The sequence below is a fragment of the Rhodococcus sp. NyZ502 genome (genome assembly GCF_041464245.1).
GTDB classification, from domain to species: domain Bacteria; phylum Actinomycetota; class Actinomycetes; order Mycobacteriales; family Mycobacteriaceae; genus Rhodococcus_F; species Rhodococcus_F qingshengii.
In genome coordinates this window covers 57,672-113,882 of record NZ_CP167156.1, presented here as the reverse complement: position 1 = coordinate 113,882, position 56,211 = coordinate 57,672, and the positions used below count along the sequence as shown (strand labels likewise).

Here is a 56,211-nt window from a genome sequence, read left to right as displayed (position 1 = left end):
TGTCCATCCGCAGCACTTGCGTCCCACAGCGCGAACGTCTTGTCGAGCTCGTCGGTAAGCCGCTGTGCGGTGATCGACCGCTCCACAATGTTCAACAGGGACTGCCGGGTGTGTTCATCGATCATCGACGCGATCTTGATCGCCTTACCATCGACGGTCGAATCGAACTGAAAGTCCGTAGGCCACACCACTTTCGGGGCATCGGCTTCGATCTGCGGTCATTAGCTGACGCCGGCGCGTTTGCGGGGATGGTAGATCCGAACCTGCAGACCCTCCTCCTTCCAGAGCCGGTGCACCTTCTTCTTGTTCACCGACAAGCCCCTCGTCGTGCCTCAGATGCGCCCAGTCGCGTCGGAAGCCGTGCAGTGGATGCGAGCCTGCGTACGTCCGCAACGCGGCCCTCAGGGCTGCGTCGGGGTCCGCGGGTGTTTCGGCGATCGGTGTTCGTGCGTAGGTGGAGCGGGTAAGCCCAGCAGCTTTGCACGCCCAGTCGTTTCGACAGACTCATGGTGTTCACGAGCATGTCGACAGCGCTGCGCTTGGCGGCTGGGCTCAGAATCTTCCCTTCGCTACCTCCCGCAGTGCATCTTTCTCCAGCTCGGCCTTGGCGAGCAACCGTTTGAGCTTGCCGTTCTGCTCGCGCAACTCTTTGAGTTCCTTCGCGGCATCGGTGGCCATCCCGCCGTACTGACGCCGCCAGTTGTACAACGTCGCCGCCGACACCTCGAGCGCCGCCGCGATCTCCTCCTGCGTCTTGCCCGCAGCGGTCAGTTCGTCGGCACTGCGCAGCTTGCGCACGATGTCCTCGGCAGAGTTGCGTTTCCGTCCAGCCATGTTTTCCATCGTCCTATCCGCCCAGCTCATGGGCAACAAGGCTCTAAATCGAGATGGCTCCGTTCACTTGGGGACACGCCAACCTGTCAGCTGATTAATCCGACGGAAGTTCCCGAAACCATGTATCAGGTACTGCACGTACCTGATACTGTGTGAACACCTTATCGCGACGAGCTGCGCAGACAGAAGAGGAGAGACCGGTATCTATACAGAAATTGCTGGTCGAGCGACAGCCAGTCTTGTGACCTTTGGAAATTCGATTGCCCTCGCCGGCCAGGCACTGCGGTGGGCCGTGCGCGATATTGTCACCGGACGGTTTCCGTTTCGGGAGTTTGTCACACAGACGTGGTTCGTCATCACCGTAACGACGTTGCCAGCGATCCTGGTCGCGATTCCCTTCGGCGTCATCGTCTCGGTGCAGGTCGGAAGTCTAACCCAGCAGGTCGGGGCCACATCTATCGCCGGAGCCGCCGGTGGACTCGGGATCATTCAGCAGGGGGCACCGATCGTCACCGCGCTCCTGCTCGGTGGTGCGGCAGGGTCGGCCATCGCCTCTGACCTTGGCGCACGCACCGTCCGTGAAGAAATCGATGCCATGGAGACGCTCGGACTAAATTCGACACGTCGACTCGTCGCACCTCGATTCGTCGCGGTTCTCATCGTCGCTCCGATGTTATGCATGCTCATCGTGTTTACCGGTCTCGTGGCCGGCTACATCCTTAGCGTCAACGTCCAGGGCATCACGCCGGGGAGCTACGTCGCATCGTTCGCATCGTTCGCATCATCGGCGGACATCCTTGTAGCGCTGATCAAGTCAGTGGTGTTCGGTCTCGTGGTCGTGACAATCGCGTGTCATCGGGGCCTGTCCACGAAAGATGGCCCTAAAGGTGTGGCTACATCTGTCAACGCCACCGTGGTCCTAGGGGTGGTGGCGTGCTTCGTCATCAACGTGTTCATCACCCAACTGACCATCATGTTCGTCCCGCAGACCATCGGATGACGGAGAACACGTGACCGCAGTACCATCCACCCGTTATACTTCGGTTACTCGTCCGATCGTGCGTGCTGTGACGCCCCTCGCTGAGGTCCCCGCGCAGCTCGGGCACATTACAACATTTACCATCGACACCGTCGCCGGAATTCGGCACGTCGCAACCACCTATCGACGACAGACGTTTTTATTCATACAGGAGTTTGCCTGGGGACGAGGCGCTGTACTGGTCGGCGGGGGTACCGCGATCGTGCTTGTGATTCTCGGAATGGCTGTCGGGGCGTCCATCGGCATCCAGGGCTACGCCTCGCTAGACCTGGTCGGGATGGGGTCTCTTACGGGATTCATTTCGTCATACGCCAACACTCGAGAGTTGGCACCGATGATCGCCGCGATCGGCTTCGCAGCCCAGGCCGGCTGTCGCCTCACTGCGGAAATAGGTTCGATGCGTATCGCTGAAGAGATCGATGCGCTCGAGTCGATGGCGGTGCGGCCGATTCCGTACATCGTCAGCACGCGTGTAGTCGCGGCGATCACTACCATCATCCCCCTCTACATCGTAACGCTGATACTCAGTTTCGGCGCGGCCAAGCTGGTCGTCATCCTTCTACACGGCCAGTCAGGTGGCACCTACGATTTCTATTTCAATGCGTTCCTCAAACCGCAGGATCTGGTGTTCTCGGTCATCAAGGTCCTCATTTTCGTAGTATCGGTCGTCATCGTCCACAGCTACCAGGGTTTCTACGCCACCGGTGGAGCAGAGGGCGTCGGCCGCGCGTCTGGTCGAGCGATCCGTAGCAGTCTCATCATCATTGTTGTGGAGGACATGATCTTGACCCTGCTGATGTGGGGCTTCGATTCGGGCGTCAGGATTTCGGGGTAGGGGTTGAAGTGGCTGTTTATAAAGATCCGTCAGGGCGCGCGCCATCAATAACAAATTTGACCCTGCGTGGGATCGGTGTCCTCGTCGTCGTGACGGTTGCCGGCTATCTTCTGGTGGGAAACGCGACCGGAAAATATGAAGACAACACGACAGTGACGATCACCACCGACGCGATTGGTGACGGGCTGAAGGGCGGATCGGAGGTGAAGTATCGGGGCTTCACGGTGGGCAAGGTGTCCTCGGTGTCGGGGCGCGACCAAAGTGTAAATGTGAAAATCGAGCTCACCGGAGCTAACGACGACATCCGGTTGCGTCAGGGCCTGGCCGTGAATTACACGTCCGCCAGCGCGCTGGGGCCAACGGCACTGGAGATTGTTGACCCCGGACGGGGAGAGTTAATCGGTGATGGCGGCAGTGTCTATGTCAACAAGCAGCAGTCCGAACAAACGTCGGTATCGACCCTGATTCGAAAACTCTCGAAGCTGGTCGATGCTCTCGATCAGCCGGCGTTCAATTCTGTGGTGAAGTTTGTCGTCGATGATTCCCAAACGTTTGCCGACGCCGGCAAGCTCATGTTCCAGATCGCGCAGCTCACTCGGGACGTTCAACAGCGTCCAGTGGGCCAGGATTTGGCGATCGCAGCAGACCTGTCCCAGGGTGTAGCCGATTTCATGACGCCGTTCGTTCCGGGCATCCTCATAAACGTCGACGTCGCTGACTTCTTCGCCACCGACGAGGCCATCAAACAGGCCACAGGCAACCTCAACAGCACCGGCGAGGTTCTGTTCGGGGGACTGGGAGGACTGTTGAGCGAAAACTACCCGGCGTTGAGTTCACTACTGGACGTCGGCCTCGATCTGGCGAGGCCGGTCGCCAGATCGGCATCGGGACTCGCGCAGACCATTTACACCATCCCGCAGATCCTGGACAGCATCGACAACGCCACGCCGCAAGTCGGCGAGCGAGTACAACTTCAGGTCGCCCTGGTAGTGCAGACGTCACCTGCGCTGCAGAGCGCGCTTGCAGCAGGAGGACCAAGAAGATGAAGCTCAAGTCGTTAACTCCCACCATCGTCAAGATCGTCGCGTTCGCCGCAGTCATCGGCGTTCTCACCTACGTGATCATCGCCATCCTCGAACCCAGCTCGGACGGACCGAGTTCTGAACGATCTGCGGTCTTCTCCGATGCATCCGGGCTCAAGCCTCGCGACGGTGTGCGGTTGGCGGGAGTCAAGGTCGGATATGTGACGGCGATCGACCTGAAAGGGCCCACCGCGGTCGTTCATTTCCAACTGAACAACGACGTCGCGATCACGTCGAGCACTACCGCCGCCGTGAGGTATCAGAATCTTCTCGGACAGCGATATGTCGAATTGATCGGTGCGGCACAGGGAAAGACACAGGGGGCGGCGCTTACACAGGTGGCGCTCGACAAGACCGTTCCCTCATTTGATGTGTCCACCTTGTTCAACGGGTTCAAGCCGGTGTTCGACACGCTTAACGCCGACGAGATCAATGAACTGCAGTCCAACTTGTTGCGCGTTGCTCAAGGTGATGGGAGGGGTATATCGCCTGTTCTGGAGCAGGTCGCCAACATCACCGCCTACGGGGACCAGCGGTCTGAGATCATCACGAATATTGTGACGAGCCTCGGCCAGGTCTCCGACCAACTCGAAGGCCGCTCGGCGCAGCTGGTCGAACTCGTCGACAAGCTGGGATCGATCGTCGACGCCTTCAGCCGCGTGAGTGACCGGTTGCGGGAGTCGCTAGGCGAGGTCAACCGGTCCATGGAGAAAACTGTCATCGCCGGGGAGCAACTTGAGTCAACGTACGACCAGAGTTTCGCGACGATCTATCAGCGTCTGGCGCGAGAACCCGGGGAGTTGGAGGGGCTACTGAATGGCGCGGTACTGCTCAAGCCCCTTATGGACTCGCTGAACGCTTCGACGAATTCCACGCCGACTGAGGCACGATGTTCGAAAGGCCTTCTGCCCCTGCCGGATACAGCTACGATTGCGCTTATGGGGCAACGATTGGTGGTGTGTAAGTGAGGTTGTTCAGTCGAAATCGACCGCATCACCAGTCCGAACGCAGACGCGACCTCATCGTCGCCGCTGTGGTGGTGGTGACCGTGGTGGTCGGTCTGGTAATCGCCGGGACCGTGTATATCGCACCGCCCGGCCAAAAGGTGTACTCGGCGCAACTGGTCAACACCGGAGGGCTGGAGTCGGGTGATCAGGTGCGTATAGCGGGGATAAGACAGGGAACGGTGTCGTCGGTGGACCTCGCGGGAACGTTTATCACAGTCGAATTTCGACTCGACGACTCAGTGCCAGTCCGTTCGGATGCCACCGCAGCGGTTCGCCTGATCACGCCGATCGGCGGGCGAGTTCTGGATCTGGACCCAGGGTCAGGACCGACCTCGCTGTCGGGGGCGATCCCCCTTGTTCAGACATCGAGTACTTACGACATTTCGGACACGCTCGAGACGACGACGCCGGTGTTCCGCGATGTAAAGGGCGTCGATCTCCGTCAGACTGCGTCGCTGCTGCAGAATGCGTTCTCCGACGGCAACACAAACATTCCCGACGCACTGAGGAACACCAGCAGTTTGATGGAACTCTTAGAGCGACAGTACGGTCAGCTCGACAAAGCGGTCGCTCTATCCGATGAATACGTCAACGCTTTCGCCGATCAAAAGCAGGTGCTGGTCGACTTTCTCCGTCAACTCAGCTTCCTTGCCAGTACGCTGGGACCTGATATCGAGAACGTCCGCGGCGGGTTCGACCTTCTCAGTCGTCTGTTCAAACTTCTCACGAGGCCGCTCGTGGCTTACAGCGATGGAATCGAACCGTCTGTCCAACAATACAAGACGCTCCTCGACAAGGTGTCGTCAGAGCTGCCAGGCTACTCCGATGCCCTGGCCCAGGTTGATCAGATCACTCAGCGCCTCGGCGTCCTCCTCCAGGCGCCGGTCGGTGCGTCGACTACCACAGAACCAGAGGTTCGTGTGTGCATTCCGAGTGGTGACGACAAATGTTGACTACATGGATCCGAAGACTGTTGCTCCTGATCGCCGTGGTGGTTGTGGTGGTCGCTAGTGTGGAAATAGGGGGGAGGGTGTCCGACGACACGCGCTCCCTGTGTGCCGAGTTCACCGACGCATCGGGCCTCTTCGAAGGCAACACAGTAGCCATGCTCGGCAAGAAGATAGGCAGCGTCGTCGGGGTGCAACAGAATAGTGATCAGTCCGGTGTAAGGATCGAAATGCGGATCGACAAGAGCGTGCCGCTGCCCGCCGACGTCGGCGCGACTATGGTGTCGACATCCATCGTGACCGAACGTCAAATCGAGTTCACCAAGCCGTACTCCGGTGGAGCCCGATACGAGACGAATCAGTGCATTCCGTTGAGTAAGACGAGAACCCCGCTGGGAATCAGTCAGACGCTCGACTCGATCAGCAACTTGTCCGAGGACCTGGTCAAGGACAACGGCAGGAACACCGACGCGATCTTGCAGTCCCTCGAGCTCGTCTCCCGCAATCTGGAAGGAACGCAGGGCGACGTGGCCGGGATCATCAAGGACTCAGCCACGCTCATCAACGACCCGGCCAAGCGGGATGGACAGATTCGCAGGATCGTCGGGAACCTCGCAACACTGACGGGGGTGGCAACCGAGAACGACAAAGAGCTGACCGCCCTCTTCGACAACTTCGTCGGTGCCATCGAGGTCATCATCGCGTTCGGCCAGACCTTCGGCGCGGCAGTCGAGTACGCGGGGACGTTCGTACCGATCCTCTCGCGGCTCGCAACAGATTTCGGTCCCCCGATATTCGCGATCGGTGATGCTGCCGTTCCGCTCATCGCCGACATGGGAGAGCAGCCGGACATGATGGCAGCAGTAGCAGCCCGCACGGCAGACCTCATCGTGAAACACCCCGATGCCAAGTCAATTGTGCAGGCGTTCGCAGTGTCGCTGCCTTTGCGAAGCCTGGTCGGTGGCTGCGCCGCGCCGGTGGCAAACGGCGTCTGCAGGTCCAGCGATGCATCAAGGACGATCGCCGGGATGATGGGTGGAGGGGCCTGATGATCTCGGTCAACCGGGCACGCCTCGGACCCACGATAGTCGCACTGATGGCAACGATAGTTTTCGTAACATCGTGTGGGATCAACGCCGACAATCCGCCGACGATAGCGACCTCCGACGCGGACGGCTACGACATCCAGATGGAGTTCACCAGCGCACTCAACCTGCCAGCCCTCGCAAAAGTTCTCTCGGGGGGAATCAGCGTCGGGTTCGTCGAAGATGTCACGTACGAGAACGGGCATGCGGTCGTGAAAGCTCGCATCGACAACACGACTCAGCTGCCGGGCGAATCGCGAGCCGAGCTACGTCAGGACACTCTCCTTGGTGAGATCTACGTTGCCATCCTTCCCCCAGCCGAGCCGTCGACGGGTGCCTTGCTGCGGTCGGGTTCGGTGATCCCGCTGGCACGGACCGAGCCGGCAGCAAATGTCGAGGACGTCATGCGCGGAATGGCGAATGTCCTCGGCGGCGGTGAGCTCGACAAGATCCACACCGCCATCTCGACATTGAACACCACGTTCCCCAAGGACCCGCAGCAATTCGACGCCCTGTATCAGACAACGCTGGAGACCGTCTCGGAGGTCTCCTCGAATACCGACAAACTCGACGTAGTGTTGAGGTCGGCTGATCAGACTCTGAAAGTGATCTTGGACGATCCGTCGGGAATCGACCGGATGCTGACCAAGGGCGGACGCAACTTTTCTGGCCTCGGCTACTCCCTGATCGAGGTCGCGTTACTCATCGCCAACTTGCGTGATTTCGCTGTGTCCGCGGGCAGGATCGTGGATCCGGAGTACTTACGGATCAAGGAGTCAGTGGCCGGGATCGCCCCGGTGATCGATTCGATCGCCAACTCCGACATCTACTCGAAGTCCGTCACGGAGCAGGCAACGAGCGTCATCCGCGACAAACTCATTCCATTCGTGCGGTCGCCCGACATCAACCTCTCGGACATCTCCATCGATGGTCGGGACCTAGCGCGGCGTGACGCCGAATCCTTCATAACCGTGTTGAGATCAATCGGAATGATGCCGTGAACCGCAGCAGCACGCTCATATCGATACTGGCTCTCGCCGTCGTGTTCGTCGTAGGGCTCGGCTACCTCGTCGTCGGCGTGGCACACATCAACCCCACCCGCTCCGAGTACTCGTTAACCGCCATCATCGACAGCTCAGGCGGTCTGCTGGACACATCGCCGGTGATGGTGCGGGGGGTACCCGTCGGAAAGGTGTCCTCGATCAACGTCGCGGATTCGGCAATTAAGGTCGAGATGACGATCGATTCCGACCACAAGATCCCCCAGGACAGCGAGATGTCTATCCAGAATCTGTCGCTCGCGGGGGAACAGTACATCAACTTCGTGCCCGCGGGCACGGCAACCGGTGGGTACTTCGATAACGGAGACGTGGTGCCCGCGGACGCGGTGCACGTGTCGCAATCGGTTCCCCAGGTGTTGCCAAAGTTGGCTGCAGTGGCAGATGGGCTCGACCCGGAATCGATCGAGTCCATCAACAAGACCGTCGCCGAGGCCGTCGCCGGACGGCAGGACGACCTCGACACGATCGGCGACATGATGCACCGTGTAGTCGATTTCGTCGGCAAAGATGGGTCCGTCCGGGTGACCGCGGACAACGCCGAGTTCCTGCTCGGCCTCTTGTCCAATGCCGGGGACGTCCTCACTACGGCATCTGTACGCACCCCTGACGCCGTGAACGGGCTGGCGCGGATTCAACGGGCGTTCATCAGGTTCACAACCACCTCGTACGACAAGTGGCCTCCCGTGTTGAAGCTTGTGGAAAAGCTCAACGGCTATATTCAGATCCTGCAGCCGGATCTGCTGACGATCACCCGGGCGGTGAAACCGGCGACCGAGAAAGTTGCCGACACATACGTCGACTTCGGGTCGATCGGCGACCTCCTCGGCCGAACTTTCCCGGCGTCGCGACCAGGTCGCGCCGAGGTCCCCGTCACCGTGTCGCCGCCACTACGGTGACGCCCCGTCCGCAAGCGACTGTCACCGTAAGTACACAGAAGGTCCCACATGACAAATGACGACCGAACGAAACCGCACCCCGAGCCCACTGAGGTCGAGGACAGCGCGGCAGCAGCGACGCCGGATGGCGATCTACTGATGGACGAAAACGCCCCAGCCGCGTCCGCCGTAGCCACGGCTGGGGCTGGAGACAGCGACGTCGAACCCCCCTCGCCAGGTGGGCACCGCTGGTCAGCATCGCCGCGATCACGTGCCGTGGTGGTTTCGGCCGTGATCGTGGTGCTCGCTGTGCTGGCCGGCGTGTTCGCCTACCTCTACCTCGAGGCCGACGAAGCGAAGTCGGTATTGGAAAACGACGCCGCGCAACGGGCCGCCGCGGCGAAGGCCGCCTCGGATTACACGACCAGATCCCTGACCTACAGCTACCAGAACACCGACGCCTTTTTCGCGGCAGTCAAAGAGGACGCGGGTGAGGCTCTAGTCAAGCGGTATGACGAGGTTCGGCCGACGCTGACCCAGATTATCCAGCAGGCCCAGGTGCAGGCGTCGGGACGCGTTCTGGCCACCAGCGTCACCAGCGTCACCGGTGACACCGGTGACACCGACGAAGAATACACGGTGATGGTCTTCGCGAGCCAGAAGACGCAGAACGTGCAGAATCCACAACCGAGTGAACTGCCGACATTGTTGAAGGTGGTCGTGACGAAAACCGCCCAGGGCTGGCAAATTCAGGACTATGGCCCAGCTGAATGAGGCGGCGGCTCCGCAGAAGGAGTTCCACGAAGAGCAAGATGCAGGACGGTACTCATTCTTCGACGCGGTCGCAGATGTCGGAGATGTCGGCGGGGTCGACGCCGGTGAGGAGTTGGGTGATCTCTTCGGGTTGCGGGTGCCACTCGATCGGGTCAGTTTGCGAGTGGTCGAACACCGACATAATCGGGAATGTCGGGATTTTGCAGGCCTCCTCGCCGTGCCGACGGTCAAAGACACAGCGATGGTCACCACGGCGCTGAAGATGGCGTTGTGACGACGAGATCACGGTGGACGCCGCGTCGGCTCAGGGCTCATCCATCACAGCGGTGCCGGCAGTCAGGGCGGATTCAACCTGTCGTCGCAACACAGTGCCGTGAAGCCGAGCGTATCTGCTCTGCAAGCACTTCCGCTGGGGTTCGCCACCCATGTGTTTTGCGCGGGCGGTTGTTGAGTGCATCCGTCACGGCCTGAACGTCACTTCGACGGTATCGAGCGAGATCGGTTCCCTTCGGAAAGTATTGTCGCAGCAATGCATTGGTGTTTTCGTTCGGTCCTCGCGGCCAGGGGCTGTACGGGTCGCAGAAGTACACACGGATCCCGGTTTCTGCGGTCAACTCCGCATGACGTGCAAGCTCCGCCGCGGTCCCAGGTCACCGATCTGCGCAGGTGCTCCGGCAGCGGTGTCATCGCAGCCTGGAGTGCATCGCGGACCGACTCCGATCCGTAACCGGACAACGCCGGCCCGTTCTTCACCGGGGGCGCATCCCCGTACCCATCCTTACGTGGCAGATGCAGCAACGTGGTGAATCTGCTGGTGCGTTCGACAAGCGTACCCACTGCGGACCTGCCCAGCCCGATGATCAGACCTCACCGTTTTCGTCGCGGATCACGCCCGAGAGCACTTCCTGCACGTACTCTCGAAGAGGTTCGTGTTCAACGAGTTTGGCTACCTTGGGTCGCCTTGCCGCAAGATCGGCTTTCCATTGCGCCACTGATGTGCGGTACTCGAGCTTGCCGTCGCGGGTGGCAGCGTTGCGAGGGGATTGCGGCATCGATCCGCTGTGTCGGGATGCGTACGACAATGCGTTGGCCGAGAGCACAATTGGGTTGTTCAAGACCGAGGCAGTATCGAAGAGAAGCCCGTTCCTGAACGGCCCGCTCAAGACCATCGACGATGTCGAGTTCGCCACGATGGGATGGGTCGACTGGTTCAACCAACGCCGCCTCCCACAGCACCCTCGACTACCTCACACCAGACGAATTCGAGAAGGCCTACCGCAGTCAAGAATCGGCTGTCTGGTGGCGTTGCTTCACCCGCCTGGGCGCTATCGGACTGGATGCTGGGGAACGCCCAGGGCGCAAAGCGGGTCGGTCAACCCTGATGTTCACTCTCTGCTATCGACTCAACTTCCTCGAGCGTGGTGGGGATGTGGTACGGCGGTCTGCTCGTGCCCGAGATGCGATAGCGGTCCCAGAAATCAGGGTCGCCCACGACGCACTCGGCGCGTCCCTCTGGTGTCGCAAAGACGGCAACCGTGCGCCTTCCCGAGAGGGCGGCGTGGAGCGCATCATTCTTGTCGATCCTGCCGTACCAGGTGTATAAGCCGTTGAGGGGCTGGAAATAGCCTTTGATCTTCACCCCGACAGCAATCTCCTTGCCACGGCACACCAAGGTGCCCTCGCCGGAGTAGTCGAGATCGTGGTCGTCAGACACGCAAGGCTCACTTTCTTCACTTCGAACATTGACAAAAGAACGCATTGGCGCAGACACTATCAGTATCTGGTACCCGGAGTACGGGTATGAAGTCGAGACTCAGCTCGGCCCGGAACGCAACGGAGGTCACATGACCGTTCAAAATGTGGAGACCAAGCCCGACGTCTCAACGGAAGGCGCTGCGCGTGTCAGCGCCCGCAAGCCCGTCGACATGCAGAGATCTGCCGGCCGACTGCTGCGGGCGGCGGCCGAAAAATTCTATGACGCGGAGATCGACATCGATTGGGACTCACCCTGGGAGGAAGGAAAGTACTACCTGCCAGAGCATCGGGTCTCGCTCTACGGCACCAAGCTGTGGGAGAGAATGAGCGATGAGCAAAAGGCGGAACTCGGGCGCCACGAAATCGTCAGCATCCTCAGCTTCGGTATCTACGCGGAGAATCTGCTCAGCTCGGCGCTGCTCCGAACATCCGCCAAAGGCGCCCTGACAGATCAAAGGTCCCTCTACGCCCTTAACGAGATCGGCGACGAGGCACGTCACTCGACGATGTTCGCCCGACTGATCAACAAGACGGGCCTGGCACCGTACAAGTTGCCGAAGGGGTTCTTGAGCATCGCGAAGATCTTGCACTTTGTGCCTCTCGGCCCGTCCGTGTCCGGCGCGACTCTGCTCATCGAGGAGATCCTCGACCGCGCTCAGCGCGAGGCGATGAATGACCCGAAAATGCAGCCGCAGCTGCGCCAGCTCATGAAGATCCACGTTCTCGAAGAGGCCCGTCACATCACGTTCGCGCGGCTGGAAATGGTGGAAGGGATGCAGCGTCGCGGACGCATCTCGCGCGCCTGGCATAGAGGCACGTTGGCGGCCATTGCGAACTTTGCATACCCGTTGCTCATCAATCCGAAGGTATATCCCGATGTCGGAATCAGCCGTCTGCGCGGCCTGTGGGCGCAGCAGACGAGCCCGAACTATCGCGTCAACTTGCAGTTCATGTCCGAGCCGATGATCCGATTCTTCCACGAGGCCGGAATGATGGAGGGGAAGTTCACGATGGCGATGTGGCGCGCAACGCGCAGCCTGCCCGACGATCTGCGCTAACACGCCCGGCCCGGTCCGCGCGTCCCACAGCCCATTCCTCGACCCCACGACCGGATTCCTCGGTTCGTGGGCTTGGGCGGATGACATTCCCACACCTGCCACGCGTCACGGCGCGCCGTGCGGGTCCGTTTTCTGCATTCGATCAGGAGTTTTTCACAATGCCGTCCTCCAACGCCAAGTCCGCCGCCACGGCGACAGACCCGGGAATAACCGAGCCCATCACTACCAAAGTTCTCATCATCGGCAGCGGCTTCTCTGGCCTCGGTATGGCCGTCCAGCTCCGACGACGCGGGTACAGTGATTTCATCGTTCTAGAAAAGGCCGACTCCGTCGGTGGGACGTGGCGCGACAACACCTATCCGGGATGCGCGTGCGACGTACCGTCACTGATGTACTCCTACTCGTTCGAGAGTCGCGGTAGCTGGTCGAAGGTGTGGTCCTCGCAGCCCGAAATCGAGCAGTACCTGAAAGATATCTCCAACAAGCGTGGTGTCACTCAGAAGATCCACTTCGGGCAGAAGTTGGTCTCCGGATACTGGAGCGAGTCCGAATCTCGGTGGCACCTGCGTACCGAGTCGGGCCGGGAGTACGTCGCGCAGTACATCGTGTCCGGTGTCGGCGCTCTGCACATCCCGAATTTTCCGAATATCCCCGGAATCGACGAGTTCGCCGGTCAGGCGTTCCATTCGGCACAGTGGGACCACACGGTGGATCTCCAGGGCAAGCGGGTGGCCGTCATTGGCACCGGTGCCAGCGCGATTCAGTTCGTGCCGTTCGTGCAGAAGGACGCCGGCACACTCACGGTCTTCCAGCGAACCCCGGCTTGGGTACTTCCACGCAAGAACTTCGCGGTGCCGCCGGTACTTCGGACGCTGCTCAGCAAGATCCCTATTACTCGCCGCCTCGCTCGGTGGTCGGTCTACTGGGGCGCAGAGAGCCTGGCCTTCGGGCTTAACGGCCACTCCAACCTTATGCGACCGATCGAAAAGGTGGCGAAATGGAACATCGAGCGTTCTATCACCGACCCCGAGCTCCGCCGGAAGCTGATGCCGTCCTACCGCATCGGATGCAAGCGCATCCTGGGATCGAACGACTACTACCCTGCGCTCGCCGCCCCCAACACGACAGTGATCAGCGATCGGATCGAAAAGATCACTGCCGATTCGATCGTCACCCCTGACGGCGTGTCACACCCTGTGGATGTGATCATTTACGCCACAGGGTTCCGTGTCACGGACGGGTTCGATCAACTCGCGCTCAAGGGCGCTCGGGGCGAGGACTTGCCGTCGCACTGGCACCGGACGGGCATCAATACCCACCTCGGCATCACCACCGAGGGCTTCCCGAACCTGTTCTTCCTGCTCGGACCTAACACGGGTCTTGGGCACAACTCTGTCGTGTTCATGATCGAGCAGCAGATCAAGTACATCATGAAGGCCATCGACGCCGTCGACAGTCGAGGTGCGGAGCGTGTTGATGTGCGGGCCGAGGTTCAAGAACACTTCAACAAGAGCATCCAACACAAGCTCGCCAAGGGCGTGTGGACCAACGGCGGATGTACGAGTTGGTATCTGGACTCGCAAGGTGTCAACCGTACGGTGTGGCCCGGGTTCACCTGGCAGTACTGGCGAGCGACGAAAGACTTCGATCCCGCCGAGTACGAGATCGCCTGACAATCCAACCGTAGGTCATCGAGAAGTGAGTATCCGACAGTGAGTAGTTCGACAGCAGGCAATTACGCGACCCAGGTCGCAGTCGTCACGGGAGCCGCCTCAGGGATCGGTCGGTCCCTTGCCCTCCAACTGGCCGAACGCGGGGCCAGCCTTGCCTTGTCCGACGTCGACGAAGTGCATCTCGAGGAGACGGCGGACATGTGCCGTACCGCGCATCGTGCGACCGTGGAGACCGCGGTGTTGGACGTGGCAGATCGTGCTGCGTTCCAGGTTTACGCAGAGAGCGTGCAGTCGTCTTTCGGGCGCGTCAACATGGTGTTCAACAATGCCGGCGTCGCCCTCGGCGCCGACGTTGTCGACATGTCCTGGGAGGATTTCGACTGGCTGATGGGCATCAACTTCGGTGGTGTCGTCAACGGGACCAAGGCGTTCCTGCCTTATCTGATCGCCTCTGGTGATGGTCATCTGGTAAACACCTCCAGCGTCTTCGGTCTGGTCGGGATCCCCAGTCAAAGCGCTTACAACGCCGCGAAGTTCGGTGTGCGTGGCTTCACCGAAGCGCTTCGGCAAGAGATGAAAATCAGTCGGCATCCGGTCACGGTGACATGCGTTCACCCCGGCGGCGTCAAGACTAATATCGTCAACAACGCTCGTGGTGTATCCGGTATGGGGGCAGATACCGCCACCATTGCCTCGATGTTCAACAACATCGCCAGGACCACTCCGGAGAAAGCTGCGTGCGCCATCCTCAAGGGAATGGACAAGAAGAAGCCCCGAGTGCTGATCGGCGCAGACGCACGTGGCTTCGACTTTGTCGCACGCGTTGTCGGTCCGCGCTACCAGGACATCTCTGCGCCTGTCACACGCGCGGGCTACGCCTTGGCTCGTAAGCGGGGGATCATCAAATGACCCTCGAACAGGAGAATCGGCCGGGCACCACCGCGCGATCGCGAACGCTGACCGTGTCGGAGGTCGTGCAGGAGACCAAGGACTCCGTGAGCATCGCCTTCGAAGTGCCTGACGAGATCGTCGACGATTTCAAGCATCTACCCGGGCAGTTCATTACGTTGAAGATCCCGTCCGACCAGACGGGCCACGTCGCACGATGCTACTCGCTGAGCAGTTCGCCTCATGTCGATGACTTCCGCCTCGAGATCGGGGTGAAGCGCACCGCTGGGGGGTATGCGTCGAATTGGTTGTGTGACAACGTTTCCATCGGCATGGAGGTGACCGTCCTCACGCCATCGGGAAAGTTTACCGCTAAGAGCCTCGACGTCGACTTGCTCTTCTTCGCTGGCGGAAGCGGCATCACTCCGGTTCTGTCGCTGGTGCAGTCGGCTCTGGTGTCGGGCAGTGGGGAAGTTGTCCTGTTCTACGCAAACCGTGACTCCGATTCGATCATGTACGAGTGCCGGCTTGAGCAGATTAGATCTGAATTCGCCGAGCGGTTCACTTTGGTTGACTGGCTTGAGTCGGAGAACGGGATTCCCACATCAGAGGCTGTAGAAAAGATTATTCGTGAACACAAGGGATCGGCAATTTTCACCTGCGGGCCCTCCCCTTTCATGGATCTTGTGGAAAGCTCTGCCGCCGCATGCGGAGTGGATCATTCGGATGTACATCGAGAGGTATTCCAGTCGCTGACGGGTGACCCGTTCGACACCGCAACACTGCGTCGACTCAGTGACGACGAGGGTGTAGCTACGGCCACGGTTTACCTGAACGGAGAGTGCATCACCACGGAGTGGCCACGTAACACGCCTCTGCTCGATGTGCTGCTCTCGCGAGGGCACAATGCCCCGTACTCGTGCCGAGAGGGCGCATGCAGCGCGTGTGTGTGCAAGCTCATCGATGGCGATGTCGAGATGGTGCAGAACAACATCCTCGTAGACGACGACATTGAGGACGGCGAGCGACTCGCGTGCCAGGCACTTCCGCTCACCGACGCTGTGACGGTGAGTTTCGATGACCTCTGACTCCTCGAAAGCTGGCCTATTGTCGCGGCGGTCGCGGGAGGTTCTCTCCAGTGACGGCACGAGGCTGTTTGTCGAGGAGTACGGGCTCGGTGATGATGCGCCGCTGCTGGTGTTCAGCCACGGGTGGGCTTGCCAAGGTCGGTTCTGGAGACCTCAGATCGAGCACTTCGCCACCACACACCGTGTGGTGGTGTATGACCAACGAGGGCATGGCTGGAGCGACCGGGGTCGCGCGCCCTTCTCTTCGTCGGTGCTCGGCGACGATCTCGAGGCTGTCTTGCGCGCTGTTGTCACGTCTAATCGTAAGGCATTGGTGACCGGTCACAGTATGGGCGGGATGTCCATCATGGGTTGGGCTGCCGAGCACCCGGAGTCGGTGCCCGTCTTATCCCGCGGTGCCGTCTTGGCGAGTACCGGCCCCTCGCAGTTGGTGAGTAAATCGACGCTAATTGGGTCGCCACGTCGATTCCGCGCCTCACTGGAGCGGGCCTTCGCAGCCGGGCTCGCCACCGCGGGACCGGAGATGCTTGACACTCGCTTCAACCGACGGTTGGTGAAATACGGGACGATGGGTCCACACGCGCCAGCAGACGTTGTGGCTGAGTGTTCCGACATAGTACTGCGGTGCCCCCCTGCGGTTCGGGGAATGTGGGGCAGGGTCCTGGCCACCATCGATGTAAGCAAAGGAATCGACTCACTTACGGTTCCGACGACCGTGATCGTGGGCTCGGCCGACAAGTTGACACCCGCGGTTCATTCCATTGATCTCGCCGACCGACTGCAGCAGCGCCGCCGGTTGCATGAGTTCGTGGCGTTGCCACAGATCGGTCACATGATCAACATGGAGGCACCAAACTATTTCAACGAAGCAGCGGCCCGATTGGACGCAGCCACGGTAGGCGATGGCTTTTGAACCGTCGACCGGACACACATGAGCTCGTGAGACGGCCACGATCGTCGACAGGCCGCGCGTGTCCGAGTTGGGAGGGGTCCATCGAGGCGTACAGCATCGATGGCATCGCCACGGTGATCTTTTTTGCGTCGATGGTGCGCAGCACCTCGGCGGATAAAACTTCGGCAGCACCATCATCGGGCCGCCTTTCGTCAGGGTCGGCACGAAGAACGCAGCCCCAGCATGCGACAGCGGGGTGCACAACGAGAATTTAGGGTACCCGGCCATTCTCACTCCGGAGAGTTGAATCTGCGTCATCGTGAACAATGCCGAAGCCTCCGATGGCTCCCTTCGGCTTTCCGGTCGTGCCGCCGGTGTATGTGATCGACACGGTGCGATCCGGCGGCCGATCGGCTGCTTGAGGGAGGGTGCCGAACCGCTGCGAGCGAACCGAGAGGTTTCAGCGAACGGCTCTCCAGCCCGACTCGCTTGAGAGGACCCTTCAGGGTATTGTTAACCCCACAATGTCATTCGTCCGCCGCGTTTCATTTACTCCATCTCAGGTGCAGCGTCGAGTTACCGATGCCCGTAGCACCCGCTGGGATGAGCATAGAGTCGAGGTACGCGCGCAGCTGGTCGACGCGACCATACGGATCATCGAACGGTATGGTGCAGGCGTCAGCATGGACGACATCGCTGCGGAGGCCCGTGTATCTAAACCAAAGCTGTACCGCTACTTTGGCGACAAAGCGGGCTTGAACGCGGCGGTGGCGGCGAAACTCGGTGCGTTGATGTGGGATTCGGCGAAAGCCACTATTCTCGCCGACCAAGATTATGCTTCGGTTGACGACATGGTTCGCTCGTCCGTCCAGAGCTACGTCACGATCGTCGGGCGGTATCCCACGGTCGTCAGATTCCTTATGGCGAATCACTTGTTTCAGTACTCCGGATCGGGAAATGGCGGAGTTGCTGACGAACTGAGGTCGGTGATGGAGGTCGTCGCCGATCGGTTCAGTGAAAGTCTTCAGCGTGTTCACGCAGATACTTCGGTCATTCCCTTGGCCGTGGCGTCCATTCTGGGTTCTGGTCTATCTGCGACTCAGTGGTGGATCGACAACGGTCGTGAGCAAGGGGTGGACGATACGTTCTTCGCCGCACACCTATCAGAGACGACGTGGGGGATCGTCGACGGCGCGGCCGCAACCGTAGGCGTGGCCTTCTCACGCAGTCTGCCATTCAGCCATCCCGGTTTCGCGTCCCGCCACAAAATGGACTGAATCACCCTAGATATCCCAGAATTGTACCTTGTCAAGCTGCGTCGGGTTGTTGCGCGGTGCGGTATGCCCAAGCGGTGTGTTCGTCGTATTCGGTGCAGTGGCGTACGCACCCGTGCAGTGGCCCGACAAGTCTGTTGGCGAGTGCGCGGAGCGCTTGGTGGTGGAGGTCTCCGGTAGCACGGTGTTGGTCGTAGAACGCGCGAGCGGCCGGACTCTGGCTGAGGGCGCAGAACGCCCACCGGTCGATGGCATCGTAGAGCCGCCCGTTGCGGATATGTCGAGCCAGTACGGCCCGCTTCTTGCCCGACGAAACTGTAGGGGTGACGTACCGGCGTAATTCTTGCGAGACTCGGCGTTGGTGTAGCGGTCGACGTCGTCGCTGAATTCACCGAGCCCCGGGCGGCGAGGATGACACCGATTCCTGGCAGGGAGAGGTAGACGGCGGCGTTGCGTGTCAGCGTCCGGGTGTGTTCCAAAATGGCGGGTCAGTTCGGCTTCGAGGTCGCCGATCTGACGGTTCAACTCCGCGATCAGCGCCAAGAGTGCGCCGGCATCGCGCTCGACCTGCGCTGCGAACGCCTGCAACCACGAAGGGCGAACGCTACCGAGCCCGTTTCTGCGCCCGCTGCGCACTCCGCGACGACCTCCATGCAATCTTGATATTCGATAACGAGGACATCGCGCTGGACGCGCTCCTTCAAGCGTTGGGCGCAACAAATCGACCTCAGAGCGCGGTCATCTTGATGCGAGGCGCGCGGGCCTCGCCTGCCGCCGCGGAGCGGCAGAGATTGGGGTCGTCGCAGCATTCGGCCGAGGCAGGTCGGGTGTGAGATAGTTGCATTCGCGAGATGCCCTTCGTGGTGGCTGGAATGTTCCCTAGACAAGAACTCAGTTACGGGCAGTCCGCAAACGCGGCCTCAGAATAGTCATCTCCAGGTCCGAAATCCTCGCGGGAGATCACTTCTCTCTTTAAAGCTATGTCGGCTTGGTCGATCCTTTAGTGCGGTTCACTTCTGACATAGTGCAGTTTATCTTTCGAAACTGACAGCGGTGCAGGCCGAGCGCACGAAGACGCGACAGACTCGGCACAGTTTTTTCACGACAGAGAGGTCCGACCATGAAGAGAATTCCGGACGAGGTCAGCGGGTCGGCCGGCCCCACTATCGAGAACTGGGTGCGCTCGTTCTGGGGCACGACTTCCGAGTCGCCTGATTTACCGCCCCACCACCCCGACTGTCTTGGTTGTGGGCCGCAGAACCCGCACGGCCACGCCCTGTCGGTCCAGCGTGACGAGAACGGCGTGGTGGCTCACCATGTGTTCGATCAACGTCATGTCGGGGCACCCGGGATAGCACACGGCGGCGCGGTGGCGACCGTTCTCGACGATCTGTTCGGCTTCCTGCTCTACACAGTGGGTGAGCTCGCCGTGACGCGGCGTCTCGAGCTCGACTATCTAGCGCCGGTTCTGCTCGGCACTCCCTACGTGTTGCGTGCTGCCGTTCGGTCTCGTGATGGGCGCAAACTGGATCTCACGGCCACGATGGACGATGCGCAGGGCCGCTCGGTCGCCACCGCTACTGCCCTGTTCGTGGTGGTCGAGGTCGAACACTTCATGCAGTCCCAAGCCCGAGCTCAACTCCGGGCCACAGACACGAATCACACCGAAGAATAGACACCCTGGCCGACCTCATCGACGTCCATCACCCGCGGTGGCTGTCGTTCGGCTGCGTCTACCTGGCGCAACGACGGCGAGCACGAGTGCCCCAGCGGCGGTCAGGGCCGCCAACGCCAGTGTCGCCTGACCACTTCCATGTACGAATGCGGCTTTGGCGAACTCGGCCAGCGGCTGGCCAGCTGGTCCTGCGCGGTCGGCGACCTGCAATGCGGCGGCCAGAGAATCGGCCACCGGACCACGGGCTGGCTCGGGTAGCTGGGGCAGAGCCGGCTGGATGTGCTGAACGTAACCGGCCGCGAGCACGCTACCGGCTACCGCAATCCCAATCGCGGCACCGATTTCGCGAGCCGCGTCGTTGACCGCGGCAGCCACCCCGTGCTTGGCCTCTGGAGTGTCCGAGACGATGGCGAAAGTCGCAGGAGCGGTACACAACCCCAAACCCGCGCTCATGATGAGCAGGGGCCACAGCAGGTCAGGGTAAGTCGCAGCGACGGTCAGTCTGCTCACCATCACCAGTCCCGCCGCGATGGTGAGCAGACCTACAGTGGTCATCACCCGCAGCCCAACAATGTTCGACAGCCAGGGTGCAATCACCGAGATCACGATGAGCGGCACGACCATAGGGGTCAACGCCAACGCGGCGGTGAGCGGTCCATAACCGAGAATCAACTGCAGATACTGCACCAACAGCAAGAACACCCCGAAGGTCACCAGAAATTGGATACAGACAGACAGCGCGCCGGCACCGAAACCACGGCGGGCGAACAACCGGACATCGAGTAGCGGTGCCGAGGAACGTAGTTCTACGACGACGAACACCACAACTGCGAACAAGCCCACCGCAGTGCTGATGGCGACGAGCGAATCCGACCAGCCACGGGCCGGAACCTCGATCACAGCGAAGACGATCGCCCCGACTGCCACAACTACGGTCACAGCGCCCACCCAATCGACCGGTGGATGCTCCTGCTGGCGGGACTCCGCGATACTGCATGCCAACCCGGCCAGAACCGCTCCGGCGACGGTCAACCCGACGAACACCGAGGTCCACGACCACTGCTCGAGCAGCACTCCAGCCCCGAGGATGCCCAGGACCGCCCCGGATCCAGCAACCCCGGCCCACACCCCTACAGCGCGACCGCGATGCGCCGGTGGAAATCCCGCGGTCAGTATCGACAGCGTCGAGGGCATGACCAGCGCCGCACCCGCCCCAGCCAACGCGCGAGCAGCGATCAGCCACGCCGGGTCAGCAAGAAACAAGGGCAATGCCGACGCGAAAGCGAACAACGCCAACCCCGCCACGAGCACCCCCCGGCGACCGTAACGATCACCGATCGCACCGGCAGGCAGAACGAAGCACGCCAATACCAACGTATAACCGTCGACTATCCAGGTAAGTTGAGCTTGCGTCGCCCCTGTCGCGACCGCGATCTGTGGCAACGCTGAATACAATGCCGCCATTGCGGCCACCACCAACGCGACCGCCATGCACGACACAATCAACATCCACCACTGGGCGCCGCTCCATCGAGCGACGCCGGCAGAGTCGGATCCACGTTCGTTCATGGCCAGCCTCCCAGTTCGAGACCGGTCGTCTCGGTACGAGACTATTAGTATCATAACTCTGTGGGTGTGACAGAATGGTCATGCGAGGAGATATTTTGTCAGTCAAATGGAGCGGAGCCCGTTCATGGTCGACCCTCTCGTTGCAGCCGAGGGCCCGGCCGATCCCCGGCTGGCGCGCTCACGTAACCGGTTACTCGAAGCTGCCGGTCAGCTGCTGTCCACCGGCGGTGTCGAGGCGGTCACCGTGGAGGCGGTCACCCGCATGTCGAAGGTTGCGCGTGCCACGCTGTACCGACACTTCGGAAGTACCACCGACCTGCTCGCGGCAACCTTCGAGCGACTACTACCCCCAGTCGACACCGATATCGATACCGGTCCGCTACGCGAACGTCTGATTTCGTTGCTCACCACCCAAGCCGACCTCATCGACCAAGCTCCGGTGCAGATGACCACGCTGGCGTGGCTGGCAATGGGACCCGTCAACAGCGGCGACGCCAGTCGGCGCGATCTCGATCCTGGCGCGGTGGTCTCACTTCGGGCACGTGTCATAGAGCAATACCGCAAGTCCCTGGATCAGATCCTGACGGCCCCTGACGCCCGCGATGTGCTCGGCGAGCTCGACACCACCTTCGCCCTCATTCAGCTCCTCGGACCGATAGTGTTCGCTCGCCTTACAGGACTGCGTCACATCCACACCGACGACTGCATCCGCATCGTCGACAACTTTCTCGCCGCCCATGCCACAAGTGTCGGATCGAGCACTTCGCGCGACAATAGTCGTACGTGGCCGGCCACGACGCCAGACCCGCAGTTCAACGAAGGCCAGTAAGGCTTGACGGAAAACCACACCATCACTGCGCTAACCAGTCAGGGATCGCGGCGCTCATCGGATGCAACCTAACGTGGGCATAAGAACTCAGAGTTGCAGGAGACTTCTGAAATCGTGCAGCCGACTTCTGAAACTGACAGCCCAAAAAGTCGCTCACAAGGGCACAGTGTTGCAGAACTCACCGACAGACGAAGTTTCGGGACAAAAGCAATGGGACAGGTTTTTGCAACACTCCCCTGGCTGGTCGCTTCGTCTGATCGTCGTCGTCTGTTTCGTGTCCGAGAAACGATCCATTGACGGACACGCCACCTGAGACGCGAACGACTCGGTCCACCCCCTTGTCACTGTCAGGGTTTCCTGACAGGCTGGGTAGACGTCAGGGAACCCTGACACTCGTTGATTACCTGACAGAAGGGCCTGAGATGACGTGGGACTACGACGGGCACGAAGGTTACGCCGCAACGATCGCGGCGGGCGACAGGAAAGTGAGGGCCCACGTCACCGAGGGGATGGAGCTGGAAGATGGAACACTCGTACCCGATTCCGACACAGTGGGCTGGCGGACAACGTGCTCATGCGGCTGGAGAGCACCGCTGATGTTCGAACGCGTCACCGATCCTTCTGTCTCACTTGCCGAACGGCAGGTATTCGACACCGAAGGCGACGGATGGCCACCACGCGAAGTCGAGGAACTTTGCCGCACCGAATGGCACGAACACATTCGCCCCGCGGAGAACCTGGCTGCGGTACGGCAAGCAGCTGAGGACCACCGTTTGAGCGGGGAACGACTCGACCGTGCCGTTGCCGGCGCTCGCGATGGCGGCGCATCCTGGACGGACATCGGCAGAGCCGCTGGGGTGGCCCGGCAAACCGCTCACGAACGATGGAAAGCCTTGTCGCACAACGTCGATTCCAGTTAGTGGCAGCTACCCCCGGACCACGAAGGAACGCGTATCTATTCCGGTCCGGGCGTGCCGGGATCCTCACGATCGAACCAGCCCCACGCTCTTGTCCCACATTGGGACAGATGCTAGTGTCCCAGCATGGGACAAAGTCGAACATACCTCGATGTCATCGCTTGGCAAGACTCACTGACGCAGACTGAGCGAGAGGCACGCGGCCCATTTCAGTCGGCATTCGGTGTCGGCCATGGGGAGTCCGCCGGCGATGCAGTAGCAACGGCACGTCGTGCCGCGACGATCGCCAATCAGGTGTTCGATCAGGTCAAAGAGCAAGCTGTGTACGCACTCCTGGCCGACAACCTTCCCGTACGGGCGATTGCGGCTCGCACCGGAATTCCTAAAAGCGAGGTTCACCGTATATCTCGGCGACTCGGTCGAGATGGCGATTTACCAGGTTCGGTTGCGACTGTGCCTGTCTCGCGGGACGAAGTGCGGGATCAGGTCCGCGCTGCGTGGGGCCACCGATAGCGTCCCCCCAAATTGCGGAGTACCGATGGTGACTCCCCATATGCTCATGCGAAACCGTTCGACGCTGGTCGACACATTCGGAGATGCCGGGGGCGAGATGTCGAGATTCGTGCAGTTCATCGACAGTGAGATCGTTCAACGTTGGTCATCTACCATCGCCACAGTCTTGTTCCCCCTGCTGGTTCTACCTTCTGCCGTCGACGCCGCAGTCGAGGACGCCTCCGCTTTGAACTGGGCAATCCTCCTGATCTTCGTCAGCGGATCCGTCGCCCTCGCCGCGACCGCCTTCACCAAGTGGCGCAAACACTTTGCTCGTCGGACCGATACCTGATCACGGAAACTTCCGGTGCACCCGACCGTTGCCGGCGCTCGCGATGGCGGCGCATCCTGGACGGACATCACCTCGCCTGAACTGCGGGTTCTGAGTGCACACACCCCGTTGTGGTGGCGAGGCGATTTCTGCTTTCATTCGCGGCATGAATTGGTATGCGGTTCTTTTGGTCGTTGTCGGTGTCGCGGTTGCGGCGTTCAGTGTTGTCGTCGAGAGGAATGAAGGTGCAGGGAGGGCAGGCAATGTTTTGTTGGCGGGTGGTTCGATTGCTGCGGTCGGTCTCGTCTGGGTGTTCTGGTGAGTACAACCGAGTGAGTGTTCCCCGATAGGTGAGTGTTCTCCCAGCGTGACGGGTGCCCGACCTGATCGAGGTCGGGCGCCTCACCCGCAACATTCAGGATCGTTCGCTCTTGTTCGGAATCACGAACAGGATGACGGCGATGGCGCCAAGGATCACGACAGCGGCGCAGATCGCGATGATGTTTCGTGCCTGGATTCCGTTGACTGCCAAAGCGATCACGGCCACTGCGGCCAGGACCCACAGAAGTTTTGCAAGTAGGACTTGGCGTAGGGCCAACGCTCCTGCTCCGAGAAAGAGAAGAACTGTTGCGGCGACTGTGGATATAGGCATGTCGGGCTCCTTGAGATAGGTCTGTGTTCGCCCGATCGTTTCGAGCCTTGCAGTCTCACATACAGCACCGACACATATGCGCTGCCAGGGGTTAGGCGGTGCCTTCCTTTGGGATGACGCCTGCTTCGTCGGCGAAACGCTTGAGGCTGCGTCGGTCCGATCGGGAGAGGATCTTCTCGCCGGCGTCGTTGTAGCGCTCCCCCAACATGGACCCGGTCAGTTTCTCGACCGCATTCTCGAGCGTGACGCCGGCATTGCGCCACCGCGGGGTGGCTCGGATTGCGATCCACAGCGGGGCGATGTGTTCGGCGGCGTCCGGGTCGAATCGCCCGAGTTCGAGGTTGTACGGGGTGGTATTGATCGCCAAGGCGAGTAGTCGCTCGTCCTCGCTCCTGGACCATCTGTCGAAGAACGGCATTTCGTCTCCTGTCCTGTCTGTTTCGCGACGATATTGATGTGCCGTCGAGCTAGTTGGTGGTCCTGATTGCGTCGATCATCTCATGCGCTCACGGGCTTGATGTGGGCTGCGACGGTGTCACCGATACGGGTGACGAGGTCGATGTCTTCACCCAAGGATGCGGAGGCGTGGGCCGCTCCGACGGTGCCGGCGCACAAGTTCCAGGCAAGTCGATGTGTGGTGGGAGTGTCGGGGATTTGGCGGGCACTGATGGCGGTGTCGACGATCTTGCTGATGGCGTCCACCCAGTGTGCAAAGCCGTCGGTGTTGTCGATGGAGGGTTCGAGAGTGAGCTTCATGCCAGCACGCAGGTTGATGTCCTCGGTGATCTGTCGTGCGAGGGACGTGAAGATCGCTGTCAGTTGCTCTGCTGCTGTCATGCTCGGACCGGCCGTTGCGTCAGTGACGGTTTCGTCGACGGTGCGCGTCCAGTCGGAGAGGAGTTGGTTGCCGATCGCTTCTTTGGATGGAAAGTGGTAGTACATCGCGCCTTTGGCGAATTTTCCAGCGCGGGCGATGGTGTTCATACTGGTGTGGCCGTACCCGTCGGTGTCGAAGTGACGGGCCGCAACGGCGATGATCGCGTTCCGTGTTCGCACTGCGCGAGCCTGGGGCTCCGCGTTCTTGCTGCCGGGGGCACGGCCGATCCGGGGGCGGGTTCTCGCGGCAGTGCCTTCCGTCGTGTTCGCCGACTCGATGGGGCTGGTCATAGTGATGCTCCTTCGATCATGCGGACGGTAGCCGAATCAGGTGTGCACCACATCAGCAGCCGTTGGTCGACGTGCAGGTGCGAAGTTCGTCGATCACGTGGAGTCGTTCCGGTTCGCTGAGTAGAACCGTCAGGGGTGAGAGGTTGCGCATTTCGCGGGCAGTCTCGGTGTCGGAGGCTTCGATCTCGCGGACGGCGTCGATGTCGTTGTTGCTCACGATGTGTTCCCACTGGTCGAGGCATCGGGTCAGTGAGGCGCCGGTGACGTGCTGGCGCAGTCGGTGCAGGCTGTGGTGGATCTGATCGGTGTCGAGGTTGAGGTGTTCGCGTTCGATTTTGTCGAGGACGGCGGTGTTCAGGAGCTTCTTGCGGATGACTTTGCGTGGGACTACGGACATCGTCAGCTCCTTCCACGATGCTGCGGTGATTGCCTACGACCTGGTAAAACCGCGTTCAATGTAGCGGATGCCCGCCACTGTCGGCGTCTACACTTGATTGGGGTTCTTCGTAGAATACGATGGTGTGATGTTGATTGGCTACGCACGGTGCGCATCGTCTGGTGACGATGAGCAGGTCGAGCGTGACCAACTCGTGAAACTCGGAGTCGAACCAGGTCAGATTCATGTCGATCATGGTTTGAGCGGTATTGATCGGCCGCGGCCGGCACTTGCAGCGGCACTCGGCGCGGTGTCTGCGCGTGACACGTTGGTTGTCACCTCGCTCGACCGGCTGGCGCGGTCGGTACCGGACCTTTCGGATATCACTGCTGATCTGTCACGGCGTGACGTGTTGTTGATGTTCGACGGTGTCGTGCACGATCCGAAGGACCCGATCGGTGAGACCGTGTTTTCGATGCTGTCGACGACGTTCGCGCAGTTCGAGTCCGGTCTACTGCGGTTGCGGCTGCACGAGAGCGTTGCCCAACGGAAAGCCTCGGGTGCGTTCAAGGGACGTAAGCCGAAACTCACTCCGGAGCAGCAAGCGGAGATGTTCGACCTGTACGAACGGCATGAATCGTCCGTCCCAGAGCTGATGAAACGCTTTTCTCTTTCTCAACCTGCGGTCTACCAGTACCTCACACGCGAGAGAACCCTTCGATCCTCACCTGAGCCACCTCTCGACCACTGACTGACGCAACCAGAATCCCTTCGAGGGCAAGGCATCACGAAGTGGTGTCGCGGCAGACCGTTTGTGTGCTGTTCGCTTTGTCGTGTGTTCAGGCGTTGCGGTGTGGGCCGATGAGACTGTCGAGGTAAGCGACTTGCGCGTCGAGACCGGCTCGGACGTCGTCGATGTCCTTCCGCATGGCATTGGTGTGGCCGGCGGCGTAGTCGGATCCGATGATCTGCCCGAAGATCCGGTCCACGTCCGCGGCTCCGGCTGCCAGCTCGGTCACCGACTGCAGATTGTTCAGGGCGACCCCGATCGGGGTGAGGGCTTGTTCGTAGGCGCGTAGCGCGGCGACCCGGTCCACGAGTGCGTCTTCGACGTGTGCGGCGACGACGTGGCGGCGGTCCCACTCTGCCCTCGCTTTCGCGAGTTGGTCGGTGCCGTCATCTGCCGGCAGCGTTGGTGTCGTGGACCGCAGGCGCAGGAGTTCGTGCGCGGCGGCCGCGATCATGTGCAGCTCGATGGTGAAACCGAGAACGGAGCGGTGTCCGTCGAGCAGGGGGTGCGCCCAGGCTGGGTCGGAGATGATGCGTGCGACAAGATTTTCCGCGATCACGACGAGCCGGGTCTCCGTCCCTACCTCGAGTAGCGGCCAATGCAACGCCGAGTACGCCTGCCTGAGCTCCTCGCGTTGCTCGGTGGTCAGTTGGGCGTAGCCGCGGGGTTTTCCGGTGAGGGCGCGCCACCAGCTCGGGCGCCACCAGCTCGGTGGGGCGAGGAGTTCGTTCGGGTCGACGATCGTGGTCGAGAGTGCCGCGACGGCAGATTGCGTCGACGGACTGACCGCGCTCCAGTCCAGTACGGCAGTGGTGCGGGCGGATCGCTGGGGGTATCGGGTCCGGTCGAGGACCCAGGCACGTGCGGTCTCTGTCTCAGGCATGGTCATCGTCTTCTTCACTCTCAGCCCGCGCAGCGCGGGCAGGGTATCGCTGGGTACCTAACACGTGCGCCGTCAACGGGTTTCGCTGGACGGCGCACGTGTGCCGGCATCTAACGGCGGGGACGTTGTTCGGTCAGGGCCACAGGTGGCACCTGGAAGTCGGAAAACAGCCTCCTGTGCAGGTCTTCGGTGTACGAGGCCGGGCGAGGCTTCTGCGGTGAGTTGGAGGTGTTCACAGCGTCGCTCCTTCGATCTTGCGGACGGTGGCAGGGTCGGTACCGCACCACATCAGGAGTAGATCATCGACGCGACGGCGGATGGTGTGCGGTTCGTCGAGGCAGGCTGCGACCTGAACGGCGCCGATGAAACCGGCGCACAGGCTCTCTGCGAGACGGGGGTCGGGGAGCAGATTGACGAAATCCGGCGCTAAGGGGCAATCGCCGAGCGACCTTGCGCTGTAGGTGATTTCATGTCGTCGTGACTGATGAGGGCGGCTATGGCCGGTTCGGTGCGTTGTCTCGGCAGGAGCTGGAGCGTTACTGCTACTTGGATGACGAGGACCGGCGGCTGATCGCTGCGCGGCGGCGCGACTACAACCGTCTGGGGTTCGCGGTGCAGGTGGTGACGGTGCGTCACCTGGGAATGTTCCTGGCTGATCCGCTGGATGTCCCGCCCGCGTTGATCGAGTATCTGGCCGAGCAGTTGGAGATCTCCGATCCGTCGATGGTGAAGCGGTACACCGATCGGGAGAAGACCAAGCTCGAACACGCCTGGGAAATCCAGCAGGTGTACGGACTCAAGCCGTTCGGCGAGATGGAGTCGGAGCTCACGTCGTGGATCGTCGACCAGGCGTGGATGACCGGCGACGGACCGAAGGCGATCTTCGGCGACGCAGTGACATGGCTGCGGAAGCGTCAGGCGCTGCTGCCGGGGATCACCACGTTGGAGCGGCTGATCGGCGACGGCCGCAACGCGGCGGACGCCCGGTTGTGGCGCCAGCTCGGCGAGCAGCTGACCTCGGAGTCCGCGTCTGCCTTGTTGCGGCTGCTGGAGGTTCCTGCGGAGGGCGGGCAGAAGGTCAGCGAGCTGGAGCGGCTGCGCAAGGGCGTGTTCAAGGCGTCGTCGAAGGGGATGCTCGCGGCGCTGCGCAGGGTTGTCGACCTGCAAGCGGTCGGGGTGGACAGCATCGACGTGAGGGCGATCCCGCCGCGTCGGTTGACGGGGTTGGCGACCTACGGGTTGGCGAGCAAGGCCGCCGCGCTGCGGCGGCTGCCCACGCGTGAGCAGCGCTTGGCGGTGCTGGCCGCGACGGTCGTTGTGTTGAGCGCGCGGGCGGTCGACGACGTGTTGGAGACCTTCGACATGTTGATGACGACGAAGCTTCTGTCCAAGGCCGAGCGGGAGTCTCGCGAGGAGAAGCTGCGTCGCTATCCGAGGGTGTCACGCAACGCAGGCAAGCTCGCGGCAGCGGTGAAGGTGCTGCTGGAGATGGTCGAGGTCAACCAGGACGTCGGGCTGGGCGTGGTGTTGGACATGATCGAGAAGACCGTCACCCGGGCCGAGTTGCGGCACGCGGTCCAGGCGGTCGACGAGCTGGTGCCCGCCGACGACGCGGAGCTGGATGGGCAGCGGTTGATCGAGTTGGCCGGCAAGTTCGCCACGGTCCGCCCGTTCCTGTCGATGCTGATGGACACGATCGAGTTCGGCGCGACCAGTGACGGCGCCGCCGTCCTGGCGGCAATGAAGACCCTCGCCGAGCTGCTGACATCCAGGTCGTCGGGCAAGATCCCGGCAAACCTGCTGGACGCCCGCAAGGTCGACCACGACTTGATCGTCGGCGCGTGGAAGCGCTTGATCTACACGCCGGGCCGACCGGAGGGCACCGTCGACCGGAACTCCTACACGATCTGCGTGTTGGAACAGTTCCACCGACACCTCAAGCACCGCAGCATCTTCGCGGTGCGTTCGTCGCGGTGGCGCGACCCGCGGGCGCACCTGCTGGCAGGCGAAGCCTGGGAGGCTGCGCGTGACGCCGGCATGAACGCGCTGGGCCTGCCCGCCGCGCCGACGCAGCTGCTGACCGATCACGCGACGGCGTTGGAGACCGCTTATCGGGAGTTGGCCGCACGGCTGGGCGAGGACACCCCAGCCAGCATCGACGCCGACGGCAAACTGCACGTCGCCGCGCTGGACGCCAAGGCCGAGCCCGCGTCGCTGGTCGACCTGCGCCGCCGGGTGGAGGCGATGATCCCGCGTGTGGACCTGCCGGAACTGGTCACGGAGGTGATGAGCTGGCATCCCGGTTTCACCGAGGCGTTCACCCACACCTCGGGCAACGAGGCCCGCGTCGCCGACCTCGGCTTGTCGGTGGCGGCCGTGCTCTGTTCCTATGCGATGAACGTCGGGTTCAAACCGGTGACAACGCCTGGTGTCGACGCCCTGACCAGGGATCGGCTGCTGCACGTCGACCAGTGCTACGTGCGGGCCGAGACCATCGAGGCGGCCAACGCCGTGCTGGTCGACGCCCAGGCCGACATCCCCCTGGCCCAAGCGTGGGGCGGCGGGCTGGTCGCCTCGGTGGACGGGATGCGGTTCGTGGTGCCCGTGCGCACCCATAACGCCCGCCCGAACCCGAAGTACTTCGGCCGGAAACTGGGCATCACCTGGTTGAACATGCTCAACGACCAGTCCGCCGGGCTGGCAGGCAAGGTGCTGCGCGGAACACCTCGCGATTCGCTGCACACCATCGACGTGATCGTGTCCCAGCACGGCGGGCGGATTCCGGAGGTCATCATCACCGACACCGGGTCGTATTCCGACATCGTGTTCGGACTGCTGCATCTGATCGGCCGCCAGTACCGGCCGCAGCTGGCGAACCTGCCCGATCAGCGGTTGTGGCGCATCGACGCCCGAGCCGACTACGGGCCGCTGGACAAGGCGGCGCGCGGGGTGATCGACACCGCCAAGATCGCCGCGCACTGGGAGGACATGTGCCGGATCGCGGTGTCGATCCACTCCGGTGAGGTGTCGGCGCACGAGGTCACCAGGATGATCTCCCGCGACGGGCAGCCGACCGCGTTGGGCCAGGCCATCGCCCATTTCGGGCGGATCTTCAAGACCCTGCACATCCTGCGCCTGGCCGACGACGAACCTTACCGGCGCGAGGGCAAGGCCCAGTCCAATCTCGTCGAGGGTCGTCACGACCTGGCGCGCACGATCTATCACGGCCGCAAGGGCGAGATGACCCGCGCCTACTACGAGGGCATGGAAGACCAGCTCTCGGCGCTGGGATTGGTGCTCAATTGCGTCGTCGTGTGGAACACCGTCTACGAGAACCGCGCCCTCGCCGCGCTGCGAGCCGGCGGATACCCGGTGCTCGACACCGATGTCGAGCGATTGTCGGCGTTCGTGCGCGCCCACATCGGCATCGACGGGCACTACAGCTTCCACCTGCCCGACCCCAGCGGAGTTCACCGACCGCTGCGCGACCCGGACGCCGACGACGACGAGTAGCGCGAGTCGAAGGGTGGCGGATGACCGCTCAGGACCTGACGACGCATGTCGGCGGAAGTCTCTCCTGAGCCGCGAAACAGGCCACGGCCTGCACCTCTACCTCCGACCTGACCCAACAAACTACCGCTAGATTACGGTCACGGAGAGCGTCAGTTTGTCGCTGTGCGGCACGCCCGTCCGGTCGAGGAAGTCACACATGTCATCGATCATCGGCTGCATGAGCAGCTGCCCCAGCTGACGAACCATCAGCCCGATGACCTGTGAGGACTCGGATCGCCGTGTCGAGGTCTTGCCCGAATAGCGGAGTTTGGAGATCTCTCTGCGACTCAGGTCGGTCAGCCGCTCGAGTAACTCGCTCTTTCCCTGCGGATCGAGCACAGCGCGCCGGATGTAGTTCACCACCGTCGGATGCGTCGCGAGCATGTGCCGCACCGCCTCGTCTCGAGCGGCGGCGACCTGCGCTGGGGCGCCCTCGTCCGGCACAGAGGCGATCGCCAGAGCGTAATAGTCGACGACCAGTTGCTCGACGGCGACGCGTAGCCCGTCCTTGGTCTTGAAGTGGTGCTGCACCAATCCCACGGCGACCCCGGCGGCGGCGGCGACGGCGCGCATCGAGACGCGATCCTCGCCGCGCTCGGCGTAGAGGTCGAGCGCGGCGTTGCGAATGCGGGCCTTCGCGGTGAGGTCCTCGTCACTGGCGCGGGGGTCGGTCACAGAAATTGCCTCCTATCAGAGAAAAAAGCATACACCCTTGACATTAGACAGTACATGCGCATTAATGGCTATACATCAGTATAGTCAAAAAGGGGTTGATGATGTCGCAGTCGAGTTCGCTGCAGGGCGTGCAGGTGGTGTCGCTCGCGATCAATCTGCCGGGCCCGCTCGCCGCCGCGCGGCTACGGGCGCTGGGCGCCACCGTCACCAAGATCGAACCGCCGGCCGGCGACCCGCTGCGGGCCGTGGCGCCGACGTGGTACGACGAGCTCACTGTGGGCCAGCGGGTCGTGACCCTCGACCTCAAGGACCCCGCTGATCGGGCGGTGGCGGCGCGCGAGCTGTCGCGTGCCGACCTGATGCTCACCGCCATGCGCCCCTCGGCGCTGGTCAAGCTCGGCCTGGACGAGTTGACCGCGGCGAATCCGCACCTGTCGCATATCGAGATCGTCGGGCACGACGGGATCGCGGCGGAGCAGCCCGGCCATGACCTGACGTACCAGGCCCTGCACGGCACTCTCCAGCCGCCGACGATGCCGACCGTCCCGGTGGCCGACCTGCTCGGCGCCGAGCGCGCCGTGTCCGCGGCCCTGCTCGCCCTGCGCGTGGCCGCGGAGTCCGGCGTGGGACACCGCGAGCGGGTCGTCCTCGAACAGGCGGCCGCCGACGCCGGCGCCGCAGTTCGGCACGGTCTGATGGGAGCGGGCGCGCCGCTCGGCGGGGCGCATCCCGGTTACCGGATCTACTCCAGCTCCGACGGCCACGTCGCGCTGGCCGCGCTCGAGCCGCACTTCTGGGAGCGCGCCCGCGCCGGTCTCGGTGTCGAGGGCACCCAGGAGGAGCTCGAGCAGACGTTTCTTTCCAAGCCGACGCGCGAATGGGAGGAGGTCGCGAAGCGCCTCGACATTCCCCTGATCGGAATCCGCGATTCGGCACCCCGTAATTCAGCACAAGGAGCTTTGTCATGAGTGTTCGCGAGGCCGTTATCGTCGGCGCGGTCCGGACCCCGGTCGGCCGTCGCGGAGGGATCCTCAGCGCATGGCATCCGGTGGACCTGCTCGGGCAGACGCTGCGGGAGCTTGTGGCCCGCGCCGGCGTCGACCCCGCCGCGATCGAGGACGTCATCACCGGCTGCGTCATCCAGCACGATGTCCAGTCGGGCAATCTCGGCCGCCACGCGGTGCTCGCCGCCGGGCTGCCCGAGTCGGTCCCCGCGGTGACGATCGACCGCCAGTGCGGTTCAGGGCAGCAGGCGGTCAGCTTCGCCGCCCAGGCGGTGATGGCGGGTTCCCACGACCTGGTGATCGCCTGCGGCGTCGAGTCGATGTCACGGGTGCCGATGCCTCCGGCGTTCCTGCCCGGCGCGCCGCTCGGCCCGCAGTACAGCCCGCGCGAACTCGACCGCTACGACGGTGGGCTGATGGCGCAGGGCCCGTCGTCGGAGCTGATGAACGAGAGGTTCGACCTGAGCCGAGCGGCGTTGGACGCGTTCAGCGCTCGCAGCCACGAGCGGGCGCACGCCGCGACGCGGGCCGGGAAGTTCCGCGACCAGATGGTGCCGATCACCGCCGACCCCGACGACCCGACCGGTCCGGTCATCGACTCGGACGAGGGCATCCGCGAGCACATCGACCCCGCCAAGATGGCGAGCCTGAAAGCCGTGTTCGGCGCCGACGGGCGGACCACGGCGGCCAACTCCTCGCAGATCAGCGACGGCGCGGCCGCGCTGCTGATCGCCGACCGCGAGTACGCCGAGCGCAACGGCCTCATCCCACGCGCCCGGTTCCGCGCGCTGTCGGTCGCCGCCGCCGACCCGATCATCCAGTTCACCGCGATCCTCGACGCCGCCCACAAGGCGCTCGGCCGAAGCGGGTTGGCCGTCGAGGAGATCGACCTGTTCGAGGTCAACGAGGCCTTCGCCGGTGTGCCGCTGATCTTCCAACGGGAATTCGGCGTCCCGGACGACAAGCTGAACGTCAACGGCGGCTCCGTCGCCCTCGGCCACCCGCTGGGCTCGACCGGAGCCCGGATGCTCACCGACCTGCTCTGCGAACTCGAACGCTCCGGCAAGAGGTTCGGCTTGCAGACCGTCTGCGAGGCCACCGGCACCGCGAACGCCACCATCATCGAACGCATCTGAGGACGTCATGAGCCACGAGATCGTGAGGGGCCTGCCCTCCACCCACGGCGACCACTATCAACTCAACACCACCACCATCATCCGGCACGCCGCGCGCACCTATCCCGAGCAGGAGATCGTGTACCGCACCGCGGACGGCGGCTGGGACCGGTACACCTACGCCGATGCCTACGCGCGAATCCAACGAAGTGCCAATGCACTTCGCTCGATCGGCGTCGGGCCGGGCGATGTGGTCGGGATCCTCGACTGGAACAGCAAGCGGCACTACGAGCTGTACTGGGCGATTCCCGGCCTCGCTGCCGTGATGTTGCAGATGAACCTGCGTTTGGCGCCAGAGGATCTCGCTTACGTCACCGGACACAGTGATGCATCGGTGGTCCTCATCGACGAGTCGCTGCTTCCGGTTGCCGAGGCGCTGGCACCGCATACGCCGAACGTGAAGACGTGGGTGGTGATGACCGATAAGCCGCTGGCCGACATCACCACCACGCTCCCGCACGCGGTGCACTGGGAGGACCTGCTCGCGGACGCCGGCCCGGAGATCGACTGGCCGGTCATCGACGAAACCTCCTCCTACAGCGCGTGTTACACCACCGGCACCACCGGCAGGCCCAAGGGCATCTACTACTCGCATCGCGGCATCTACCTGCACACCCTCGCCGAGGTCGCCGGACTCGGGATGAGCAGCGACGATGCCGTCATGCTCATCACGCCGATGTTCCACGGCCAGGGCTGGGGCCTACCCCAGGCGGCCGCCTACAGTGCCGCAAAAATCGTGCTGCCCGGTCGCTACATCGCCGAGGACACATCCGTCCTCGTGGACGCGATGATCGCGGAGCAAGTCACCGTCGCAAACGGTGCGCCGGCGATCTTCCAGCCCATGATGAACTACATCAAGACGCTTGCGGTCGCACCGGACTTCTCCCGCGCGCGGCTGCTGTCCGGTGCCACCGAGCCGCCGCTGTCGCTGATGCGCGACTTCCACGACATCACTGGAGCCGACGTCATCCACGCCTACGGCGCCACCGAGACCACCCCTCTGGTCGCGGTGAACCGGGGACTGAAGCCCTCGCTGCGCGGTGTGATCTCGGACGAGGAGAAGTGGGATCTCAAGCGTAAGCAGGGTTTGCCGGTCAACGGCATCGACATCCGGATCGTCGACGCGGAAGGCAACGATCTCCCGCACGACGGCACGAGTCAGGGTGAAGTGCTGCTGCGCGGACCGTGGATCATCGAGCGCTATCACAAGCTCGACGACGACGCCGACAAGTTCCTCGACGGGTATTGGCGTAGCGGCGATGTCGGGACCATCGACCCGAATGGTTACTTGAAGATCACCGACCGGATCAAGGACGTGGTCAAGTCGGGTGGCGAATGGATTTCCTCCATCGACATGGAGAACGCACTCGTTGCCCATCCGAAGATCGCCGAGGCGGCCGTCATCGGCGTCCCGCACCCGAAGTGGCAGGAGCGTCCAGTAGCACTCGTCGTGACGACCGACGGGCAGGAACTTCCACTGTCGGAGATCCACGAATTGCTCGCCGATGCATTCGCCAAATGGCAATTGCCCGAGACCGTCCTGTATCTGGACCAGCTGCCCCGCACCAGCGTCGGCAAGCTCGACAAGAAGGCCATGCGCGCCGCGCACACCAACGTCTACGAGGACGTCCGATGAACCCCGACAACGCCCCGCTACGCACGGCCCGCGACAGCCACCTCCTGATCCTGGAGATCAACCGGCCCAAGGCTCGCAACAGTCTGAACGAGGCGGTGCTCACCGCCTTGAACACCGAGCTCGTCGCGGCTCGGCACGACGACGAGATCCGTGCCATCGTGCTCACCGGCGCCGGCGGGATCTTCTGCGCCGGAGCCGACATCACCAATTTCGACGCCATTCGCGACCAGTCGCTGCTCGGCGATCGAGCCGCGCTGGGCGGCACCATCTGGGCCGACCTGGGCCGATTCCCGAAGCCGGTCCTCGCTGCGGTCGAGGGCCTCGCACTCGGCGGCGGCTGCGAGTTGGCGCTTGCCTGCGACATCGTCATCGCCGGCGAATCCGCCAAGTTCGGTGTCCCGGAGGTGAAGCTCGGCGTGATCCCGGGCGGCGGCGGAACCCAGCGCCTGATTCAGGCCGTCGGCAAGTCCAAGGCGATGGCCCTACTGCTCACCGGCGACTTCCTGTCCGCACAGCGGGCGTGCGCGGCCGGCATCGTCGCCGAGACCGTCCCGGACGGCACCGCCCTCGAAGCGGCGGTCGCCATGGCGCAGCGGATCGCCGCCAACTCACCGCTCGCGGTGGCGCTGGCCAAGGATGCCGCCCTCCAGGCCCTGGAAACCTCTCTGGCGCAAGGACTCGAGCACGAGAAGCGCAACTTTCACGTTGCCATCCATTCCGCCGACAGCCGCGAGGGCCAGGCCGCGTTCCTCGCCAAGCGCGCCCCCGAATTCACCGGAAAGTAGGACCGATCATGAGCGAGCTGTTCCCCGATTACCGCTCCCCGTGGGAGACCGACGATCAGGCGCTGCTGCGTAAGCACGCCGCCGAGTTCTTCCGCAAGGAAGCCACCCCGAACCAGGACCGTTGGGCCGCGCAGCACCAGGTCGACCGCGAGTTCTGGACCAAGGCCGGCGCCGCGGGACTGCTGTGCCTCGACATCGCCGAAGAATACGGCGGCGGGGGCGGCAACTTCGGCCACGAGGCGATCGTGCAGCAGGAGATCGCCTACGCCCACGACACCGCGTTCGGCTTCGCCGTGCACTCGACGATCGTCGCGCACTACATCGCCGCCTATGCCACCGAGGACCAGAAGAAGCGCTGGCTATCGAAATGTGCGAGCGGTGAGAGCGTCCTCGCCATTGCGATGACCGAACCCGGCACCGGCTCGGACCTGCAGGCCGTACGGACCACCGCGGTTCGCGACGGCGGCCACTACGTGATCAACGGCTCGAAGACGTTCATCTCGAACGCGTCGCACTGCGACCTGCTCGTCATCGTCGCCAAAACGGACCCGAGCCAAGGTTCCAAGGGTATCTCGCTGCTCGTCGCGGAGACGGAGAATCTTCCGGGGTTCGAGCGTGGGCGGGTGCTGGACAAGATCGGCCAGCACGGCCAGGACACCCGCGAGTTGTCGTTCACCGACATGCGGGTGCCGGCAGCGAATCTGCTCGGCGGCGTCGAGGGGCAGGGCTTCTACCAGCTGATGGGTCAGCTGCAGCGTGAGCGGCTGATCCTCGGTGTCGGCGGTGTCGCGGTGGCCGAGGCCGCGGTGGCGGAGAGCATCAGGTACGCCAAGGAACGTCACGCCTTCGGCAAGCCGATCCTGAACTTCCAGAACACGAAGTTCGTACTCGCCGAGTGCAAGACCGACGTGCTGGCCGGCAAGACCCTGATGGACCACTGCATCCAGCGTCACCTCGACGGCACCCTCGACGCGGCGACCGCGTCGATGGCCAAGCTGTGGGGCAGCGACAAGCAGTGCGAGATCGTCGACCGCTGCCTGCAGGTCTTCGGTGGCTACGGCTACATGATGGAGTACCCGATCGCGCAGATGTACGCCGCTTCCCGCGTGCAGAAGATCTACGGCGGCACCAACGAGATCATGAAGGAACTCATCGGCCGCGCCTTATGAGGTTGACCTTCGCGCAGTGACACCACTGCGTCAGTCACACCTCACTTTGTCAAAAACCCGATGTTCTCAACCTATTTCGTCAGGAGTATTCATGCATATCACCGGAACCAACGCACTCGTCACCGGCGGAGCCTCGGGCCTCGGACTGGCCACCGTCACCGCCCTCGCCAAGTCGGGCGCCCGGGTAATCGCCGTCGACCTGCCCACCGCGAACACGGATGCGCTGGCTGCTCTCGGCGACACCGTGGAATTCGCTCCGGCGGATGTCACCGACGAGGCCGCGGTCACCGAGGCGGTCGAGCGCGCCAACGCGGAGTCCTCACTGCGAATCACCGTGAACTGCGCCGGCATCGGCAACGCCGTCAAGACCGTCGGTAAGAACGGACCGTTCCCGCTGGCCGAATTCGAGAAGATCGTCAAGGTCAACCTGACCGGAACCTTCAACGTCATCCGCCTCGCCGCGCACGCGATGTCGCAGAACGAGCCCGTCGACGGCGAGCGCGGCGTGATCGTCAACACCGCCTCGGTCGCGGCCTTCGACGGGCAGATCGGACAGGCCGCGTACTCGGCATCGAAGGGCGGGATCGTCGGCGCCACCCTGCCGATCGCCCGCGACCTGGCGTCGCTGCTGATCCGGGTGAACACCATCGCGCCCGGCCTGTTCAAGACCCCGCTGCTGGGCACGCTGCCCGAGGCGGCTCAGATTTCGCTGGGACAGCAGGTGCCGCACCCGAACCGGCTCGGCGACCCCGCCGAGTACGCGCAGCTGGTCGAGGCGATCGTGACCAACCCGATGCTCAACGGCGAAACCATCCGCCTCGACGGCGCGATCCGCATGGCGCCGCGGTGAAACCCGTCGGCGTGCAGGTGGGATCGCACCATGAGCACACACGCCTTGTATACGCCGAGGACCTGGGCATCGGCCAGCGTTTCGACTTGGGCTCACACACGGTGACCGAGGCCGAACTCGTCGACTTCGCCACCCACTGGGATCCCCAGTGGTTTCACATCGACCGGGCGGCGGCGCAGGACGGCCAGTTCGGTGGCCTGATCGCCAGTGGAATCCACACGTTGGCGATCCTGCAACGGCTGACATTCGACGCAGTGGGGCACAGCTGGGCGGCCATTGCCGGGCGCGGCATCCGAGATCTGCGGTTCCGCCGTCCCGTGCGTCCAGGAGACGTGCTGACCGGCACCGTCGTCATCGACGACATCCAGTTCGACGACCGGGCACGCGCCCTCGTCACCACCGAGAGCACCGTGGTCGACAGCGAAGGCCGCGTCGTGCTGACCGTCCTGCTCGACGCCTACCTGCACTCGCGCACACGTCAACCATCGACCACCTGAGACGACGATTCGGAGACATCAATGCCAGAGGCATACATCATCGACGCGGCACGCACCCCGGTAGGCCGCCGCCGCGGCGCACTGGCCGCCGCACACCCGGTCGACCTCGCGGCCCATGTGATCGGCGCACTCGTCGAACGCAACGGTGTCGACCCCGCGTCGGTCGACGACGTGATCCTCGGCTGCCTGGACAACATCGGTCCGCAGGCGGGCGATATCGCCCGCACCGCGGCCCTCGCTGCGGGCCTGCCCGAGACAGTGCCCGGCGTGACCATCGACCGCCAGTGCGGATCCTCGCAACAGGCTGTACATTTCGCCGCGCAGGCCGTGATGAGCGGCACCGCCGACCTCATCGTCGCGGGCGGGGTGCAGAACATGAGCCAGATCCCACTGATGTCGTCGGTCACCGCGGGCGAGGCGTTCGGCGTGCGCGACCCCTACTCGGGCTCGACGAGGTGGCGGGCCCGCTACGGGGACGAGACGATCTCGCAGTTCCGCGGCGCCGAGATGATCGCCGAAAAGTGGGGAATCGACCGGGAGGCGATGGAGCAGTACGCCCTGGAAAGCCACCGCCGGGCGCTGCAGGCGATCGCCGGCGGACGCTTCGCCGCCGAGATCCTCCCCTACCAGCAGATGACGACCGACGAAGGACCGCGCGCCGACACCACACCGGAGAAGATGGCCGCCCTGCCGAGCCTCACGCCGGGGGGGCGCTTGAGCGCCGCGGTCGCCAGCCAGATCTCCGACGGCGCCTCGGGCATGCTCATCGCCTCCGCCGAGGCGGTACGCCGCCACGACCTGGCTCCGCGGGCCCGGATCCATCACCTGACCGTGCTCGGCGCCGATCCGGTCATGATGCTCGCCGCACCGATCCCCGCCACCGAACGGGCACTCGAGCGGACCGGCATGCGCATCGACGACTTCGACGTGTTCGAGGTCAACGAGGCGTTCGCCCCGGTCGTGATGGCGTGGTTGCAGGAGACCGGCGCCGACCCGGAGCGGGTGAACCCCAACGGCGGCGCCATCGCTCTCGGCCACCCGATCGGCGCCACCGGCACCCGGCTGATGACCACCATGCTGCACGAACTCGAACGCTCCGGCGGACGCTACGGGTTGCAGACCATGTGCGAGGGCGGCGGACAAGCCAACGTCACCATCATCGAGCGGCTCGGCTGATCCGATGACCCCGACCGCTATCCGGACCGTCCGCACCGGCCGCCTGCTTCACATCACGATCGACCGGCCCGGCCGCATGAACGCCCTCGGCGTCGACGACCTGGTCGCACTCGACACCGCGATCAGCGGGGCGGAAGCGACCGGTGCCCGCGCGATCGTGCTCACCGGCGCGGGAAGAGCCTTCTGCACGGGAGCGGATCTGACCGCGGTGACGGGCGAGGAACCCGAGGTGGTGATGGACGCCGCGAACCGGGTGATCCGCGGCATCGTCTCCGCGCCGGTCCCCGTCATCGCCGCCGTCAACGGCCCCGCGGTCGGGTACGGAGTGGCGCTCGCCTGCGCCGCAGACCTCACCTACGCCGCCGAAAGCGCGTATTTCCTGTTGTCGTTCACCAGCATCGGGCTGATGCCCGACGGCGGCGCGACCGCGCTCGTCGCCGCGGCGATCGGCCGGGCGCGGGCTACAGAATTAGCGCTGCTCGGGCAGCGGCTTTCCGCCACCGACGCCGCCCAGACCGGCTTGGTGGCCCGGATCCTGCCGGATGACCAGCTCGCGGCCCATGTCGAGGCCGTCGCCGGCACGCTGGGAGCCGGGCCGCGGCGCGCCCTCGAACTGACCAGACGGGCGCTCGCCGCGTCCACCCTGGGCCACCTCGACCACGCCCTCGAGCGTGAACGAGCCGGACAGATCGAACTCATCGGCACACCGGATTTCGCCGAGGGCGCCGACGCCGTCCTCACCAAACGTCCCCCCACATTTGCTTAGCAGACCACCCGCCGATCATAGGAGAATCATGGCAACCCTTGGTGGACAACTGACATTGAACGCACGCCGCCACCCGGACCGGCCCGCGCTGATCTTCGAGGGCGTCGAGCGCAGCTACGGGCAGCTCGACCGGGAAATCAACCAGTACGCCAACGCGCTGCTGTCCCTCGGCGTGCAGAAGGGCGACCGCGTGGCGGTGCTGTCGCCGAACTCCGACCGCTTCCTCCTCGCGCTGTACGGCGCGTTCAAGGTCGGCGCGATCGTCTCCCCGTTCAACCCGCGGTCCACGGCCCGGGAGCTGGCGTATCTGCTCGAGGACTCCGGCGCGTCGGTGCTGCTGTTCGGTGGGGACACCGTCGCGGCGGTGCGGGACCTGGCCAAGCTGGAGCAGGCGCCCGCTGCCCCGGCGCTTTCGCTGGACGGCGCGGACGGCTTCGACGATTTCGTCCAGCTGGCGTCCTCCATGCCGGACAGCGACCCACAGGTCGAGGTGCGCGAGGACGACGACTGCATGATCATCTACACCTCCGGCACCACCGGGAAACCGAAGGGTGCGCTGTTCGATCACCACCGGCTGCTGTGGGTCGGCCACGCGGTGTCCTCGCTCGGCGTCAACTCCTTCGACCGGAACCTGCACGTGGCACCGATGTACCACTGCGCCGAACTGGTGCTGTTCGTGCTCAGCGGCTTCTCGATGGGCACCACCCACGTCGTGTTGCCGGCATTCGAGCCCGCCGCCGTCCTCGACGCCCTCGAGCGATACCGGATCACCGTCTTCCTCGGTGTTCCCACCATGTATCAGATGATGTTGACGGTCCCCGACCTCGAGCGGCGCGACCTCTCGCACTGGCGGCTCGGCTTCTTCGGGGCGGCACCGATGCCGCCGACTGCGGTCGCGAAACTCGTGACGACCTTCCCGGACGTCGGCTTCTTCCAGCTGTGCGGGCCGACCGAGGGTGGCCCCACCGGCATCTACTCCACGCCTGACGAGGTCGCCGTCCGTCCCGATGCGACGGGACGCTGGCCGATCACGAATGCCGAGTTCCGGCTGGTCGATCCGGATGGCAACGATGTCCCGACGGGGATGACCGGCGAGATCATCCTGCGCGGCGAGACCATCATGAAGGGCTACTGGAACAAGCCCGAGGCCACCGCCGAGACCATCCGAGACGGGTGGCTGCACACCGGGGACCTCGCCGTCCGCGACGCCGACGGTTTCATCACGATCGTCGACCGGCTCAAGGACATGATCATCACCGGCGGCCGCAACGTCTACTCGATCGAGGTCGAGAACGCCCTCGCGGGGCACCCCGACGTCCAGGACGTTGCCGTCGTCGGCCTGGACCACGCCACATTCGGGGAGACCATCGTCGCGATCGTGACCCCGGTTCCCGGTCGCGAGGTGACCCTCGAGGAGCTGCGGACGTACGCCGCCGAATACGTCGCGGACTACAAACTGCCGCGCGATCTGATCGTCCGTGACATCCCGCGCAACCCTTCCGGCAAGATCCTCAAACACGTTCTCCGCAGTGAGATTCGGGACGACTCCGCGCAACGCACGTAGACCGACGGACGACTCCGGCACATTCGAGTTCCCGGGAACCACGACGCCGTCCATATCCGATACGGCCTGACCGAAGCCGCGCTCCCGCGCGCTCATCTCCCACGGCTGTTCCAACCCCGGCGAGGTCTCGCGCGACCTCACGGCCCTACTCTCGGCCGTGCCCCCGCCGGATCCGACAAACACCACGACCACGCACGCCCGGCAGCGGCTATGAGTTCCCGGACGCGGAAGACCACACCCATCGACGGTGCCGCACTTGATTGGTCTCTTTCGGCCCCCCTCGAGCAGATGCGCTCGGGCCGAACAGTCAAGGTGCTGAACAAGATACGCAGACACGCGCCGGAACTCGTCACCGTCAGCTACTGAGAGATTCAGCGGGAGCGCCGCCGCGCAGCGGGATCGGTCTCGGCCTGCCAGCGCCCCAGCGCCTCGGCGGAGACCTTCGCGTATTTGACCAGGCTGCGCACCGAGGTGTGTCCGCTCAACGCCATCAGCATCGGCGTGGAAGCGCCCTTCTCTGCGGCGTGGGTCAGTCGCGAGTGCCGCAGCTGGTGCAGCGTGAACGGTCCGCGTCGCATCCCTTCGGTGTGCTCCTCGAGGAGCGTCGCGGCGCGGCGGTAGGAAAGTCGGGCGCGGCCGGTCGAGTTGTCGGTGTCGGTCTTGGCGACCGACGGCTTGGCTTTGCGGTCGGTCAGGAACAGCGGCCCGGACTTCCGTCCGGCGATCAGCCGGGGCAGCGGCCGTGCGGTGCCGGTCTGCCAATAGATCACCTCGCGGGCGCCGCCCTTGCGGGTGACCGTGGCGCATCGGTTCACGGTGTCCAGGTCCTCGATGTCGAGATTCAGGATCTCCTCCGCCCGCGCGGCGGACTCATACAGCATCGACCAGAACACCCGCTCGCGCAGGGCCGCGTCCATGCCCAGCAGCTCCGCAACCTCGGCGGCGGTCATCGCCTTGCTGTTGTCCGGCGCACTCGGCCGCGCCCGCAGGCGCGACACCGGATCGCCGGTCAGCCACTGTTGATCGCGTCAGTAGGCGCACGCCGCCGACACCGCGGTCAGCCGGAGGTTGTAGGTCTTGGGGGCCTTGTCGCCCCACACGTAGTCGAACCACCCCGACACCCGATCCGGGTTCAACAACCCGACATCGCCGTCCGCGCCGAAGTCGCGCACCATCCGATCCAACGCCGAGGCGTAGGCGCGGCGGGTGTTCACCGCCGCGATCGTGCCCAGAAAGGTCCGCGTCGCGTCCGCCAGCCGGATCCCGGCGGCCCGCGCCGGTAGCGAGCTCACCGATCCCACCCCGACCGCCCTTCAGCACTACGGCAGATAGTTTCCGGAGTCGCCCATCTCCGGAACGACCATCGCGGCAGGACGACTCACGAGTTACGGCAGATAGTACGCTACTATCTGCCGTAAATCCTTAGCGCCGGATTTCGAGAATCTGCTCCCCGACCCCCTTCTTTCAAGCCCGGTCTAGTGGGAAAGCGCGCTCGACGGGTTGGCTGTCGAAAGGAATCGGTCCGAGATGGCGGATCCCTCGGCCGGGCCGTCGGTGAGCAGTTCTAATGAACTCGCCCACAGGCGAGGGGGAATCCTCGTCTCTGAACGAAGCCTCGCACGACATGAAGAGGAGTTATATCAATCTATTTCGGCAGGATCGAGATCCTCCGCAAGCGTGTAACGCGCGGTAGGCGAATTTGGGCCGAATCGAGCCTCCGAGCTGTCGATCATCTGTTGAACCAGAGTGCACATCTTCTTGAAGCGTCCAGGTTTGAGTCTGGGCGTTTCAGCTCCGTAACGGACAGTTTTGCGCTTGGAAGCCAAGTCAGCAACGAGGTCAGCGTGTTCCTTGGGACTGTTTTCATGGTCCGTCCATTGCTTGAGCCACGCGCGCCTTTCTTGGTGACTTTGGGTGGTGTTTCCTTCTAGAAGCATTAGGGCCTGAACGGTCAATTCCGCTGCCGAGTGCAGATTGTCGAGCGCCACCGAAAGGTGGGCTTCGCTGGCGATCGCGACATCGAGGAACTGCTGCGCTTTGACGAGAAGACCTTGGGCACGGGGTTTGTACCGGCGGAAGTCGAAGTGCAGAACGAAACCTTCCTCGACTCGCAGATAGCAAACCCACCCACTGTCGGGATGGACGGCTTGTTCTTGAGGTCTGATGTTGACGATGTGAGTCTCTACCTCGTCGCGGTCGCAAATAACGTCTACGTATGCTTCCTCGCCCAGCCGAACAATCGCATCTGGTTGGCCCGGTTGGATTTCCACGAGGAATCGGTCGATCGAAGTGGGGTCTGTGTCGAGATCGCGCTTTTTGAGTTCGGGCGCAATGAAGCTGTCCAACATGCTCTTGAGGACGTTCTGGCTGAACTGTCTGCGCTGCGCAACCAAGTCGGGAGTCTCTGACATTCGCACCACATTAGACACAACACAGGACAGTCCTTGCCCTCTCGGAACTTCGACCTGCCGCGAAGAAACAATTCCCTGCCCACGCGACATCCGACTCCACATCGGCGGTCGCCGTCTGTGTCGGCCTTGTGGTGCACACTGAAACTCACAGCGACCGGTAAAGACGCCGGTACGCGAGCGATTGGACACAATCCATGACTGACCAAGAGAAGACATCGTCTCCCGATTTCACTTCCAAACCCGAACCACTCTCGACCGCCGACCAATCAGGTGCCGATTACGTCGAAAAGTCCCTCGATTCGTTGCCTGTGCCCGCTGCAGAGGTAACCGTTCAGCAGCAGGAAACGCCAGAGGACGGGACGCCCCGTCGGCCACTGTCGGACATTGTGGGCGATTTTGACGACTACTCATGACGCTTAACACGTGGTTCAGCATCCTGGCGTTCTTTGTATTCGCGGCGCCAGGCTTGCTGTACGACCAGCTCACCGCGAGAAAGGCTGTTCGGCGCCGGGAATCAACATTCACCGAAATCGGTCGAATCGCTTTGGTCTCAACCGTGTGCAGTGCCGTGGCCTTCGTCGTATTGCTTGCGCTCGCTGGGCTGGCCAGGTGCGTCAACTGGCATCCGATGCCAGACTTGTCCGCCATGATTCGAGGTGGAAGTAGCTACATCACAGGACACATTATCGCCGTTTCCATCGCCGCGGTGCTGGGTCTGACAGTGTCGATGTTGGCCGCGTGGGGCGCGTTCGCGTACGTCAACCGGAAGAACCCGGCCAAGATTACGTACACCTCTGCCTGGGCGAAGTTGATGCGCGAAGAACTACCGTCGCCGACGACGGCTGTCCATGTTCGGGCCACATTGGAGAGCGGAGCCATTTGGTACGGGAGAGTGGGCGCCTTCTCCCCGGATATGGAAGTCGCTGACCGTGAGATCGTGCTCTGCCCACCGCTCTCCGTGCAGAATCCTCGCGGGGAGTTGAGCGATTTGCCAGCGCAGTGGCAGCGGGTGGTACTCCGAGGATCGGAGATCGCCAGCTTGGCAGTCCACTACGAAAATCCGCCTGCCGCCAGTAACGGGTAGTCAAGAGAACACGAGAATGGGGCTGTACCCGCACGGGATGCAGCCCCATTTTGTTCTGCTTGGTCGACACCGCGTTCAGTCTCCGGGTCGGGTGCGAAATGCTGTTCATTCGGGCTCCGCCAAATCCGTTCGCAGTCAGTGTTGCAACGCCCGTTGATCAAACTGCGCCAGCGTGTTGCTGAACGTATACGGCAACGACGCCTTTGCTTGGATGATCATTCCGAACGTGTCCCGGTGTGGTCTCGCAATGCCTTCCTCGTCAGCGAGCATCCAGTGGGGGCCAAGCGAACCCGTAAACTTGGACATCTCCAAGTGCGCATCCTCCAGCCCCAATATCTGCAGTTTCAACGTCGCAGAAACACATGCGTAGTAGCGATTGTCGCGGTCACGGTAGGCATCAGAGTCCCGCTCCATGGTCGGGTTATCACTCGACACCAACTCAGCAGCCCGGTTCATAGCCTCCAGTGCGGACAAGAGAGCTTCAGTGACCTGCTGTCGGCGCTGAACTGCGCGATCCTCACCGAGTGTGGCCTGATGCAACGCTCTGTCGGATCGGGCCTTCACGAAGATCCCCAAGAACGCGATGCTCGCCGCACCCAATGCGATCGCCGCCGCGATGATCGTTGCCTGCCCCTGCGTCAGACCTTCTCCGAGCGCCATGATCAACACGCTGCTTTTTCTACCCTTCACAAAGTCTGTCGCGGGACCCATTCAACTGAATCGAGGAACAGGGATGTTACGTCCTACCAACGGCCACACGCCCTCAGCGGTCCGGCCGAGTGGAATCTCGGTGCTGACGATATCGGCTACCGAATAGGCGATACGCCCACATCGGCGGCATTGGCCGGGCAACTGCTGAAATCGGATCATGGCCCAATGTTCGTCGCAGAGTAAGTAGTCCACGGGGGCGTTGCCATGACAACAGTCTTTGACGACCGCTGCCCACCGCGCTGCGCGCACGAAACCGACAGGATCATCGGCAAAGTACTGCGGGTGCTCGGCGCAGAACTCACACGGAAGTTCGGTGTGAACGATGCCTGACTTCACGTCCCTAGCTCTCTCGTCCATCCTCTTCCTCTCCTCCACTTCCCCATTCGATATTCATCCCGGTTCAAGACGACTTACTACCGCCGGATGCTTCTGACTCGATAGAGATGCCACGTTGCGCGCTCGGCCAATTCACACACTGTCGCGTGTTCGAGGACATGCGGCGCCGGCAACGCGTCCTGCCCAGTCTTGGTCAGTCTGGCTGCGTACCGCTCGAAGAACGCGACCAACACACGGGCACGCACCACCGGCATCCGCAGCCCGATCGGGCCCGACGACTTGCCCGCCACGCGTTCGAAGTGCGCGACCAGCCCGCGAATGTCCCGATCAGGGACAGGGACGTCAAGAAGTGCACCGAATCTCCCGACCTCACGCACATTCTCGACATGCGCCGGCGTCATGTCGCCGCTGTGAGCTCGTCGTACCAACTCCGTCAGAACCTTGATCCCTTCCGGAGAAGTAGGCATCCGGTGAACGTCGACGGTGATCCCGGTGGCTGCTTGAACAGCATGAAATTCATCCAATGCGGCAAGTCTTTCGTCATCGCGCTCCGGAGTGTCTTCCGCATCGAGATCCGCAGCGAGGCGTGTTGCGCATCCGTGTGCGGTCATCACGTAGAACTGTCCCAAACTGACCGACTCGACTGTCGTGCTTCCGATGGCGTTGTCAGTGCGCATGTCCTCCTCCAGCTCACGGATCATCGTCGACACCACATGCAGACGCCGCACACCGGCCGATCCCGGAGCATCCGATGCCGGCAGAGTGCGTTCGGCGACCTGGTGAACGTGATCGAGTAACTCATCCACCATTTCCACCCGGTTCGGCGAGTGAAAACGATTCCGCCGGCGCCAGCGCATTGTCCAGTTCCTCTCCTCGGTACGGCCGCATTTGCGTCAGATTCACAACATCCACCAGCCCGCGGGCAAGGCAATAGCGAGTGCTGTGCCGACAACGAGGTACGGAGCGAACCCGAACTCCACACCCCGGACCTTTCTGCCTCCGAACACCTTGGCTACCGCCACCCCTATTACCGCCAGGATATTCGGCAGCAGCACTGCCGAAGCCACGTTCATCCAACCGACCCATCCGACAGCTGCAGTGAGAATGAAGCTCAACCTCACATCCGCCAAACCGGGGTGACCGCGCGTAATGATCGCGAATACCAGGTAACTGGCGAATATCGCGGCGCCGGCCACCACAGCACGAAGACCCGCGGCAGGGTCCTGATCGATCACCACTGCCATCGCGCCGAGCAGCAGACCCGCCGCGGTGACTGCACGGATCAACGGCAAGGGGAACCGCAAGGTGAAGTGGTCAATCCACGCGGCCCAGACAGACAAAGCCGCCACCGTGAGCCATGCCGGCAAGATCGCGTCGCCTCCGGCGGCCATCACCGCCCCGAACCACAATCCTGCTGTTGCCACTGCCGGGACGATTGGGCGACTGGTCGGCCTCACGGGAATCTGCACGAGTGCACACAAACTTGCCATCATCGGACGCACCGCCACGCTCACCACCGCCCCAGCCAGAGCAGCCAACGCGGCGACCGACCACAGACCAGCCTGCTCGTGACGACCGAACGCCCAGCGAGCAGCGATCCACACCGCCACACTCACAGCAATGACACCCAGGATCGGCAGATACGTCGAGAGAGGGGGTTTCCGCCTTCCTGCGTCGGCGGCGGTGACAAGCCCCGGTCGATGACCAGGGCCGGACGCTGTGGGCTCGGCCTCCTCCGCGGAGAGAGAAGTCGAAGCACCGTCGGCAGTATTCTCCGACTCCACATTCGATTCGGCCATCTCAGAAAAGCTCCTTCAGCGCGTCCATCACCCGTGGTCACAGGCAGAACCCGACCCTAACCGCTCTACCGGACAGCGCGGGCTTCCGAACTCATCGGTTAGCCGCTGGGGCGTGCGCTGTCCATGCCATGGACTATCACTGACCGCACATCTCAGATGCCTGAAAACCCGCTCGCGCTGCTCTCGAACGACGATGTTCCCGCATCGTGACCGGACTCGCCGCCGCCAAAACCACTCGAAAACTCACCAGTAGAGGCAACATCACCCTATGAACGCCCCCATCGGAAAAGCTGCCCACCACCGCGCTCGACTCCAGCCGGCACGTTCCTCCCGTCCAGCATTGATCGTTCACACCTTCAGCGAATACACCCACCACATCCGCAGCGGCGCCAAACGACTGATCATCGACGCCGACCCTGACCTGTGGTTCGACCTCGGCCATGTCCCGCACGGAGTCGATGTGAAGATCATCGGTCAATCGTGTGCCGGAATCAGCGGAGGATCCATCGCTGCCGCCGGTCGATGCTTCCTACAGGCCTCCCACCGCGCCCGTGTCACCGCCTACGAATTCGCGCACGTCGAAGCATTCGATGGCGTCACCATCGAAGCACGCGGGAAAAGCCACATTGTCGGTACCGATCACGCCAAGATTCGCGCCGAAGATCAGGCTGTCGTCTTCGCCCACTCCCAGTGCCACGTCCAAGCGGCCGGCCACACTCTCGTCGCAGCGACAGACACTTCCTCTGTCTCCATCAACGGCGACGCACACGTCCGCGCCAGCGCCGGAGTGCACATCATCGGAGTTCCTCAGTCGAAGAATCTGAGCATCGAACCGCGCCCGATCAGTCGACTGGCCAACCAGCTCAACATGTAAGGCCCCGCAAGCGGCAGTTAATCGCAGAGCCTCAGCCAGCCGACGACCGATACACCGTGAGATCAATCGACTCCTGATCGCGGAAACTCGACGCCAACAATTCCACCGCCGGCACAATCACTTCACTCTCGATCTTCCACACCACCGACGTCGTCCACCCCACCAACCCGCCAGGCCCCGGCGTCGCTTCACCGAACAAACCTTCCAAGGCGTCCCGCCGGTAACCGAAGATATCCACCAGGTCATCAGCGGTGTACCAGTACTGCCGCAACGGATCCGGGTCATCGGCGTGCAGAGCGCTGCCTTCGCTGATTCGACATGGTTCAGTACTCATCTACATGCCCTCTCTGTGGTGCGGTCCGCCCTGCGCCGTCTTCACGTCGACAATCCGCACGTGTGCATAATCCGGGTTCTCCACAACGTATTTCGAACGCTCGATGCGCCAACGAGCGACAAGCATCTCCAGCTCCTGAACCTCCCGTGGATCCTCGAGATACTCACACGCGAAGTCGAGCCACGGCACATAATGCCGCAGGCTTTGACCGATCCGTCCGGACTGGCCACCGATCACGCTCTCGAGCACGATCAGTTGTCGCTCGTCCTTCATTCGTCGGCGCAACGCTTTCTGATTCACTTCGACCAGCGCGAGCTCCGCCGCAGCCACCGACTCGCCTACCCCATCGACGCGGGAGCCCATCTCGTTGCGATGGACGACCGCATCGACGAACTCGCGACAGACCGACGCTTCAGCCCCTTCCGGGAGCATCGCCATAAGGGCAAAGCCGCGTTCCTCAAGGAGCTCGAAACCGTGTCGATTACCTCGGCCATACCAACAACTCATGACCAGCGACCGCTCCCACGCCAACGCCAAGCGCCTCTCGAGAAAGGGAAGCGCCCGGGCGGCCGCCACGAACTGAAAATCACACTTCCCAGCGATCTCACGCGCCGATTCCCAGTCCACACTTCCTGCAGGAGAACTCATCTCACGTACAGCGCGCATTCGCCCACGAAGATCCGCAGCCGCGGCGGCGGTGTCTACTCTTACCGCGTACTTGTTGGATCGAGAGCGCAAGAACCAGAGGGTCATGCGGCTGAGCCTAATCTCCGCATCTCCAAGCAGGGGTGCAGTAGCATCGTCAGCGGCGCATTGCTGGCGTAGTGTGCTCCGGCTCACCGCATCGATGTCCATCGTCGATGCGGTGAGCCACCTTCAAAGAATGGCTCAGACGCGAACGGCTCCATCGCCGACAACCCGTTGATCCTGTTGGCGACTCCGCATTCGTTCCGCGTGCCGTTTCTGCCACCGCGCGTGTTTGACCTTGAACCGCTCGTCGAATTCCTCCCACAGCGGCAAAGCCTCTGTCTTCCTCGCGGCGAGAACATCGACGGGTTCCGGTCCGGACGCAAGCGCTGGAACCACATCGCCGACTTTGAGGCGATCGACGAGCTCCGAGAACAACCACGCCGGGCAACCCTCCCCCCGAAGCGCGTCGACTGCGTCTGGTTCGTCGTCGATCCAGGCAACTATCGGGCTCGTCTCTGCGTAGTGGTTTTCCCATCGCCACCAATGCCGTCGTTTGACATCGAGCGCCCGCCGCACAGTTCCGTCCACCCACAAGCTCCGTGATTCGATGTGACCGGGCGGCAACGACTTCGCCCGGATCCACCGATCAGATGTCCGATTGAACTGGTCCAAGCGGGTTGTGCTGTATGCAATGGTGAAACCTGCACTGTCGAGCGCCCGAACCAACTTTCCGCCTGCGCGGTTCAGGGAAGCTTCACCGAAATGGGTATGAAACCGCTTCCAATCTCGATCGGCGTATGACGGCGCGGCGATCAACCCCTCGAAATTGTGCATATCCGCAACGACGCCATCGATGTCGACAACGACAGTCGGCCCCGGGCGGGGAGCATCCAGCCACGGTTTCGGACGATCAAGAAAGCTTCGATTCTCCGTCATATCCCCAACGATATGGGCAGAGACAGACATTGAGCACGGTCCCGCGACCCACCCGTACGAATCCTCCGATGCATCTAGTTGGCAAAAGGCCCTGTTCACGCACTCGAACAGGGCCTTCTTTGATGCTTCTGGCCTTTAAGGCTCACCGGTCAACACAACTGACCGCGATTGCCGATCGCCCACGTTTACCCCACCCTCAGTGCCCAAACGAGAACCGCGCGACCTCTCGATCTCTGCGATGTAGACAACAGCAAAGCCGACCACTACGACCGCGACGGCCACGACCAACCATCGCTGTCCCATCCAACCCGCCGCCACGCCAAGATTGAAAATACTGTGAGGCACAACTAATCCCAAGAGCGATCGATAACGGTAGTACGCGAAAACAGCAAACCCGCCCCACAACATCGCCCCGACTGCCAACTCCCACCCCTGATATACGTGTAAGGCTCCACGAAGAATCGCTGAAATGCCGATCACCACGATGAGGTTGATCCGGAATCGCAGACCTACCAATGCCGCTAGCCCGGCAAAGAAGACCTCTTCCATCAACCCCGCCAGCAGGACCGGCTTCACGACGTCCCAGGAGAACCAACCACCCTCGACCGAGGGACTGCCAGTTGAGCCCTCACCGACAAATGCCCGAAACGCAATTGCCAGAGCCTGACCGACCGCCCAAATTCCTGCAGCTCCGAGGAACCGCCGACGACGGCCCACACCTGCGAGCCACGGCGCAGATCGATCGACCGGGCCCCAGAATCTGCGAACTACCAAGAACGTGAACCACCCGCACGCCACCGCCACGCTAGTAGCGATAACGTCCTCCGCAATCCCAGGATCGGGCGAAACATCCACTGCCGCCCCGGAAGTCGGATTGAGATACTGGTCGATCGACGTCCAAATTACGTTGGACCAGAACAACAGCAGGATTGGCGGGGACACCGATCAGCAGAACCAAATGCATCCGCTCGCTCCACCACGCCCACCAACGGCCCGTCCCCCCATCTGAAGCGCTCTCCTCCTGAATCGAAGTCGGCAGCTGCCTCATCCAAACTCCCCCACCCGCTCGAATTTCACAATATTGACACCCACAACTCAACCAGACTGACGCTCCACAGTTCTACACCGCCACAAGGTAATCCAACACGCAACACAAGCACGCAACTGCAAGCAACGCGAGACTGCGATGGCCGCCCGGGAGAAGACCAATCAGGGCGGACTGTAGTCAACTACCCAAGCGCCCTCGGTCCGGCGGAGAGGCACCAGCCATCGGTGGCGATGATCTCGCACGACCACCTCAGCCCCCAAGAACCCCAACACCAGCGAAGTCGAAAATACAGCCGACAACGGAACCAACTCAGCCAACAAAATCCCCTCACCGTCCCTCGCGAAATCCGAAGCAACATCGAGGTCGGTCGTAAACGACGACAGAGGCTGCGCGCTGTAATCATGAGGTACCCGGCGCGCCGCCAGTTCAGGCCAAACCTCAGGCCGCGGGCTTACCCCGAACTTCCCCAGCCCCCGCCACAACAAAACATAGCGACCCCGAACACCGATCTCGGCGAATTCGCTACGCACCACCATCGGGATCGCAACTGCCAAAGCTGCAGCCAATCGCGTCTCTCCACGATCGACCCCCGACAGGCTGTCCAAGGCCAGATACCTGCTTGTGCTGTCAACGGCCTGGTGCATCAACATCGGCCACGGAAGGTCGACTCTCGCATTCCAGTGCACGGCCAGTTGGTTAATCTCAGCACCAACCGAATCCCCGAATTCAGATCTGAGTGCATCCTCAAAGGGGTTGGGGTCGGGAGATTCTGCGTATGGGTTCAACGTCGCCGACAAGTCCGAAATCAGCTCCGGATCAACCGCATTCACACAGGCTCGCAATGCCGAGACGCGGACAGCAACATCAGTCGCCTGCCTGTAGTCCTCAACCCTAGCTGCATTGCGGGATGCCTCACGAATATGAACCGACCACGCACCCAGATACGAGAGCTTTTGTCTCGCAGTCAGAAATGACGATTGCACTATGGCCCTCCGGATTTCACCCAATGACAACGATGTTTCCTCGCTCGGATCCCCGGTCAGCACGTGTAGTTACATCCCCTCGACAATGATGTTCGGACAAGCGGCGTCTGCTTTGCCTGGCGAGCTGGCCGGTACCAGGTGAGGAAGTTCAGGTTCGTCATCAAGGGACACCGGGCCGTCCCACGGAGCTACCAGTGACGAGTCGTATTCCCAACCGTCACAGGACAGGTCGTCCACCCAGATCACCGTCAGGGAACAGTCGAAATACTTCTCCGCGAATGCCATGATGGCCGGGAGCCGATTCTGATCAAACCAACCTCCCCTACCGACCTTGATGTCGCATCCGAATGCGCTCGGCCTTATCCTGGCGACGTATTCGCCTGGCGCCGAGCGTAGGACCACGTGATGATAGGTACCCACCTATGATTCCCTTCTCGTTCTGCCGACAAAGATGCCCGCGTCACTCGAACTGGACAGTTCAAAATGACGCGGGCATCCATTGGCTGAATTCAGTTCGGTGTGACCAAGACCTGCAATTCGCCTACCCGCCGGTCGTACATCGACGTCAACGGAGTGGGGGCTACACCGCCCATCGTGCCGCCTGGCCAAGTGGCAGTCCACGTGACCACCCAGTTGCTGGTGGCGCTGACCTTGAAGACGTCTTGCGGCTGTCCAATGGACGATTTTGCGAGACGATGTCCGCATGTGGGCGATGGAGTTCCGCTGGCGGGCGAAAGAGGGCTGGCGTCAACAGCATCGGTATACGGAGTGAACGGCAGCAATGCACCCGGGCACAATTGCACGTCTCCATCGCCGTGATTGATGAGGACACCGGTGTTGATGGCGTTCGCGGTGACGGTTACCACACCCGAGGTGGCTGCTCGGTTGACCGGGCCTGTCGTGGATTCGCGAACGTCGTTGGGGCACATGAAAGCCCAGCTCTCCTTACCCACGAGACCGGTACGTTGACCTCCACCTGAGTTCGCAGGTTCAGGTGTCCAGCACATCGGAGGCTTTTCGAGCTGCATAGCGGTGATCGCCATAGACACCGTATTCATGATCTCCGCCATTGAGGGCGGCGTCGGCGGGATCTCGATACCGGGTGCCGCAGGCGGTGCGGGGCATCCCCCCGGTGTGCCGAGACATGCGCCTTGCAGGATCGCGTTGAGGGTCCCGGACGGAGGTGCAGCAGCGGGGCCGGCGCCGCCAGTACCCGCACCGCCTCCGCCGCCTCCTGCGTTGCCAGCCGCGGCCCCCGCGCCGCCTCCCGCGGCCCCCGCGCCGGCGCCTGAGCCCGCGGGCGCACTCACGTAGCCGCCACCCACTGTCACATTCGCACCACCGGGCGAGGACGATACGTCAACTCCACCTCCACCTACGCCTGGCTGCGCCAACGCTGATTGACTCCCCGTGACCAGAACGCCGCAAACCAGTGTCGCAGTGGCGAAAATTCTCATTGCTAGTCGCATGATTGCACCTTCTCAACTGTTTGACTTGTGACGCGCCAGCCATTCGAATCAGGCCACGCGGGGTTCCGAACGGTGATGTTGGTGGACTCGAACTGGCCGCGGTCGGGCTTCATCGCACTTGATCCGTCCGGAAATACGGCATTCCAGCCGGAGATATCAGTGCAGGCCTGAACGTGAACCCACGCGGCTTCCGCGCGGGGTTTTCCCTGATCATCTACCGGTGCGCTCAGATCCGTCACCGAGGATTTGATGACGGAAATGGCTCCGGTACTGGTGATGCCTTGCGACCGTCGAAGCATGATGTCCCCGACTCGGTCGTTCAAGACTGGGTCCCCAGCCACACCGCCGATCGCATCCACAGAAGCTGTTGGGTCAGCTTCAATGCTTCCGAGGGCAGCATAAAACTCGTTGACCTTGGCGATCGCTTGGCTCCGCGCTTGCTCGTCGGGCGTCTTCGCCTCGGTCTTGCCGTCTGGACCATCGAAAGCGGGGTTTCCGGTTGCAGTGAGAGTGACGTTCGGCTCGTCGGAATTGCTGGAACAAGCTGCGACGCCGGCTAGTAGGGCAACAGCTGCGACTGCTGCTGCTGTGGTTCGTCGAATTCTGTTGTGGGCCATGTTGTTGTCTCCTAGAAGCTTCCGGCGCTGCAGGGTGTTCCGGGTTGTGTGTAGTCGGCTGTGACTCTCCATCCTGCTGGGTCGGGCCATGACGGGTTCGTCAGGATCGGTTTTCCGAGTTCGAGTTTGTCCACAGGCTTGCTGATGCAGACGTCCATTTGGAGCGTGGCAGTTCCCGCTGTCGGTGCGCCGGTCTCGTCGATGGGGATGTCGTGTTTGGTA

At 62.6% G+C, this 56,211-nt stretch carries 60 protein-coding genes and 4 pseudogenes (2 of these 64 running past the window's edge); 35 read left to right on the top strand and 29 right to left on the bottom strand.

Annotated elements, in window-relative coordinates; all coding sequences use genetic code 11:
* A protein-coding gene (locus tag ACBG85_RS29575) for an integrase core domain-containing protein (protein WP_369293741.1) crosses the window boundary here: on the bottom strand, positions 1-125 show its 5' end (the start). The gene continues 349 nt to the left of window position 1, outside the view; only the first 125 of its 474 coding nucleotides appear in the window; it begins with the start codon at positions 123-125; its stop codon lies beyond the left edge, outside the window.
* Between the two features lie 427 nt (positions 126-552).
* Positions 553-834 carry a transposase gene (locus tag ACBG85_RS29570; RefSeq protein ID WP_369293740.1) on the bottom strand — a complete coding sequence of 94 codons (282 nt, stop codon included), beginning with the start codon at positions 832-834 and terminating at the stop codon, positions 553-555.
* A gap of 241 nt (positions 835-1,075) precedes the next feature.
* Between ACBG85_RS29570 and ACBG85_RS29565 the strand changes: the two genes are divergently transcribed.
* From ACBG85_RS29565 to ACBG85_RS29520, 10 genes are read left to right on the top strand one after another with little or no spacing between them, the layout of a single operon-like run.
* Positions 1,076-1,834: an ABC transporter permease gene (locus ACBG85_RS29565; RefSeq protein ID WP_181881569.1), complete on the top strand. Its 759-nt coding sequence runs from the start codon at positions 1,076-1,078 to the stop codon at positions 1,832-1,834.
* 10 nt (positions 1,835-1,844) lie between these two features.
* On the top strand, positions 1,845-2,708 hold the full coding sequence (locus tag ACBG85_RS29560) for an ABC transporter permease (RefSeq protein ID WP_118606243.1): 864 nt from the start codon (positions 1,845-1,847) through the stop codon (positions 2,706-2,708).
* Positions 2,709-2,716: 8 nt separating this feature from the next.
* Positions 2,717-3,754 (top strand): MlaD family protein, encoded by a 1,038-nt coding sequence (locus ACBG85_RS29555; RefSeq protein WP_118606241.1) that lies wholly within the window; start codon positions 2,717-2,719, stop codon positions 3,752-3,754.
* On the top strand, positions 3,751-4,758 hold the full coding sequence (locus ACBG85_RS29550) for an MlaD family protein (RefSeq protein WP_118606239.1): 1,008 nt from the start codon (positions 3,751-3,753) through the stop codon (positions 4,756-4,758). Before ACBG85_RS29555 ends, ACBG85_RS29550 begins: the two co-directional genes overlap by 4 nt.
* On the top strand, positions 4,755-5,750 hold the full coding sequence (locus tag ACBG85_RS29545) for an MlaD family protein (protein WP_032370848.1): 996 nt from the start codon (positions 4,755-4,757) through the stop codon (positions 5,748-5,750). The genes ACBG85_RS29550 and ACBG85_RS29545 overlap by 4 nt, the downstream gene beginning before the upstream one ends.
* Entirely contained in the window at positions 5,744-6,793 is a 1,050-nt protein-coding gene (locus ACBG85_RS29540; protein ID WP_118606237.1) for an MlaD family protein, read from the top strand. The genes ACBG85_RS29545 and ACBG85_RS29540 overlap by 7 nt, the downstream gene beginning before the upstream one ends.
* On the top strand, positions 6,793-7,830 hold the full coding sequence (locus ACBG85_RS29535; protein WP_118606234.1) for an MlaD family protein: 1,038 nt from the start codon (positions 6,793-6,795) through the stop codon (positions 7,828-7,830). The genes ACBG85_RS29540 and ACBG85_RS29535 overlap by 1 nt, the downstream gene beginning before the upstream one ends.
* Entirely contained in the window at positions 7,827-8,786 is a 960-nt protein-coding gene (locus ACBG85_RS29530; protein ID WP_230593002.1) for an MlaD family protein, read from the top strand. Before ACBG85_RS29535 ends, ACBG85_RS29530 begins: the two co-directional genes overlap by 4 nt.
* 48 nt (positions 8,787-8,834) lie before the next feature.
* Positions 8,835-9,539: a hypothetical protein gene (locus ACBG85_RS29525; RefSeq protein ID WP_181992005.1), complete on the top strand. Its 705-nt coding sequence runs from the start codon at positions 8,835-8,837 to the stop codon at positions 9,537-9,539.
* The gene (locus ACBG85_RS29520) at positions 9,523-9,813 is read left to right on the top strand and encodes a hypothetical protein (protein WP_032370852.1); all 291 of its coding nucleotides are present in this window, start codon (positions 9,523-9,525) and stop codon (positions 9,811-9,813) included. The genes ACBG85_RS29525 and ACBG85_RS29520 overlap by 17 nt, the downstream gene beginning before the upstream one ends.
* A gap of 73 nt (positions 9,814-9,886) precedes the next feature.
* On the opposite strand, the pseudogene ACBG85_RS29515 reads toward ACBG85_RS29520, so the two are convergent.
* A pseudogene (locus ACBG85_RS29515) lies at positions 9,887-10,576 on the bottom strand (IS30 family transposase); the annotation flags it as partial.
* Between the two features lie 31 nt (positions 10,577-10,607).
* On the opposite strand from ACBG85_RS29515, the pseudogene ACBG85_RS29510 reads away from it, so the two are divergent.
* A pseudogene (locus ACBG85_RS29510) lies at positions 10,608-10,815 on the top strand (integrase core domain-containing protein); the annotation flags it as partial.
* 96 nt (positions 10,816-10,911) lie between these two features.
* On the opposite strand, the gene ACBG85_RS29505 reads toward ACBG85_RS29510, so the two are convergent.
* Positions 10,912-11,253, bottom strand: coding sequence for a DUF4873 domain-containing protein (locus ACBG85_RS29505; protein ID WP_027498244.1), 342 nt, complete (start codon positions 11,251-11,253; stop codon positions 10,912-10,914).
* Positions 11,254-11,383: 130 nt separating this feature from the next.
* On the opposite strand from ACBG85_RS29505, the gene ACBG85_RS29500 reads away from it, so the two are divergent.
* The 5 genes from ACBG85_RS29500 (at position 11,384) to ACBG85_RS29480 (ending at position 16,914) form a co-directional block, all read left to right on the top strand.
* Positions 11,384-12,352, top strand: a complete 969-nt coding sequence (locus ACBG85_RS29500; RefSeq protein WP_027498243.1) for a diiron oxygenase — start codon at positions 11,384-11,386, stop codon at positions 12,350-12,352.
* A 158-nt stretch (positions 12,353-12,510) separates the two neighbouring features.
* The gene (locus ACBG85_RS29495; RefSeq protein ID WP_372027932.1) at positions 12,511-14,025 is read left to right on the top strand and encodes a flavin-containing monooxygenase; all 1,515 of its coding nucleotides are present in this window, start codon (positions 12,511-12,513) and stop codon (positions 14,023-14,025) included.
* A 39-nt stretch (positions 14,026-14,064) separates the two neighbouring features.
* Complete coding sequence (locus ACBG85_RS29490; protein ID WP_115304720.1) at positions 14,065-14,934, top strand: SDR family oxidoreductase; 870 nt, start codon at positions 14,065-14,067, stop codon at positions 14,932-14,934.
* A complete protein-coding gene (locus ACBG85_RS29485; protein ID WP_115304719.1) occupies positions 14,931-16,001 on the top strand; it encodes a ferredoxin--NADP reductase in 1,071 nt (356 codons plus the stop codon). The genes ACBG85_RS29490 and ACBG85_RS29485 overlap by 4 nt, the downstream gene beginning before the upstream one ends.
* Complete coding sequence (locus tag ACBG85_RS29480; RefSeq protein WP_027498239.1) at positions 15,991-16,914, top strand: alpha/beta fold hydrolase; 924 nt, start codon at positions 15,991-15,993, stop codon at positions 16,912-16,914. The genes ACBG85_RS29485 and ACBG85_RS29480 overlap by 11 nt, the downstream gene beginning before the upstream one ends.
* Positions 16,915-16,944: 30 nt before the next feature.
* Here ACBG85_RS29480 and ACBG85_RS29475 read toward each other — a convergent pair.
* Positions 16,945-17,311, bottom strand: a pseudogene (locus ACBG85_RS29475) (AMP-binding protein); the annotation flags it as partial.
* Between the two features lie 106 nt (positions 17,312-17,417).
* Here ACBG85_RS29475 and ACBG85_RS29470 point away from each other — a divergent pair.
* On the top strand, positions 17,418-18,170 hold the full coding sequence (locus ACBG85_RS29470) for a TetR/AcrR family transcriptional regulator (RefSeq protein WP_054827597.1): 753 nt from the start codon (positions 17,418-17,420) through the stop codon (positions 18,168-18,170).
* A gap of 31 nt (positions 18,171-18,201) precedes the next feature.
* Here ACBG85_RS29470 and ACBG85_RS29465 read toward each other — a convergent pair.
* A pseudogene (locus ACBG85_RS29465) lies at positions 18,202-18,716 on the bottom strand (transposase); the annotation flags it as partial.
* Between the two features lie 571 nt (positions 18,717-19,287).
* Between ACBG85_RS29465 and ACBG85_RS29460 the strand changes: the two are divergent.
* Positions 19,288-19,842 carry a PaaI family thioesterase gene (locus ACBG85_RS29460; protein ID WP_115304718.1) on the top strand — a complete coding sequence of 185 codons (555 nt, stop codon included), beginning with the start codon at positions 19,288-19,290 and terminating at the stop codon, positions 19,840-19,842.
* A 15-nt stretch (positions 19,843-19,857) separates the two neighbouring features.
* Here ACBG85_RS29460 and ACBG85_RS29455 read toward each other — a convergent pair whose 3' ends face one another.
* Positions 19,858-21,411: an MFS transporter gene (locus tag ACBG85_RS29455; RefSeq protein WP_054827582.1), complete on the bottom strand. Its 1,554-nt coding sequence runs from the start codon at positions 21,409-21,411 to the stop codon at positions 19,858-19,860.
* Positions 21,412-21,535: 124 nt separating this feature from the next.
* Here ACBG85_RS29455 and ACBG85_RS29450 point away from each other — a divergent pair, with 124 nt between their 5' ends.
* Entirely contained in the window at positions 21,536-22,240 is a 705-nt protein-coding gene (locus tag ACBG85_RS29450; protein ID WP_054827583.1) for a TetR/AcrR family transcriptional regulator, read from the top strand.
* A 626-nt stretch (positions 22,241-22,866) separates the two neighbouring features.
* On the opposite strand, the gene ACBG85_RS29445 is transcribed toward ACBG85_RS29450, so the two are convergent.
* On the bottom strand, positions 22,867-23,118 hold the full coding sequence (locus ACBG85_RS29445) for a hypothetical protein (RefSeq protein WP_158304192.1): 252 nt from the start codon (positions 23,116-23,118) through the stop codon (positions 22,867-22,869).
* A gap of 165 nt (positions 23,119-23,283) precedes the next feature.
* Between ACBG85_RS29445 and ACBG85_RS29440 the strand changes: the two genes are divergently transcribed.
* The gene (locus ACBG85_RS29440; RefSeq protein ID WP_041814308.1) at positions 23,284-23,670 is read left to right on the top strand and encodes a helix-turn-helix domain-containing protein; all 387 of its coding nucleotides are present in this window, start codon (positions 23,284-23,286) and stop codon (positions 23,668-23,670) included.
* A gap of 25 nt (positions 23,671-23,695) precedes the next feature.
* Positions 23,696-24,001: a hypothetical protein gene (locus tag ACBG85_RS29435; RefSeq protein ID WP_257207823.1), complete on the top strand. Its 306-nt coding sequence runs from the start codon at positions 23,696-23,698 to the stop codon at positions 23,999-24,001.
* Positions 24,002-24,395: 394 nt separating this feature from the next.
* Here the strand turns inward: ACBG85_RS29435 and ACBG85_RS29430 are convergent, their stop codons facing one another.
* From ACBG85_RS29430 to ACBG85_RS29415, 4 genes are all read right to left on the bottom strand, one after another.
* Entirely contained in the window at positions 24,396-24,632 is a 237-nt protein-coding gene (locus tag ACBG85_RS29430; protein ID WP_011331226.1) for a hypothetical protein, read from the bottom strand.
* Between the two features lie 91 nt (positions 24,633-24,723).
* Positions 24,724-25,050, bottom strand: coding sequence for a hypothetical protein (locus ACBG85_RS29425; RefSeq protein ID WP_011331225.1), 327 nt, complete (start codon positions 25,048-25,050; stop codon positions 24,724-24,726).
* 80 nt (positions 25,051-25,130) lie between these two features.
* Positions 25,131-25,799 carry a TetR/AcrR family transcriptional regulator gene (locus ACBG85_RS29420; RefSeq protein ID WP_011331224.1) on the bottom strand — a complete coding sequence of 223 codons (669 nt, stop codon included), beginning with the start codon at positions 25,797-25,799 and terminating at the stop codon, positions 25,131-25,133.
* 52 nt (positions 25,800-25,851) lie between these two features.
* Entirely contained in the window at positions 25,852-26,196 is a 345-nt protein-coding gene (locus ACBG85_RS29415; protein WP_011331223.1) for a hypothetical protein, read from the bottom strand.
* Between the two features lie 127 nt (positions 26,197-26,323).
* On the opposite strand from ACBG85_RS29415, the gene ACBG85_RS29410 reads away from it, so the two are divergent.
* Positions 26,324-26,926: a recombinase family protein gene (locus tag ACBG85_RS29410; RefSeq protein WP_011331222.1), complete on the top strand. Its 603-nt coding sequence runs from the start codon at positions 26,324-26,326 to the stop codon at positions 26,924-26,926.
* Positions 26,927-27,014: 88 nt separating this feature from the next.
* Here the strand turns inward: ACBG85_RS29410 and ACBG85_RS29405 are convergent, their stop codons facing one another.
* On the bottom strand, positions 27,015-27,848 hold the full coding sequence (locus ACBG85_RS29405) for a hypothetical protein (protein WP_257207822.1): 834 nt from the start codon (positions 27,846-27,848) through the stop codon (positions 27,015-27,017).
* Between the two features lie 477 nt (positions 27,849-28,325).
* Here ACBG85_RS29405 and ACBG85_RS29400 point away from each other — a divergent pair, with 477 nt between their 5' ends.
* Positions 28,326-31,361 carry a Tn3 family transposase gene (locus tag ACBG85_RS29400; protein ID WP_011331220.1) on the top strand — a complete coding sequence of 1,012 codons (3,036 nt, stop codon included), beginning with the start codon at positions 28,326-28,328 and terminating at the stop codon, positions 31,359-31,361.
* Positions 31,362-31,487: 126 nt separating this feature from the next.
* Here the strand turns inward: ACBG85_RS29400 and ACBG85_RS29395 are convergent, their stop codons facing one another.
* Positions 31,488-32,075 (bottom strand): TetR/AcrR family transcriptional regulator, encoded by a 588-nt coding sequence (locus tag ACBG85_RS29395; RefSeq protein ID WP_011331219.1) that lies wholly within the window; start codon positions 32,073-32,075, stop codon positions 31,488-31,490.
* Positions 32,076-32,176: 101 nt separating this feature from the next.
* Here ACBG85_RS29395 and ACBG85_RS29390 point away from each other — a divergent pair, with 101 nt between their 5' ends.
* The 10 genes from ACBG85_RS29390 to ACBG85_RS29345 all read left to right on the top strand — a co-directional run bounded on the left by ACBG85_RS29390 (position 32,177) and on the right by ACBG85_RS29345 (position 42,697).
* Positions 32,177-33,043, top strand: a complete 867-nt coding sequence (locus ACBG85_RS29390) for a CoA transferase (protein ID WP_011331218.1) — start codon at positions 32,177-32,179, stop codon at positions 33,041-33,043.
* Positions 33,040-34,215 (top strand): thiolase family protein, encoded by a 1,176-nt coding sequence (locus ACBG85_RS29385; RefSeq protein WP_011331217.1) that lies wholly within the window; start codon positions 33,040-33,042, stop codon positions 34,213-34,215. The genes ACBG85_RS29390 and ACBG85_RS29385 overlap by 4 nt, the downstream gene beginning before the upstream one ends.
* Positions 34,216-34,222: 7 nt before the next feature.
* Positions 34,223-35,890 (top strand): long-chain-fatty-acid--CoA ligase, encoded by a 1,668-nt coding sequence (locus ACBG85_RS29380; RefSeq protein ID WP_011331216.1) that lies wholly within the window; start codon positions 34,223-34,225, stop codon positions 35,888-35,890.
* Positions 35,887-36,675 carry an enoyl-CoA hydratase/isomerase family protein gene (locus tag ACBG85_RS29375; RefSeq protein ID WP_011331215.1) on the top strand — a complete coding sequence of 263 codons (789 nt, stop codon included), beginning with the start codon at positions 35,887-35,889 and terminating at the stop codon, positions 36,673-36,675. Before ACBG85_RS29380 ends, ACBG85_RS29375 begins: the two co-directional genes overlap by 4 nt.
* 8 nt (positions 36,676-36,683) lie before the next feature.
* Positions 36,684-37,844 carry an acyl-CoA dehydrogenase family protein gene (locus ACBG85_RS29370; RefSeq protein ID WP_011331214.1) on the top strand — a complete coding sequence of 387 codons (1,161 nt, stop codon included), beginning with the start codon at positions 36,684-36,686 and terminating at the stop codon, positions 37,842-37,844.
* Positions 37,845-37,935: 91 nt separating this feature from the next.
* Entirely contained in the window at positions 37,936-38,694 is a 759-nt protein-coding gene (locus ACBG85_RS29365; RefSeq protein WP_011331213.1) for a 3-hydroxyacyl-CoA dehydrogenase, read from the top strand.
* Positions 38,691-39,191, top strand: coding sequence for a MaoC family dehydratase (locus tag ACBG85_RS29360; RefSeq protein ID WP_011331212.1), 501 nt, complete (start codon positions 38,691-38,693; stop codon positions 39,189-39,191). The genes ACBG85_RS29365 and ACBG85_RS29360 overlap by 4 nt, the downstream gene beginning before the upstream one ends.
* A 21-nt stretch (positions 39,192-39,212) precedes the next feature.
* Positions 39,213-40,367: an acetyl-CoA C-acetyltransferase gene (locus ACBG85_RS29355; RefSeq protein WP_011331211.1), complete on the top strand. Its 1,155-nt coding sequence runs from the start codon at positions 39,213-39,215 to the stop codon at positions 40,365-40,367.
* Between the two features lie 4 nt (positions 40,368-40,371).
* Entirely contained in the window at positions 40,372-41,133 is a 762-nt protein-coding gene (locus ACBG85_RS29350; RefSeq protein WP_011331210.1) for an enoyl-CoA hydratase, read from the top strand.
* A gap of 28 nt (positions 41,134-41,161) precedes the next feature.
* On the top strand, positions 41,162-42,697 hold the full coding sequence (locus ACBG85_RS29345) for a class I adenylate-forming enzyme family protein (RefSeq protein WP_011331209.1): 1,536 nt from the start codon (positions 41,162-41,164) through the stop codon (positions 42,695-42,697).
* Between the two features lie 371 nt (positions 42,698-43,068).
* Here ACBG85_RS29345 and ACBG85_RS29340 read toward each other — a convergent pair whose 3' ends face one another.
* The 3 genes from ACBG85_RS29340 to ACBG85_RS29330 all read right to left on the bottom strand — a co-directional run bounded on the left by ACBG85_RS29340 (position 43,069) and on the right by ACBG85_RS29330 (position 45,108).
* Positions 43,069-43,647 carry a site-specific integrase gene (locus tag ACBG85_RS29340; RefSeq protein ID WP_202916944.1) on the bottom strand — a complete coding sequence of 193 codons (579 nt, stop codon included), beginning with the start codon at positions 43,645-43,647 and terminating at the stop codon, positions 43,069-43,071.
* A 78-nt stretch (positions 43,648-43,725) separates the two neighbouring features.
* Complete coding sequence (locus ACBG85_RS29335; RefSeq protein ID WP_230793357.1) at positions 43,726-43,911, bottom strand: hypothetical protein; 186 nt, start codon at positions 43,909-43,911, stop codon at positions 43,726-43,728.
* A gap of 426 nt (positions 43,912-44,337) precedes the next feature.
* Complete coding sequence (locus ACBG85_RS29330; protein WP_164490671.1) at positions 44,338-45,108, bottom strand: HEPN domain-containing protein; 771 nt, start codon at positions 45,106-45,108, stop codon at positions 44,338-44,340.
* A gap of 409 nt (positions 45,109-45,517) precedes the next feature.
* Between ACBG85_RS29330 and ACBG85_RS29325 the strand changes: the two genes are divergently transcribed.
* Positions 45,518-46,192: a DUF6338 family protein gene (locus ACBG85_RS29325; RefSeq protein WP_064445009.1), complete on the top strand. Its 675-nt coding sequence runs from the start codon at positions 45,518-45,520 to the stop codon at positions 46,190-46,192.
* Between the two features lie 135 nt (positions 46,193-46,327).
* On the opposite strand, the gene ACBG85_RS29320 is transcribed toward ACBG85_RS29325, so the two are convergent.
* The 3 genes from ACBG85_RS29320 to ACBG85_RS29310 form a co-directional block, all read right to left on the bottom strand.
* On the bottom strand, positions 46,328-46,852 hold the full coding sequence (locus ACBG85_RS29320; protein WP_241199216.1) for a hypothetical protein: 525 nt from the start codon (positions 46,850-46,852) through the stop codon (positions 46,328-46,330).
* Positions 46,853-47,316: 464 nt separating this feature from the next.
* Complete coding sequence (locus tag ACBG85_RS29315; protein WP_238592781.1) at positions 47,317-48,048, bottom strand: hypothetical protein; 732 nt, start codon at positions 48,046-48,048, stop codon at positions 47,317-47,319.
* Between the two features lie 90 nt (positions 48,049-48,138).
* The gene (locus ACBG85_RS29310) at positions 48,139-49,038 is read right to left on the bottom strand and encodes a hypothetical protein (protein WP_164490672.1); all 900 of its coding nucleotides are present in this window, start codon (positions 49,036-49,038) and stop codon (positions 48,139-48,141) included.
* A gap of 268 nt (positions 49,039-49,306) precedes the next feature.
* Here ACBG85_RS29310 and ACBG85_RS29305 point away from each other — a divergent pair, with 268 nt between their 5' ends.
* Positions 49,307-49,912, top strand: a complete 606-nt coding sequence (locus ACBG85_RS29305; RefSeq protein WP_125053236.1) for a hypothetical protein — start codon at positions 49,307-49,309, stop codon at positions 49,910-49,912.
* A gap of 31 nt (positions 49,913-49,943) precedes the next feature.
* Here the strand turns inward: ACBG85_RS29305 and ACBG85_RS29300 are convergent, their stop codons facing one another.
* The 9 genes from ACBG85_RS29300 to ACBG85_RS29260 form a co-directional block, all read right to left on the bottom strand.
* Positions 49,944-50,246, bottom strand: coding sequence for a hypothetical protein (locus tag ACBG85_RS29300; RefSeq protein ID WP_064445006.1), 303 nt, complete (start codon positions 50,244-50,246; stop codon positions 49,944-49,946).
* Complete coding sequence (locus tag ACBG85_RS29295) at positions 50,247-50,873, bottom strand: hypothetical protein (protein ID WP_241199217.1); 627 nt, start codon at positions 50,871-50,873, stop codon at positions 50,247-50,249.
* A gap of 261 nt (positions 50,874-51,134) precedes the next feature.
* Positions 51,135-51,872, bottom strand: a complete 738-nt coding sequence (locus tag ACBG85_RS29290) for a hypothetical protein (protein ID WP_241199218.1) — start codon at positions 51,870-51,872, stop codon at positions 51,135-51,137.
* 135 nt (positions 51,873-52,007) lie between these two features.
* Complete coding sequence (locus ACBG85_RS29285; protein ID WP_372027931.1) at positions 52,008-52,646, bottom strand: CPBP family intramembrane glutamic endopeptidase; 639 nt, start codon at positions 52,644-52,646, stop codon at positions 52,008-52,010.
* Positions 52,647-53,081: 435 nt separating this feature from the next.
* Positions 53,082-53,933, bottom strand: coding sequence for a hypothetical protein (locus ACBG85_RS29280; RefSeq protein WP_256933101.1), 852 nt, complete (start codon positions 53,931-53,933; stop codon positions 53,082-53,084).
* Positions 53,934-53,972: 39 nt separating this feature from the next.
* Positions 53,973-54,323 (bottom strand): hypothetical protein, encoded by a 351-nt coding sequence (locus ACBG85_RS29275; protein WP_064445003.1) that lies wholly within the window; start codon positions 54,321-54,323, stop codon positions 53,973-53,975.
* An 89-nt stretch (positions 54,324-54,412) separates the two neighbouring features.
* Positions 54,413-55,213 (bottom strand): hypothetical protein, encoded by an 801-nt coding sequence (locus ACBG85_RS29270; protein ID WP_241199268.1) that lies wholly within the window; start codon positions 55,211-55,213, stop codon positions 54,413-54,415.
* A gap of 149 nt (positions 55,214-55,362) precedes the next feature.
* Positions 55,363-55,989, bottom strand: coding sequence for a hypothetical protein (locus ACBG85_RS29265; protein ID WP_064445002.1), 627 nt, complete (start codon positions 55,987-55,989; stop codon positions 55,363-55,365).
* An 11-nt stretch (positions 55,990-56,000) separates the two neighbouring features.
* Positions 56,001-56,211 carry the final stretch of a hypothetical protein gene (locus ACBG85_RS29260; RefSeq protein ID WP_064445001.1) on the bottom strand. It continues 356 nt past the right edge of the window, so only the last 211 of its 567 coding nucleotides appear in the window; its start codon lies off the right edge, out of view; the stop codon is at positions 56,001-56,003.

Coding starts and splice junctions, on each gene's coding strand:
- ACBG85_RS29325 (WP_064445009.1), top strand. CDS start 45,518: ATGACGCTTAACACGTGGTTCAGCATCCTGGCGTTCTTTGTATTCGCG.
- ACBG85_RS29440 (WP_041814308.1), top strand. CDS start 23,284: ATGGGACAAAGTCGAACATACCTCGATGTCATCGCTTGGCAAGACTCA.
- ACBG85_RS29430 (WP_011331226.1), bottom strand. CDS start 24,632: ATGCCTATATCCACAGTCGCCGCAACAGTTCTTCTCTTTCTCGGAGCA.
- ACBG85_RS29470 (WP_054827597.1), top strand. CDS start 17,418: ATGTCATTCGTCCGCCGCGTTTCATTTACTCCATCTCAGGTGCAGCGT.
- ACBG85_RS29375 (WP_011331215.1), top strand. CDS start 35,887: ATGAACCCCGACAACGCCCCGCTACGCACGGCCCGCGACAGCCACCTC.
- ACBG85_RS29570 (WP_369293740.1), bottom strand. CDS start 834: ATGGCTGGACGGAAACGCAACTCTGCCGAGGACATCGTGCGCAAGCTG.
- ACBG85_RS29425 (WP_011331225.1), bottom strand. CDS start 25,050: ATGCCGTTCTTCGACAGATGGTCCAGGAGCGAGGACGAGCGACTACTC.
- ACBG85_RS29410 (WP_011331222.1), top strand. CDS start 26,324: ATGTTGATTGGCTACGCACGGTGCGCATCGTCTGGTGACGATGAGCAG.
- ACBG85_RS29355 (WP_011331211.1), top strand. CDS start 39,213: ATGCCAGAGGCATACATCATCGACGCGGCACGCACCCCGGTAGGCCGC.
- ACBG85_RS29420 (WP_011331224.1), bottom strand. CDS start 25,799: ATGACCAGCCCCATCGAGTCGGCGAACACGACGGAAGGCACTGCCGCG.
- ACBG85_RS29370 (WP_011331214.1), top strand. CDS start 36,684: ATGAGCGAGCTGTTCCCCGATTACCGCTCCCCGTGGGAGACCGACGAT.
- ACBG85_RS29550 (WP_118606239.1), top strand. CDS start 3,751: ATGAAGCTCAAGTCGTTAACTCCCACCATCGTCAAGATCGTCGCGTTC.
- ACBG85_RS29525 (WP_181992005.1), top strand. CDS start 8,835: ATGACAAATGACGACCGAACGAAACCGCACCCCGAGCCCACTGAGGTC.
- ACBG85_RS29345 (WP_011331209.1), top strand. CDS start 41,162: ATGGCAACCCTTGGTGGACAACTGACATTGAACGCACGCCGCCACCCG.
- ACBG85_RS29480 (WP_027498239.1), top strand. CDS start 15,991: ATGACCTCTGACTCCTCGAAAGCTGGCCTATTGTCGCGGCGGTCGCGG.
- ACBG85_RS29315 (WP_238592781.1), bottom strand. CDS start 48,048: ATGGTGGATGAGTTACTCGATCACGTTCACCAGGTCGCCGAACGCACT.
- ACBG85_RS29265 (WP_064445002.1), bottom strand. CDS start 55,989: ATGGCCCACAACAGAATTCGACGAACCACAGCAGCAGCAGTCGCAGCT.
- ACBG85_RS29450 (WP_054827583.1), top strand. CDS start 21,536: ATGGTCGACCCTCTCGTTGCAGCCGAGGGCCCGGCCGATCCCCGGCTG.
- ACBG85_RS29365 (WP_011331213.1), top strand. CDS start 37,936: ATGCATATCACCGGAACCAACGCACTCGTCACCGGCGGAGCCTCGGGC.
- ACBG85_RS29310 (WP_164490672.1), bottom strand. CDS start 49,038: ATGGCCGAATCGAATGTGGAGTCGGAGAATACTGCCGACGGTGCTTCG.
- ACBG85_RS29435 (WP_257207823.1), top strand. CDS start 23,696: ATGGTGACTCCCCATATGCTCATGCGAAACCGTTCGACGCTGGTCGAC.
- ACBG85_RS29455 (WP_054827582.1), bottom strand. CDS start 21,411: ATGAACGAACGTGGATCCGACTCTGCCGGCGTCGCTCGATGGAGCGGC.
- ACBG85_RS29495 (WP_372027932.1), top strand. CDS start 12,511: ATGCCGTCCTCCAACGCCAAGTCCGCCGCCACGGCGACAGACCCGGGA.
- ACBG85_RS29500 (WP_027498243.1), top strand. CDS start 11,384: ATGACCGTTCAAAATGTGGAGACCAAGCCCGACGTCTCAACGGAAGGC.
- ACBG85_RS29290 (WP_241199218.1), bottom strand. CDS start 51,872: ATGACGGAGAATCGAAGCTTTCTTGATCGTCCGAAACCGTGGCTGGAT.
- ACBG85_RS29330 (WP_164490671.1), bottom strand. CDS start 45,108: ATGTCAGAGACTCCCGACTTGGTTGCGCAGCGCAGACAGTTCAGCCAG.
- ACBG85_RS29535 (WP_118606234.1), top strand. CDS start 6,793: ATGATCTCGGTCAACCGGGCACGCCTCGGACCCACGATAGTCGCACTG.
- ACBG85_RS29300 (WP_064445006.1), bottom strand. CDS start 50,246: ATGAGTACTGAACCATGTCGAATCAGCGAAGGCAGCGCTCTGCACGCC.
- ACBG85_RS29340 (WP_202916944.1), bottom strand. CDS start 43,647: ATGACCGCCGCCGAGGTTGCGGAGCTGCTGGGCATGGACGCGGCCCTG.
- ACBG85_RS29520 (WP_032370852.1), top strand. CDS start 9,523: ATGGCCCAGCTGAATGAGGCGGCGGCTCCGCAGAAGGAGTTCCACGAA.
- ACBG85_RS29405 (WP_257207822.1), bottom strand. CDS start 27,848: ATGCCTGAGACAGAGACCGCACGTGCCTGGGTCCTCGACCGGACCCGA.
- ACBG85_RS29415 (WP_011331223.1), bottom strand. CDS start 26,196: ATGTCCGTAGTCCCACGCAAAGTCATCCGCAAGAAGCTCCTGAACACC.
- ACBG85_RS29460 (WP_115304718.1), top strand. CDS start 19,288: ATGAAGAGAATTCCGGACGAGGTCAGCGGGTCGGCCGGCCCCACTATC.
- ACBG85_RS29540 (WP_118606237.1), top strand. CDS start 5,744: ATGTTGACTACATGGATCCGAAGACTGTTGCTCCTGATCGCCGTGGTG.
- ACBG85_RS29385 (WP_011331217.1), top strand. CDS start 33,040: ATGAGTGTTCGCGAGGCCGTTATCGTCGGCGCGGTCCGGACCCCGGTC.
- ACBG85_RS29305 (WP_125053236.1), top strand. CDS start 49,307: ATGAACGCCCCCATCGGAAAAGCTGCCCACCACCGCGCTCGACTCCAG.
- ACBG85_RS29390 (WP_011331218.1), top strand. CDS start 32,177: ATGTCGCAGTCGAGTTCGCTGCAGGGCGTGCAGGTGGTGTCGCTCGCG.
- ACBG85_RS29485 (WP_115304719.1), top strand. CDS start 14,931: ATGACCCTCGAACAGGAGAATCGGCCGGGCACCACCGCGCGATCGCGA.
- ACBG85_RS29350 (WP_011331210.1), top strand. CDS start 40,372: ATGACCCCGACCGCTATCCGGACCGTCCGCACCGGCCGCCTGCTTCAC.
- ACBG85_RS29380 (WP_011331216.1), top strand. CDS start 34,223: ATGAGCCACGAGATCGTGAGGGGCCTGCCCTCCACCCACGGCGACCAC.
- ACBG85_RS29320 (WP_241199216.1), bottom strand. CDS start 46,852: ATGGCGCTCGGAGAAGGTCTGACGCAGGGGCAGGCAACGATCATCGCG.